Origin of the sequence: Lysinibacillus sp. S1 (genome assembly GCF_044986265.1) — a bacterium.
GTDB classification, from domain to species: domain Bacteria; phylum Bacillota; class Bacilli; order Bacillales_A; family Planococcaceae; genus Lysinibacillus; species Lysinibacillus capsici.
In genome coordinates this window covers 2,759,718-2,817,388 of the sequence record NZ_CP173154.1, presented here as the reverse complement: position 1 = coordinate 2,817,388, position 57,671 = coordinate 2,759,718, and the positions used below count along the sequence as shown (strand labels likewise).

56 protein-coding genes and 1 riboswitch (2 of these 57 cut by a window edge) are annotated in these 57,671 nt (G+C 36.0%); of the genes, 12 read left to right on the top strand and 44 right to left on the bottom strand.

Annotation, left to right across the window (positions count from 1 at the left end):
• The 5 genes from ACHZEU_RS13950 to ACHZEU_RS13930 form a co-directional block, all read right to left on the bottom strand.
• Positions 1-1,386 carry the 5' portion of a malate:quinone oxidoreductase gene (locus ACHZEU_RS13950; RefSeq protein WP_004233452.1) on the bottom strand. Its footprint begins 96 nt before the window's first position, so the window shows 1,386 of its 1,482 coding nt (coding positions 1-1,386); the start codon lies at positions 1,384-1,386; its stop codon lies off the left edge, out of view.
• A 389-nt stretch (positions 1,387-1,775) separates the two neighbouring features.
• A complete protein-coding gene (locus ACHZEU_RS13945; RefSeq protein WP_066038332.1) occupies positions 1,776-2,543 on the bottom strand; it encodes a nucleotidyltransferase domain-containing protein in 768 nt (255 codons plus the stop codon).
• 95 nt (positions 2,544-2,638) lie between these two features.
• Positions 2,639-3,574, bottom strand: a complete 936-nt coding sequence (locus ACHZEU_RS13940; protein WP_066038333.1) for a hypothetical protein — start codon at positions 3,572-3,574, stop codon at positions 2,639-2,641.
• Entirely contained in the window at positions 3,571-4,128 is a 558-nt protein-coding gene (locus tag ACHZEU_RS13935; RefSeq protein WP_054548847.1) for an RNA polymerase sigma factor, read from the bottom strand. The genes ACHZEU_RS13940 and ACHZEU_RS13935 overlap by 4 nt, the downstream gene beginning before the upstream one ends.
• Before the next feature lie 124 nt (positions 4,129-4,252).
• Positions 4,253-4,402, bottom strand: a complete 150-nt coding sequence (locus tag ACHZEU_RS13930) for a hypothetical protein (protein ID WP_231595739.1) — start codon at positions 4,400-4,402, stop codon at positions 4,253-4,255.
• Between the two features lie 155 nt (positions 4,403-4,557).
• Here ACHZEU_RS13930 and ACHZEU_RS13925 point away from each other — a divergent pair, with 155 nt between their 5' ends.
• Complete coding sequence (locus ACHZEU_RS13925) at positions 4,558-5,049, top strand: hypothetical protein (protein WP_048395293.1); 492 nt, start codon at positions 4,558-4,560, stop codon at positions 5,047-5,049.
• 68 nt (positions 5,050-5,117) lie between these two features.
• Here the strand turns inward: ACHZEU_RS13925 and ACHZEU_RS13920 are convergent, their stop codons facing one another.
• Together ACHZEU_RS13920 and ACHZEU_RS13915 are read right to left on the bottom strand one after the other, a co-directional pair.
• Complete coding sequence (locus tag ACHZEU_RS13920; protein WP_004233441.1) at positions 5,118-5,390, bottom strand: hypothetical protein; 273 nt, start codon at positions 5,388-5,390, stop codon at positions 5,118-5,120.
• 175 nt (positions 5,391-5,565) lie between these two features.
• Positions 5,566-5,772 carry a hypothetical protein gene (locus ACHZEU_RS13915; RefSeq protein ID WP_054548846.1) on the bottom strand — a complete coding sequence of 69 codons (207 nt, stop codon included), beginning with the start codon at positions 5,770-5,772 and terminating at the stop codon, positions 5,566-5,568.
• Positions 5,773-6,009: 237 nt separating this feature from the next.
• Between ACHZEU_RS13915 and ACHZEU_RS13910 the strand changes: the two genes are divergently transcribed.
• The 4 genes from ACHZEU_RS13910 to gnd are packed head-to-tail and all read left to right on the top strand — an operon-like array spanning position 6,010 to position 11,064.
• Positions 6,010-6,741: a GntR family transcriptional regulator gene (locus ACHZEU_RS13910; protein WP_048395289.1), complete on the top strand. Its 732-nt coding sequence runs from the start codon at positions 6,010-6,012 to the stop codon at positions 6,739-6,741.
• On the top strand, positions 6,734-8,275 hold the full coding sequence (gene gntK, locus ACHZEU_RS13905) for a gluconokinase (protein ID WP_066038334.1): 1,542 nt from the start codon (positions 6,734-6,736) through the stop codon (positions 8,273-8,275). Before ACHZEU_RS13910 ends, gntK begins: the two co-directional genes overlap by 8 nt.
• Positions 8,276-8,290: 15 nt before the next feature.
• Entirely contained in the window at positions 8,291-9,637 is a 1,347-nt protein-coding gene (locus ACHZEU_RS13900) for a GntP family permease (RefSeq protein ID WP_066038335.1), read from the top strand.
• Positions 9,638-9,663: 26 nt separating this feature from the next.
• On the top strand, positions 9,664-11,064 hold the full coding sequence (gene gnd / locus ACHZEU_RS13895; protein ID WP_066038336.1) for a decarboxylating NADP(+)-dependent phosphogluconate dehydrogenase: 1,401 nt from the start codon (positions 9,664-9,666) through the stop codon (positions 11,062-11,064).
• A gap of 53 nt (positions 11,065-11,117) precedes the next feature.
• Here the strand turns inward: gnd and ACHZEU_RS13890 are convergent, their stop codons facing one another.
• Positions 11,118-12,662 (bottom strand): histidine kinase N-terminal 7TM domain-containing protein, encoded by a 1,545-nt coding sequence (locus tag ACHZEU_RS13890; protein ID WP_066038337.1) that lies wholly within the window; start codon positions 12,660-12,662, stop codon positions 11,118-11,120.
• 95 nt (positions 12,663-12,757) lie between these two features.
• On the opposite strand from ACHZEU_RS13890, the gene ACHZEU_RS13885 reads away from it, so the two are divergent.
• A complete protein-coding gene (locus ACHZEU_RS13885; protein WP_066038338.1) occupies positions 12,758-13,090 on the top strand; it encodes a BRCT domain-containing protein in 333 nt (110 codons plus the stop codon).
• Positions 13,091-13,134: 44 nt separating this feature from the next.
• Here ACHZEU_RS13885 and ACHZEU_RS13880 read toward each other — a convergent pair whose 3' ends face one another.
• From ACHZEU_RS13880 to ACHZEU_RS13865, 4 genes are all read right to left on the bottom strand, one after another.
• The gene (locus ACHZEU_RS13880; RefSeq protein ID WP_066038339.1) at positions 13,135-14,223 is read right to left on the bottom strand and encodes a DUF4179 domain-containing protein; all 1,089 of its coding nucleotides are present in this window, start codon (positions 14,221-14,223) and stop codon (positions 13,135-13,137) included.
• Positions 14,220-14,501, bottom strand: a complete 282-nt coding sequence (locus tag ACHZEU_RS13875) for a sigma factor-like helix-turn-helix DNA-binding protein (RefSeq protein WP_231595738.1) — start codon at positions 14,499-14,501, stop codon at positions 14,220-14,222. Before ACHZEU_RS13875 ends, ACHZEU_RS13880 begins: the two co-directional genes overlap by 4 nt.
• 45 nt (positions 14,502-14,546) lie before the next feature.
• Positions 14,547-14,774, bottom strand: a complete 228-nt coding sequence (locus ACHZEU_RS13870) for a sigma factor (RefSeq protein ID WP_404803505.1) — start codon at positions 14,772-14,774, stop codon at positions 14,547-14,549.
• Between the two features lie 193 nt (positions 14,775-14,967).
• On the bottom strand, positions 14,968-15,642 hold the full coding sequence (locus tag ACHZEU_RS13865) for a peptidylprolyl isomerase (RefSeq protein WP_404803504.1): 675 nt from the start codon (positions 15,640-15,642) through the stop codon (positions 14,968-14,970).
• 387 nt (positions 15,643-16,029) lie between these two features.
• On the opposite strand from ACHZEU_RS13865, the gene ACHZEU_RS13860 reads away from it, so the two are divergent.
• Entirely contained in the window at positions 16,030-16,476 is a 447-nt protein-coding gene (locus ACHZEU_RS13860; protein WP_269898057.1) for a MarR family winged helix-turn-helix transcriptional regulator, read from the top strand.
• 230 nt (positions 16,477-16,706) lie between these two features.
• Here the strand turns inward: ACHZEU_RS13860 and ACHZEU_RS13855 are convergent, their stop codons facing one another.
• The 3 genes from ACHZEU_RS13855 to ACHZEU_RS13845 form a co-directional block, all read right to left on the bottom strand.
• Entirely contained in the window at positions 16,707-18,176 is a 1,470-nt protein-coding gene (locus tag ACHZEU_RS13855; RefSeq protein ID WP_269898058.1) for a hypothetical protein, read from the bottom strand.
• A 368-nt stretch (positions 18,177-18,544) separates the two neighbouring features.
• Positions 18,545-20,413, bottom strand: a complete 1,869-nt coding sequence (locus ACHZEU_RS13850; RefSeq protein ID WP_404803502.1) for a leucine-rich repeat domain-containing protein — start codon at positions 20,411-20,413, stop codon at positions 18,545-18,547.
• A gap of 160 nt (positions 20,414-20,573) precedes the next feature.
• On the bottom strand, positions 20,574-21,584 hold the full coding sequence (locus tag ACHZEU_RS13845) for a GNAT family N-acetyltransferase (RefSeq protein ID WP_048395273.1): 1,011 nt from the start codon (positions 21,582-21,584) through the stop codon (positions 20,574-20,576).
• Positions 21,585-21,808: 224 nt separating this feature from the next.
• On the opposite strand from ACHZEU_RS13845, the gene ACHZEU_RS13840 reads away from it, so the two are divergent.
• Positions 21,809-22,792, top strand: a complete 984-nt coding sequence (locus ACHZEU_RS13840) for a tRNA dihydrouridine synthase (protein ID WP_404803501.1) — start codon at positions 21,809-21,811, stop codon at positions 22,790-22,792.
• Positions 22,793-22,831: 39 nt separating this feature from the next.
• On the opposite strand, the gene ACHZEU_RS13835 is transcribed toward ACHZEU_RS13840, so the two are convergent.
• Positions 22,832-24,079, bottom strand: a complete 1,248-nt coding sequence (locus tag ACHZEU_RS13835) for a TerD family protein (protein ID WP_048395269.1) — start codon at positions 24,077-24,079, stop codon at positions 22,832-22,834.
• A gap of 244 nt (positions 24,080-24,323) precedes the next feature.
• On the opposite strand from ACHZEU_RS13835, the gene ACHZEU_RS13830 reads away from it, so the two are divergent.
• A complete protein-coding gene (locus tag ACHZEU_RS13830; protein WP_066038346.1) occupies positions 24,324-25,514 on the top strand; it encodes an MFS transporter in 1,191 nt (396 codons plus the stop codon).
• 116 nt (positions 25,515-25,630) lie between these two features.
• Here the strand turns inward: ACHZEU_RS13830 and ACHZEU_RS13825 are convergent, their stop codons facing one another.
• From ACHZEU_RS13825 to queF, 5 genes are all read right to left on the bottom strand, one after another.
• Positions 25,631-26,170 carry a VUT family protein gene (locus ACHZEU_RS13825; RefSeq protein ID WP_054548832.1) on the bottom strand — a complete coding sequence of 180 codons (540 nt, stop codon included), beginning with the start codon at positions 26,168-26,170 and terminating at the stop codon, positions 25,631-25,633.
• 41 nt (positions 26,171-26,211) lie between these two features.
• Positions 26,212-26,940, bottom strand: coding sequence for a 7-carboxy-7-deazaguanine synthase QueE (queE, locus tag ACHZEU_RS13820; RefSeq protein ID WP_054548831.1), 729 nt, complete (start codon positions 26,938-26,940; stop codon positions 26,212-26,214).
• Positions 26,933-27,403, bottom strand: coding sequence for a 6-carboxytetrahydropterin synthase QueD (queD, locus tag ACHZEU_RS13815; protein ID WP_281217177.1), 471 nt, complete (start codon positions 27,401-27,403; stop codon positions 26,933-26,935). Before queD ends, queE begins: the two co-directional genes overlap by 8 nt.
• A 3-nt stretch (positions 27,404-27,406) precedes the next feature.
• Positions 27,407-28,066, bottom strand: coding sequence for a 7-cyano-7-deazaguanine synthase QueC (gene queC / locus ACHZEU_RS13810; RefSeq protein WP_054548829.1), 660 nt, complete (start codon positions 28,064-28,066; stop codon positions 27,407-27,409).
• 104 nt (positions 28,067-28,170) lie between these two features.
• Positions 28,171-28,671 carry a preQ(1) synthase gene (queF, locus tag ACHZEU_RS13805; RefSeq protein ID WP_404803500.1) on the bottom strand — a complete coding sequence of 167 codons (501 nt, stop codon included), beginning with the start codon at positions 28,669-28,671 and terminating at the stop codon, positions 28,171-28,173.
• A gap of 125 nt (positions 28,672-28,796) precedes the next feature.
• Positions 28,797-28,843: riboswitch (PreQ1 riboswitch) on the bottom strand.
• Between the two features lie 309 nt (positions 28,844-29,152).
• Between queF and ACHZEU_RS13800 the strand changes: the two genes are divergently transcribed.
• On the top strand, positions 29,153-32,974 hold the full coding sequence (locus tag ACHZEU_RS13800) for a S8 family serine peptidase (protein ID WP_404803499.1): 3,822 nt from the start codon (positions 29,153-29,155) through the stop codon (positions 32,972-32,974).
• A 199-nt stretch (positions 32,975-33,173) separates the two neighbouring features.
• Here ACHZEU_RS13800 and ACHZEU_RS13795 read toward each other — a convergent pair whose 3' ends face one another.
• From ACHZEU_RS13795 to ACHZEU_RS13740, 12 genes are all read right to left on the bottom strand, one after another.
• On the bottom strand, positions 33,174-33,902 hold the full coding sequence (locus tag ACHZEU_RS13795) for an amino acid ABC transporter ATP-binding protein (RefSeq protein ID WP_175400796.1): 729 nt from the start codon (positions 33,900-33,902) through the stop codon (positions 33,174-33,176).
• A 27-nt stretch (positions 33,903-33,929) separates the two neighbouring features.
• Positions 33,930-34,595, bottom strand: coding sequence for an amino acid ABC transporter permease (locus tag ACHZEU_RS13790; protein WP_004233396.1), 666 nt, complete (start codon positions 34,593-34,595; stop codon positions 33,930-33,932).
• Between the two features lie 31 nt (positions 34,596-34,626).
• On the bottom strand, positions 34,627-35,409 hold the full coding sequence (locus ACHZEU_RS13785; protein WP_054548827.1) for a transporter substrate-binding domain-containing protein: 783 nt from the start codon (positions 35,407-35,409) through the stop codon (positions 34,627-34,629).
• A 232-nt stretch (positions 35,410-35,641) separates the two neighbouring features.
• A complete protein-coding gene (gene rlmH / locus ACHZEU_RS13780) occupies positions 35,642-36,121 on the bottom strand; it encodes a 23S rRNA (pseudouridine(1915)-N(3))-methyltransferase RlmH (protein ID WP_004233392.1) in 480 nt (159 codons plus the stop codon).
• A 90-nt stretch (positions 36,122-36,211) separates the two neighbouring features.
• Positions 36,212-36,376, bottom strand: a complete 165-nt coding sequence (locus ACHZEU_RS13775) for a CxxH/CxxC protein (protein WP_004233391.1) — start codon at positions 36,374-36,376, stop codon at positions 36,212-36,214.
• 245 nt (positions 36,377-36,621) lie between these two features.
• Positions 36,622-37,917, bottom strand: coding sequence for a S1C family serine protease (locus ACHZEU_RS13770; protein WP_288583357.1), 1,296 nt, complete (start codon positions 37,915-37,917; stop codon positions 36,622-36,624).
• 166 nt (positions 37,918-38,083) lie between these two features.
• On the bottom strand, positions 38,084-38,872 hold the full coding sequence (locus ACHZEU_RS13765) for an MBL fold metallo-hydrolase (RefSeq protein WP_048395252.1): 789 nt from the start codon (positions 38,870-38,872) through the stop codon (positions 38,084-38,086).
• Positions 38,872-39,696, bottom strand: coding sequence for a two-component system regulatory protein YycI (locus tag ACHZEU_RS13760; RefSeq protein ID WP_313870826.1), 825 nt, complete (start codon positions 39,694-39,696; stop codon positions 38,872-38,874). The genes ACHZEU_RS13765 and ACHZEU_RS13760 overlap by 1 nt, the downstream gene beginning before the upstream one ends.
• The gene (locus ACHZEU_RS13755; protein WP_313870827.1) at positions 39,683-41,008 is read right to left on the bottom strand and encodes a two-component system activity regulator YycH; all 1,326 of its coding nucleotides are present in this window, start codon (positions 41,006-41,008) and stop codon (positions 39,683-39,685) included. The genes ACHZEU_RS13760 and ACHZEU_RS13755 overlap by 14 nt, the downstream gene beginning before the upstream one ends.
• Positions 41,005-42,870, bottom strand: a complete 1,866-nt coding sequence (gene walK / locus ACHZEU_RS13750; RefSeq protein WP_313870828.1) for a cell wall metabolism sensor histidine kinase WalK — start codon at positions 42,868-42,870, stop codon at positions 41,005-41,007. The genes ACHZEU_RS13755 and walK overlap by 4 nt, the downstream gene beginning before the upstream one ends.
• A gap of 5 nt (positions 42,871-42,875) precedes the next feature.
• The gene (gene yycF / locus ACHZEU_RS13745; RefSeq protein ID WP_221682462.1) at positions 42,876-43,589 is read right to left on the bottom strand and encodes a response regulator YycF; all 714 of its coding nucleotides are present in this window, start codon (positions 43,587-43,589) and stop codon (positions 42,876-42,878) included.
• 214 nt (positions 43,590-43,803) lie between these two features.
• Entirely contained in the window at positions 43,804-45,264 is a 1,461-nt protein-coding gene (locus tag ACHZEU_RS13740; protein ID WP_066038354.1) for a peptidoglycan DD-metalloendopeptidase family protein, read from the bottom strand.
• Between the two features lie 377 nt (positions 45,265-45,641).
• On the opposite strand from ACHZEU_RS13740, the gene ACHZEU_RS13735 reads away from it, so the two are divergent.
• On the top strand, positions 45,642-46,505 hold the full coding sequence (locus ACHZEU_RS13735) for a YitT family protein (protein WP_181574674.1): 864 nt from the start codon (positions 45,642-45,644) through the stop codon (positions 46,503-46,505).
• A 44-nt stretch (positions 46,506-46,549) separates the two neighbouring features.
• Here the strand turns inward: ACHZEU_RS13735 and ACHZEU_RS13730 are convergent, their stop codons facing one another.
• The 10 genes from ACHZEU_RS13730 to rpsF form a co-directional block, all read right to left on the bottom strand.
• A complete protein-coding gene (locus tag ACHZEU_RS13730) occupies positions 46,550-47,839 on the bottom strand; it encodes an adenylosuccinate synthase (protein WP_004233375.1) in 1,290 nt (429 codons plus the stop codon).
• A gap of 244 nt (positions 47,840-48,083) precedes the next feature.
• A complete protein-coding gene (gene dnaB, locus ACHZEU_RS13725) occupies positions 48,084-49,445 on the bottom strand; it encodes a replicative DNA helicase (protein WP_004233370.1) in 1,362 nt (453 codons plus the stop codon).
• A gap of 13 nt (positions 49,446-49,458) precedes the next feature.
• A complete protein-coding gene (gene rplI / locus ACHZEU_RS13720; RefSeq protein WP_004233368.1) occupies positions 49,459-49,905 on the bottom strand; it encodes a 50S ribosomal protein L9 in 447 nt (148 codons plus the stop codon).
• Complete coding sequence (locus ACHZEU_RS13715; RefSeq protein WP_004233367.1) at positions 49,905-51,875, bottom strand: DHH family phosphoesterase; 1,971 nt, start codon at positions 51,873-51,875, stop codon at positions 49,905-49,907. Before ACHZEU_RS13715 ends, rplI begins: the two co-directional genes overlap by 1 nt.
• A gap of 13 nt (positions 51,876-51,888) precedes the next feature.
• Complete coding sequence (locus tag ACHZEU_RS13710) at positions 51,889-52,830, bottom strand: YybS family protein (RefSeq protein ID WP_066038355.1); 942 nt, start codon at positions 52,828-52,830, stop codon at positions 51,889-51,891.
• Between the two features lie 462 nt (positions 52,831-53,292).
• Positions 53,293-54,042 (bottom strand): hypothetical protein, encoded by a 750-nt coding sequence (locus tag ACHZEU_RS13705; protein ID WP_279493524.1) that lies wholly within the window; start codon positions 54,040-54,042, stop codon positions 53,293-53,295.
• Positions 54,042-54,533, bottom strand: a complete 492-nt coding sequence (locus tag ACHZEU_RS13700) for an RNA polymerase sigma factor (RefSeq protein WP_016992318.1) — start codon at positions 54,531-54,533, stop codon at positions 54,042-54,044. The genes ACHZEU_RS13705 and ACHZEU_RS13700 overlap by 1 nt, the downstream gene beginning before the upstream one ends.
• 590 nt (positions 54,534-55,123) lie before the next feature.
• Positions 55,124-55,360, bottom strand: a complete 237-nt coding sequence (rpsR, locus tag ACHZEU_RS13695) for a 30S ribosomal protein S18 (protein ID WP_004233359.1) — start codon at positions 55,358-55,360, stop codon at positions 55,124-55,126.
• Positions 55,361-55,400: 40 nt separating this feature from the next.
• Positions 55,401-55,967, bottom strand: coding sequence for a single-stranded DNA-binding protein (gene ssb, locus ACHZEU_RS13690; RefSeq protein WP_048395233.1), 567 nt, complete (start codon positions 55,965-55,967; stop codon positions 55,401-55,403).
• Between the two features lie 43 nt (positions 55,968-56,010).
• Entirely contained in the window at positions 56,011-56,298 is a 288-nt protein-coding gene (gene rpsF / locus ACHZEU_RS13685) for a 30S ribosomal protein S6 (protein WP_016992320.1), read from the bottom strand.
• A 176-nt stretch (positions 56,299-56,474) separates the two neighbouring features.
• Between rpsF and ACHZEU_RS13680 the strand changes: the two genes are divergently transcribed.
• A complete protein-coding gene (locus tag ACHZEU_RS13680; RefSeq protein ID WP_048395231.1) occupies positions 56,475-57,044 on the top strand; it encodes a DUF3267 domain-containing protein in 570 nt (189 codons plus the stop codon).
• 67 nt (positions 57,045-57,111) lie between these two features.
• Here the strand turns inward: ACHZEU_RS13680 and ACHZEU_RS13675 are convergent, their stop codons facing one another.
• Positions 57,112-57,671: the 3' portion of an acyl-CoA dehydrogenase gene (locus ACHZEU_RS13675; RefSeq protein ID WP_048395228.1), read on the bottom strand. 481 nt of this gene lie beyond the right edge of the window; 560 of the gene's 1,041 nt are visible here — the last part of the coding sequence; its start codon lies beyond the right edge, outside the window; it ends in the stop codon at positions 57,112-57,114.

Here is a 57,671-nt window from a genome sequence, read left to right as displayed (position 1 = left end):
TTTAATTTTTGGTTCCCACTCCTTGATATGTTGAGGGAAACATTTATTAAGAACTTCAAGCATAACATGTACAGCCGTAGATGCACCTGGTGAAGCCCCTAGTAAAGCTGCAATCGAGCCATCAGAAGCACTTACAACTTCTGTACCGAATTGAAGTGTTCCTTTACCGCCAGCTTCCGTATCTTTAATTACTTGTACACGTTGTCCAGCTACGATAATATCCCAATCATCACTTTTTGCATTTGGAATGAACTCACGTAACTCTTCCATACGTTGTTCTTTTGAAAGCATAAGCTGTTGGATTAAATACTTTGTTAAGCCCATCTCTTTCACGCCCGCAGCTAATAAAGTTGTGATATTATGCGGTTTTACAGAAGCAAATAAATCCATATTTGAACCTGTTTTTAAGAACTTAGGAGAGAAACCTGCGAATGGTCCAAATAGTAATGATTTCTTGTTATCAATATAACGTGTGTCAAGATGCGGAACCGACATTGGTGGAGCACCAACTTTTGCTTTTCCGTATACTTTTGCATGATGTTGTTCAGCTATTTCTGGATTATTACATGCTAAGAATAGACCGCTAATTGGGAATCCACCAATATGTTTCCCTTCAGGAATACCTGATTTTTGTAGTAATTCTAAGCTTCCTCCACCAGCTCCAAGGAAGACAAATTTTGCTGAATGATATTCCATTTTACAGCCATCTAAATCGTGCACACGTACTTCCCATGTACCATCACTAGCTTGTTTTAAACTTTCAACACTATGATTATAGTTAACATCTACATCTTTTGCTTTTAAGTGATCAATTAACATACGTGTTAAAGCACCAAAGTTAACATCTGTACCAGTGTCAATTTTCGTTGCAGCAATGTCTTCACCAGCAGGACGATTTTCCATAATAAGTGGAATCCATTTTTTTAGTGTTTCAGGGTCATTAGAAAATTCCATTCCTTCAAATAAAGGATTTTTTGTCATCGTTTCATGACGTTTCTTTAGAAACTCAACATTTTCTTTCCCTTGTACTAAACTCATATGTGGTAAAGGCATAATGAAGTCTTGTGGATTATTGATCAGCTTATTGTTTACAAGATACGACCAAAACTGTCTTGAAACATGGAACTGTTCATTAACATTAATCGCTTTTTTGATATCGATTGATCCGTCTTTTTTCTCTGATGTGTAGTTCAGCTCACATAATGCAGCATGTCCAGTTCCCGCATTGTTTAATTCGTGAGAACTTTCCTCGCCTGCTTTTTCAAGCTTTTCAAACACTGTAATTTTCCAATCTGGTGCTAATTCTTTGAGTAATGTTCCCAAAGTTGCACTCATGATTCCGGCACCAATTAAGATAACATCTGATTTAATTTGTCTGTTACTCATTTTTACCTTCCTTATATGTTAAGATTTGCAGAAAGGATGTAAGCACTCCCACTTTAGAAGTACTGTAGCCATGGAGCAACCTCGGAGCACACCATTTCTGTATCAATTATTACCTTATTGCAGTTTATCACAATTAGTTCAAGAATAAAATATCAACTATTTATATGAGAGTTATCAGCTTTTTTCGAGCCTTTCCAATCATAATTCAAGCAAAAAAATCACTTTTTGTTCTAGATAAAAATTGAATTATTTAAGCTTATTGGAATAATCGGCCTAAAAATGGTTGACATTTTCATAAAAAATAGGTTCTTTTTATTATTATATCTGTATAATAACATATAAATATGAAGCTCGTCTTGTATCTGAACTAACTTTCAATTTTCCACAGATTAACTTTCGATTGGGCTTTTTATATGCCAGCCATCTATATGAAAACCACCCATTTGTATGAGCACATACTCTACTACTGCTTCATATGACGCCATCATCTTTTCAGCATTGTCCTCATGCATTGCTCTCATAAAAATTTCTCTAAAGTCCTCATCTGGAAATGCTGACTTACTATATTTTTGCAGGTAAATTGGATCTTCAAGATAGGCATAGATTTGATAAAAGGGTATCGTTTCTAGATTTAAAAACTGACAGTACACCAAAAATAAATTGGCTAATGAGTTATGGTAGGTAAAGGAAAAGTCCATTCTATCCTGCTCATAACAATCCTTTAAATTATCTAGTGCATCCCATAGTTCATATTTTTTTATTTCTAAGACCGTTTCATTCATTGTGTTATATTTTTCTTCGAGCCATTCCTCTGCCTCAAATTTCAAGTCTTTTATTATTCCAGTATAATCAAATAAAATCCTACCTGTTTTAAATTGGACCATCGACATAGTTCTTCTTTTTTTAAAATCATCTTGGAAATACCCACGAATTTGACTTGATGGATTCGCAAAGTATTCAATTAAAAAACCATCAATAACACGATTCCCTCTTTCCCTCCACCCCACATTATCCGCCAAAATAATATGAACATCAATATCAGAGCGCTTAGAGGGATTTCCAGTAATATAGCTCCCACATACGAGCGCTCCTACAACTTCCTCTTTATCTTGCCATGCTTTCAGGAACGTTTCTAAGGCTATTTTCCATTTTGCCATTGATATCATTCACTCCCTTTTTAATTGATTTATTTCTACAATACTATTGAAAAAACAGAAAACCTTTAAATACGTTTTCTGTTTTTATCTGCTTCTTATTTAATTTCTTTAACAGTTAATTTCTTTTGGCTAACTTCATAAGTGACTACCACGTTTTTAATAAACGCCGTATCATCATAGGAGAGACTAGCTTCAAATTCTATGGTAGCATCTCCCTTCCATCTAAGATGATCCACATAGCTATAGTTTTCATGATCTGTTCGAATCCAAGTATCTAACCCTTGCTCAGCACCATATTTAACCCTTGAAGATTCTACTAACTCTGGGCTTACCATTCGCTCTTCCACATTGATGACTTCAACAAATTCACTTTTATTAGAGTTCGTGACAATAGCAATTAATTTCTGATCAGGTGAAGGAATTATCTCTTTAATATACATTGATGGACTGGAGAAGCTAGAATATGCCTCTAGCACATCATCTTTTATACGCCAAAGAACATTTTGGCTTCCGTAATCTGAATAATTATTGAATAAAGTAAAGAAGACGCTCCCATCTGCTAATTTATATACCTGCTGACTTTTAAAGCTTCCCGATAAAATATCGACAGCAAAAATAGCCGAATTTGCAATTTTTTTGTTATCACTTTGTATAAATGGCTGAATAGCCTTTAACGCCTTATTTCTCAACTTTTCATCATTATAGCTCTCTACTAGTCTATTTATTGCAATATAGATATACTCCTCTTTGTCACTATCTAGAGCTTTTAGAAATTTATCTGCATCATATTTTGTAGCTGGCATTAGTTCCATGTCCTCTGCTGATAAATAACGAATATAAAGCTCATTATTTTGATGTTTATAGTAAGCTGCTGCTATTGTGGCAGTAGAAACTGAGCTTACGATCATCATACTTATTACCACAGCGAGCCATTTTTTAGAAAAACTTTTCTTCTTTACTTCATAGTTGGCGGCTTCAATTAACTCTTCCTCTATAAATCCAATTTCACGATATAACTCCTCTTTTTTCATATATATAATCCCTCGCTTTCCAAATAAAATCTCAGTTTATTACGTGTCCTAAATAAGTTGGACTTAACTTTACTACTACTCATTTGAAAGTGTAAGGAAATATCTTTTATAGAATAGGAGTACCAATATCGTTGAATAAATATATTTCTAGATTGTTCATCTAAGGTATATAAAAATTGGCTAATGTATTGAGCAAGTTCACCCGCTTCATAGGATGTTTCTACCGTATGAGAAGAAGCTAGACATTCTTCCAGCTCTGTGAGAATGACCTCAAACTCATTGTTTCTCTTTTTGGCTGTATTATAGCTATGCTTATCAAGTGCAATATTACGTATGATTCTCCCTAAAAAAATAGATAGTTTTCTTGGTATCTGTGGAGGGATTGTGTTCCATGCAGCTAGGTAGGCATCATTCTCACATTCTTCAACATCCCTCAAATTTGCCAAGATTCTTCTTGCTATTACTCTACAATATGCTCCATATTTTTTCCTTGTTTCCAAAATAGCCTGCTGTGAGCGTTGTATGTATAAAGCAACTATTTTTTCATCGTCCATTTGCATTTTCTCCTTTTATGTACTCTTACTTATAAAGTAGATAATCCAAACAATTGGTTGCATGTTGTGGCAAAAATTCTGGTAATGAAAAAACCGCACTCTTTTAGGTACGGTTCTCCACATTTCAAAATAAATTAGATAAAAATGTTTGTATTGATGTAGGTAATAGCTGAAAGAATAATCCCTCATATTTAATATCCAGTATACCAGCGACAACAATAACAACGAAAATTAACAATAGAAAGATTTTCTTATTTTTAGAAATCCAATTCAATAGATGCCACTCCTCTGTCCTAATAGTAAGCATGTTTAGTATAAGTTGATTGCTATCAAATAGCATCCTATTCATTGTCTGTCACCTAATTTTACAATGCTACATAAATTAAAATGATACGCTAAAAATGAGAAATATGTAAGAAGGGAATGGGTATGGTCAATTTTAAATCTTTTCGGGGTGTTATCACTCAAATCAGTGATTTTTCTGTTGGGCAAAACGGAGATAAGAACGGTTGTTATAAAATAATGACCTTAGAAGATGGTGCTGGTGGGGTCGTCAATTTTATTATTTCTCCCTCCACCTATTTTGTTAATCGTGAAATTGTCACTACTGGTGAATGGGTAACAGGATATTATGATGGAGATGCACCTGTACCGATGATTTACCCGCCACAATACCGTGCTTTAATTATTGTAAAAGAAAGCAATTATCATAATGTAAAGGTAGATTTCTTTAATCAACAATTACTGAGTAGTGATGGACAATTACAATTAAACCTTTCTCCTACTACGATTATTTCACTTAAAAATGGGCAGCCTTTTACCAATAGTCCTGCCAATCGAAACCTCATTGTTGTTTATGGTCCTACCACTAGGAGTATTCCTGCTCAAACCACTCCCTATGAAATCATTGTTTGGTGTTAATTTAATCACATTTAAACAACGGCTTAAACCTCACTACGTGAATTTAAGCCGTTGTATATTGTTATTTTTTATTCAGTATCATTTTTCATTTCATGTAATTGTTGTTTAATCTGCTCTAGATATTCTTTATTTTGCTGAACCGTATCCAAATGCTCACCATATTGTTCTGCATTGAAACGTGCATTTTCAGCATGCTTAATCTGATTAAATGCATGTTCTATTGCTATTTCCTCTGGATGTGATTTTGCATGCTTTAATAGACGATCCGCCTTTTGCACAGAGTTACTAAACAATGTGCTAGGATGATCCTGCTTCCAACTTGTATCGGAGTGCTTAGCCAATGTATATATCTTCCCTTCTTAAAAATGTTTTCATTGTTCTAGATGTAGTATTATGAAATGCTCTGATAATATGTATGGAAGAAAATAAACACAATATTTCCCAGGCTATAATCAAAGGACTAAGGCATATGCCTTAGTCCTTCTCTCAATGTCATGAATAGTTGTCAAATATAAATTAGTGCCATGCAGTCCTCTCACTGACTGGTTGCTTGATATCTGTTTTTCCTTGTGTTTCAGCAAAGTTATTGATTTGTGCTGAAGCTGAATCAAGCTCAAATTCAGCACCAAACTCCTCACGATGAAGTGTCTGACGCTGTTGATTTGTTTTATTTGCACTTTTCGTACCATTTGATCTGTTACGATTTGTATCCATATTTGACATAACCATCCTTCATCGATTATTTGAAAAGCTTTAAAACCTTGTACAAGTTTTACGAACTTTTCATTCTAAAGTTTGTCCAAGGAGGAAAAAAGAATGTGCATTAATTATTTTTTTTAGCTAAGTATAGAGTTGAGGATTTTTCAATTTTTGATTGTTAGTAAGTCGCTTGCAATCTTATTTTCTTTCTGACTATAATACTTGTATACAAGTATACTCCAAATCAAAAAGGGTGATATTATGAGCGAATATAATGATTATTTATATCCACAAAAATGGCTTTCTAAGGCTTCTACAGGTGATCGCGTAGCATATGAACTTAGAATGCGTATTATTTCAGGTTTAATTGAAAGCGGTACCATTCTTTCAGAAAACAAACTGGCAGCTGATTTTGAAGTAAGCCGTTCACCCATTCGTGAAGCCTTAAGAATATTAGCTTCTGAAAATATCATTCGATTAGAGAAAATGGGTGCTGTTGTCATTGGTTTATCTGAAAAAGAGATTGAAGAAATTTATGATGTTCGATTGCTGATTGAAACATTTGTGTTTGAACGTCTCATAAAAATGGATACAACTAGCTTAGCACTAGAACTTAGCAAAACATTAGAAATGATGAAAGTTGCCATTAAGTATAACGATGCAGACGAATTTTCTTATCAGGATGTTATGTTCCATGAGACAATTATTCGTTCCATCGGACATTCCTATATCACCATGATTTGGAATAATTTAAAGCCAGTAATGGAAGGCTTGATTTTACTATCTATGCGCATGCGCTTTAAAGAGAAATATGAGGATTTTACTCGTATTGTGAAAAATCATGAGCTCTATATTGATGCTATTAGAGCCAAAGATCGAGAGCTTATGATTAAATCCTTACATGAAAATTTTGATGATGTTCAAGGCAAAGTAGAAGATTTATGGCGGTCACAGCAAATGCTATCTAAAGGGGTTGAGCCACAAAATGACTAACTATATGTTAGGTGTTGATATAGGGACTACTAGCACTAAGGCCGTATTATTTAGTCAACATGGGAAGGTTATTCAACAAGAAAATATTGGGTATCCATTATATACACCGGATATTTCGACAGCAGAACAAAATCCAGAAGAAATCTTTCAAGCTGTACTACAAGCCATTACCAACATTATGAAAGTCCATTCTGATAAACCATTACTATTTGTTTCCTTTAGTAGTGCTATGCATAGTGTGATCGCTATGGACGAAAATGATCAACCGTTAACACCTGTCATCACTTGGGCGGATAATCGTAGTGAAGCATGGGCACATAAAATTAAAACTGACTGGAATGGCCATGAAATTTATAAAAGAACAGGTACACCTATTCATCCAATGTCACCACTAAGCAAAATTACTTGGCTTGTGCATGAACATCCTGAAATCGCGCGCAAAACGAAGAAATATATCGGTATTAAAGAATACATTTTTAAAAAGTTTTTTGATCAATATGTCGTCGATTATTCATTAGCTTCGTGTATGGGTATGATGAATCTCCATACATTAGATTGGGACGAAGAAGCTTTAGCTGTTGCAGGTATTGCGAAAGCACAATTATCCACACTCGTACCAACAACTCAACTATTTTTAAATTGCAATGACCTTTTAGCTAAACAAATTGGTATTGACCCACAAACACCTTTTGTCATTGGTGCAAGTGATGGCGTGCTCTCTAATCTAGGTGTGAACGCCATTCGAGAAGGCGAAATTGCTGTCACTATTGGGACAAGCGGTGCTATCCGTACCATAATTGATAGGCCCAAAACAGATGTAAAGGGTAGAATTTTTTGCTATGCACTAACAGAAAACCATTGGGTCATTGGTGGACCCGTAAACAATGGTGGTATGGTATTACGCTGGATTCGCGATGAGTTTGCCTCTTCTGAGATTGAAACAGCTAAAAGACTAGGTATTGATCCATATGAAGTGTTAACGAAAATTGCTGAACGTGTTAGACCTGGTGCTGATGGGCTGCTATTCCATCCCTATCTATCAGGTGAACGTGCGCCTTTATGGAATCCAGATGTCCGTGGTTCATTTTTTGGTTTAACTATGTCTCATAAAAAGGAACATATGATACGAGCTGCCCTCGAAGGGGTTATCTACAATTTATATACTGTCTATTTAGCATTACTGGAATGTATGGAAAGCCCTGTCACTCGTATTCAAGCAACAGGCGGGTTTTCACGCTCTGAGATTTGGAGACAAATGATGGCGGATATTTTTGAATCCGAAGTGGTAGTACCTGAAAGCTATGAAAGCTCCTGTCTAGGCGCTTGTATTTTAGGCTTATATGCTACAGGAAAAATTGATTCCTTTGACGTTGTCTCTGATATGGTTGGTGACACTTATAAACATACGCCGATCGAAGAAGCAGCCAAAGAATATAGACAGCTACTCCCAATTTTCATTCGTTTATCTAGAGTTTTAGCAGACGACTATACGTCAATTGCTCAGTATCAAAGGAGCTTAATTAAGCCCGACTAAAGAGGAGGAGAATACATGCCATTAGTTATTGTAGGTATTGGTATTATTGCGCTGTTAATTTTAATAATGGGCTTTAAATTAAATACGTTTATTTCATTAATCATTGTTTCATTCGGTGTTGCTTTAGCTCTTGGGATGCCTTTGGATATTATCGTAAAAACGATTGAAGCAGGGTTAGGTGGAACATTAGGTCACTTGGCACTAATATTTGGTCTTGGAGCGATGCTAGGAAAATTAATTGCCGATTCTGGCGGTGCACAGCGTATTGCCATGACCCTTGTGAATAAATTTGGAGAAAAGAACATTCAATGGGCAGTTGTAGCAGCATCCTTTATTATCGGTATCGCTCTTTTCTTTGAAGTAGGTCTTGTGCTATTAATCCCAATTGTCTTTGCTATTTCAAGACAATTAAAGGTTTCTATTTTATATTTAGGAATTCCAATGACCGCAGCCTTATCTGTCACACATGGATTTTTGCCACCACATCCTGGACCAACTGTTATTGCTGGCGAATTTGGGGCAAATATTGGTGAGGTGTTGCTTTATGGCTTTATCATCGCCATTCCGACTGTTATTTTAGCTGGACCATTATTTACAAAATTAGCGAAAAGGTTAGTGCCTGAATCATTCAACAAAACTGGAAATATTGCCTCTCTAGGTGAACAAAAAACATTTGAACTAGAGGACACACCGAGTTTTGGAATAAGTGTTTTTACTGCACTATTACCCGTTATTTTAATGTCCATTGCTACTATTATTACACTGTTACAAAAAACAATTGGCTTTGAAGATAATAGCTTCTTAGCAGGGATCCGCTTCATCGGTGAAGCTGGTACATCCATGTTAATTTCCTTATTAGTTGCCGTCTATACAATGGGGATCGCAAGGAAAATTCCTATTAAGCAAGTAATGGAGTCATGTACAACAGCAATATCCCATATCGGTATGATGCTCTTAATTATTGGGGGCGGTGGTGCCTTCAAACAAGTTTTAATTGATGGTGGTGTCGGTGATTATGTAGCTGAACTCTTCCATGGAACTACCTTATCGCCAATTTTACTAGCATGGATTATTGCGGCTATTTTACGCATTTCATTAGGGTCAGCTACGGTTGCTGCTTTAACAACAGCTGGGTTAGTCATTCCAATGTTAGGTCAAAGTGATGTAAACCTTGCCTTGGTCGTGTTGGCAACAGGTGCAGGAAGCTTAATTGCTTCACATGTCAATGATGCAGGTTTCTGGATGTTTAAAGAATATTTTGGATTAAGCATGAAAGAAACATTCGCTACTTGGACCTTGCTAGAAACAATTGTATCTGTGGCTGGCTTAGGATTTATTTTATTACTTAGTTTATTTGTTTAAAAAATGTTTAAAAAGGAGCAAGTACAATGTTAAATACAATTGGCGTTATTGGATTAGGTGTTATGGGCAGTAATATCGCTTTAAACATGGCTAATAAGGGCGAGCAAGTAGCCGTTTATAATTACACACGAGATTTAACCGACAAACTTCTACAAAAAGTTGAAGGACAATCGCTTACTCCTTACTATGAAATAGAAGAGTTTGTACAAGCTTTAGAAAAACCAAGAAAGATTTTTTTGATGGTGACAGCTGGGAATGCTATTGATTCAGTTATTCAATCAGTAGTGCCTTTCCTTGAAAAGGGCGATGTCATTATGGATGGCGGCAACTCTCATTATAAAGATACAGAGCGTAGATACGATGAACTTAAAGCTTTAGGAATTGGGTATTTAGGGATTGGTATTTCTGGTGGTGAAGTAGGAGCATTGACAGGACCATCTATCATGCCTGGTGGTGATCAAGAGGTCTATAACAAAGTAGCACCTATACTGACAAAGATTGCAGCACAAGTGAATGATACACCATGCTGTACGTATATTGGTCCCAAGGGCGCAGGTCACTTCGTCAAAATGGTACACAATGGAATCGAGTATGCAGATATGCAACTCATTGCGGAGGCCTATACGTTTTTAAGAAAAAATATAGGATTATCCGTTGAGGAAATTGCTACTATCTTTGAAACATGGAATCAGGGTGAATTGAAAAGCTATTTAATCGAAATAACAGCTGAAATCTTAAGGAAAAAAGATGAGATAACAGGATTACCACTGATTGATATGATACTTGATAAAGCTGGTCAAAAAGGTACTGGGAAATGGACAAGCCTGCAATCTATAGACAATGGTATTCCTACATCAATTATTACGGAGGCCTTATTCGCTCGCTATATTTCATCATTAAAAGAGGAACGAATTCAAGCAGAGGCAATACTATCTGGACCAAATTATAAACAGCAAAATTTAGATAGAGATGTCTGGATTGAATACGTCCGCCAAGCGCTATATATGGGGAAAATATGTGCTTATGCACAAGGATTTACACAATATAAAATGACATCAGAGCTTTATGAATGGCGTTTACCATTAAAAGATATTGCATTAATTTTCCGTAGTGGTTGTATTATTCGAGCAGATTTTTTAAATGTTATTAGTGAAGCCTATCAAAAGCAACCTTCTCTAAATAATTTATTAATTGATCCATACTTTGCAGAAAAGTCGATGGACTATCAAAATGGATTAAGAAAAATAGTTTGTGAAGGCATCCAAGCAGGAAACGCGTTCCCTTGCTTGAGTGCTTCTCTCACATATTACGATAGTTATCGAACAGGTTCATCTAATGCTAATATGTTACAGGCACAACGTGATTATTTCGGTGCGCATACGTATGAACGAATTGATGCACAAGGTGTTTTCCATACAAATTGGTAAGTAAAAAGCTAAAATATACATCATTGCCTCAATGATTGTATATTTTAGCTTTTTTATTCTAGAAAAACATGTACTCGATTACGGCCTGCTTGTTTTGCCGCATACAGTGCTTTGTCCGCATTGTTTAAAAGCTGATACAGTGTCTCTTGTCCCTTTGTGCCTTCTGCTACACCACAGCTAATAGTAGCACGAATTGCTCCCTCAGTAGTCATAAGTGGCTGGGATTCTACGCTATTACAGAGCAAATTAGCTAATGCTTGCCCCTCTAATAATGTAGAGTCCTTGAGTGCAAGAACAAATTCCTCACCGCCATACCGTGCAAACAGTTCTCCTTTTTTCAACACACTCTGACAAACCTTTACGACATGAACTAGTAATTGATCACCGATAGCATGCCCATACGTATCATTGACGTTTTTAAAATGATCGATGTCCATTAAAATGACAGTAAAAGCTGAGGATGATTCTCTTGCCTCGCTGTAAGCCTGATTACATTGTTGAAAAAAAGCTCGACGATTATAAATTTGTGTAAGTTCATCGTAAAAAGCGAGTTGCTCTAACTGTCTTTGTAGCTCCTTCAACTCTGTTATATCAGTGAAAATAAGTAATAACCCCTTACCATGATTAACATGTTGCAGCTCTGTAACACGCACTTGATAAGTATGATCAGAAAGCACAATCTCGATGTCTTGCGTATTCACCACTGCCTCCAATGTAAATGGCATCGGTTGTCCAGTTACTTCAATCCATGTTTCCCCAATATCCCTACCAATCATTGATCTGGTTAGCTGAGGAAATACCTTGCTACAGGCTTGATTAAACTCTATTAATCGAGCAGATTCATCTAACACAATAACCCCATCATTGATACTATGAAATATTGCATCCTTGGCAACAGGCATCACCCTAAATAACCGTGAGGAATTAATAGACCATAAATATAAAAATGAAGAAGCCCATAATACCATAGGGACAGGATCAACTCCTTGAGGTGTTAAGCCCAATAAATAGATGAATGCTGTTATCATAGGAATAAGTTGACCACACATTAAGGCAATTAATTGTTGCCGGTAGGCCTTAGTAGTCTCTTTCCAATGGATTAATACTAATAAGAAGGATACGAACATACAGCCAAAAGTAAATATGCCATGAATGATATACCATATGCCAATTTCCTGATGAACATAAGGTTCCCCTAATATAGGATCTATTTCAAATACTCTATAATGAAAATGGTGTATATCATTTGTAACAACCATGATTAAGCTAATAAATGGAATGGCAAGAAGAGCCATTATCTTTTTCCTTGTCAGATGAAAACCGAGGTATTGCATGATAAACAATAATCCGAGAGGCGTTGAAAAAGCCATACCTACATATTGGATGGCCGTCCAAACCTTTATGGCACTTAATGTTGTAGCGATTAAACCAAAAGCAGAAGCAAAACAATATACCGCAATTAATGCGGTATAACTAATAAACAATTGAGCAATTTTTGTATAATTGTAGCGTTTTAGAAATACGTATAAACATAAATACAAATTTAGTACACCTGATGTGCAGCTAAGAGTAATGAAAGCAGTCAATTGCGAATTCATGTCTATGTACCTCTTTATATTTTTAATTTTAATGTAGCATACATATAAAATTTTGTGGATTTATTTATCGATTAATTTTTTAAGGAGTAACGAATATGATCAATAAGGATAACTCAGAAATCATTTTCTTTTCTGATCCAGTTGAAAATCTAACCCACCCCTTTTATAAGAAACAAATTGTATTCACAGGCGCCCTTTCTACCATGACACGATCCGAAGCCTCCAAACAAGTAAAAGCATATGGAGGGTATTTACAGGGAGCTGTTACACAACATACTGATTTCGTTGTGCTTGGTAATAAACGTAGGGGTATAAGCGCCAAGCAGCAGAAAGCTGAGCAGCTAATCCGTGAGGGGCAAGACATTCAAATATTAATAGAAGATGATTTTTTATGGCTTATTTCGATCCCAAAGAAAGATGATAAGTAAAAAGAGTATGTAAGGTTGTTCTTCTTACATACTCTTTTAATTTTTTACTTTATCGGAACAGCAATAGGCTTTAATGTATATGGCTCTTTTATCAGTTCTAATGCCCCTGTACTATCCTTAATTTTGTATACACCTACTACAGGGGTAATCATAATCGAGGTAGCTTGTTCATCAAATTTATTTGCAACAATACGAGGAAAATTTTCACGCCCTTTGAAATCTGTATTATGACTAGTTCCTCTAAAATGAATTACATTATAATCATTCCCTAAATCATCTGTCACAATATAGTCAATGAGAACTCCTTGCCAAGCTTCATTTTCTTTTTCTACCAAGACTTCTTCGGAAAGATAAAATGTTGTAGCGATAGGTGTTTTCGTTATTTTAAAAGCTTCAATTTTTATACCTTTTCCTTCTGTTTTCATACTATCCTTTTCCACCCTTATTGTTTCACTTTCAAGCTTCTCTAAAGCAAATTCAAATGCCCAGTCACCTGCTACTGAATTATTTACATTATTTAAATCAACAATTTGATTTCCTTGAAAATTAATGTGAACTTCCTCGGGCTTAGAGCCTCTAATGAGTTCAAAAATATACAATACTGCATACTCATTGCTGTTTATCTTTTGAACCATATAATTTGTTGAATAGCCGCCATATCGATACCTATTTCCAAATTCCTTAGCAGTTAGTTCACGATTGTCACCATATAAAACTGGCCTTTCTCCTAAATCCTTTTCACTTTTAATAGTGTAAGCAATAGTAATATTTTCGCCATCATATACAGCATCTGTGACAGTGACTTCAACTTCATTACTTTCTTGGCTCACTCCGACACTTGTAGAATACTGATCATAGTTGTTAAATACATACCTTTCATCATCAATAAACAATTCGAATATACTTCCGATAAACGGTAAATTTGCAGCAAATGTAGGAAACGTATAACCAAGTGTCATACTGGATGCAATAAAAAAAGTAGCTGCAACAATAAAATTTTTAATGAAATGCCTTTTCTTTTTGACTATCATGACATTTCTTTTCACTCTCTCTTTTTCAAGCGAGCTCACTTCCATCGGCTCTATATTTATATCAAGATTTAAATCATTAAATTGTTTATATAGCTTTTTCATGTCATACTTCCCCCCAAACGAATTTGCTGTAATCGTTTTTTCCCACGATATAATCGATTATCAATAGCGGCTTTTGTTAAACCACAATGAATAGCAATTTCTTCGTTTTTCATATTTAAAAAGTATTTCATCGTAAAAATATCACGGTCTAATTGCTCTAATTGCGTCATCATGATGAGCACTTCCTCCGTTGTTGTCTTGATTAAGTATTCCTCTTCAGCCGATATTGCGGCTTCACCTGTTTCATTTAGCTCATAAAAATATGGAGTTTTAGACAACCTTCTTTGTTTCGAAATGGCTTTAAACTTTGCTATCGTGCAAATCTATCTTCTAAAATCCTCTTTATCGCCTCTAAATTGTTTAGCATTTTCATAAGCCCCTAGAAATGTATCACTAATACATTCCTCTATTATTTGAGGATCATTATAGGATTTTAGAGCATTATAAATAATCGCTTTGATAATCCCCATATATTCATCAATGACATATTGAAGTGTTTCTTCTCGTTTTTTCTTAAGATGTTTTATAAAATTTTCATCTGTTACCCTCATGCAAACACCCTTTCTTCCACAAACATAAAGGATCCTTTATATAAAACATCGCTCAATCTTAAATTTCTTCTCATATTACTCAAAAATATTTATAATTTCAATTTTTTAACAAATATAAAAGGCTAAATCTCAATTGATTTAGCCTTTTTAATGTTTATAGTATAGATTTTAACAAATAGCATTGGGACGAAAACTATTTGTTTACCTTAGGTGCTGGATAATCAAAGCCCTTTGTATCCACCTCTACCTTTTTCATCTGCTGATCTTCTAGTGGTTTATTTGTAGCATCTCGCTCTGCTCCAACAATGGCATCAACTGTTTCCATACCTGCAATCACCTTGCCAAAAGCAGCATATTTTCCATCAAGATGTGATGCTTCCTTTACCATAATGAAAAATTGTGAGCCCGCTGAGTTTGGATCATCTGAACGAGCCATCGAAATAAMACCACGTTCATGCTTCATATTATTTTCAAATCCATTTGAGGTAAACTCACCATCAATCGAATAATCAGGTCCTCCAGTACCATTCCCTTTAGGATCTCCACCCTGAATCATAAAATCAGGAATAACTCGATGGAAAATAAGACCATCATAGAATCCATCTTTTACTAAAGCAATAAAGTTAGCTACTGTATTTGGTGCTACAGTAGGCTCCAATTCAATAACAATTTTTTCATCATTGCTCATCGTAATCGTCACAATTGGATTTTCCTTCACTTTTGACGCATAATCCATTGTTTCTTGTGTTTCTTTAGCTGTTTTTCCCTCAGTTTTCTCACTATCCTTAGCTGTACCACAGCCTGTCAAAACAACAATAATGGCTAGCGTAGATAGCATAAAAAACAAACCTTTATTACGTACGAACATATCCTTTTCAACTCCTCTTGTTAAGCATCAATTTATTATAAAACTATCCAAACTGTAGGACAAATCTTAATAACTTATAAAAAATGGGCATAGGTTCTTTAATCCTACGCCCATTTTATCTGAAGTCATGAGGAAACATAAATACATTAATGTATCATACTTCCTGATTATTCATTCAATTTCGGTTCATTGTTCTTTTTCATAAATTTAAAATCACTACTAGGATATTCACACATGGATCACTTATAAATTTCTGACACTTTAAAAATGTCCACACCCTATTGTCTATAATTCATCTATACCTTTAAAATTGACAAATATATATTAGTTAAGCAAAATTAACTTAACTAAAAAGATTTAAATAGATATATGAAGGATGATAAATCTGTGCATGATTATTTAATAATAATAGACAAAATCAATCAACAATTTGAGCAGTTTAAATTGTTAGTTTTACAAGAAACAAAAGAGATCGAAGAATTACAGAATTTCCACTTAACCCCCCAACAGGAAATTATTATGAGTTATATAATTCGAAATGAACCAGTTATTGCAAAAGATTTAGCAACTCATTTCGATATTTCAAAAAGTGCAGTTAGCCAAGTTATTTCAAAGCTTGAAGAAATGAATATGATTTATCGTCAAGAAAATTTAACAAACCGTAGAGAGACCTTTATTTATCTTGGAAATAGAGGAAAAGAGTTTCATCAGCTTATTAAAAAAATCGATGAAATTCTTGTGGAAAAATATTATTCCAAAGCAAGCTTAATAGAGTTAAAAAATATTCTTGATACATTAAATAAAATTGTCGGAAATAAAAATCAAATTGATTAAGGACTAATAAAATTATCTACCTATCTAAGCTTACCCATTTTTCAAAACAGTGTAGCAAAGACTGCCTTTGGTAGATTAGATTAGATTAAATTAACTTTAATTGTAGATTTAGAAAAAATGATTCAGAAATAAAGAATACCTTTGAAAATTTCATCCTAATTTATAATGTTCGAATAATGTATAAAGAAATATATTACAGTTTTCCTACACAACTATATTATTTTAAACTATTAATCATTTTTAATATTAGCTTCGAAATAGTAAAACTGGTCTTCTATTATCTCTTTTCTAAGCAATGGATCAGGCGCTTCGCCCTTCACATATTGATCAAAAAAGGCCAAAATATACTTATTCATAACTTCATGAAAATGATCTATATCAATATTCCATGACAATAAAGGAGAGAGATAAGGGAAATCAGTAAAAGAATAATGATCTCCTGCTATAAAAGTGAGCATAAAAGTATCTCCCCTGATCCCCTCCTTATAGTGATAATCAGCAAGCTCTGTAATTTTATCATGGTACTTTTGAAATTCTTCTGTAGTTATATTCGTATATTGTATTTCTTCATCAGGTATGTAAAGATAATTTTCATCTAAAATAAACATAAAAGGCTGATTAAATCCTGAGCTGGCTACTGGCTCATGCAATGGGCCATCTATATTGATTCCTGCTGAAATTCTTCTATCATCCAACAATGCTTGAGCAGCTGTTGAACCTCCATATGAATGACCAAATATACCTATTTTGTTCATATCTAACTTTCCAGTAAATAAATCTACAGGATCCTTATCATTTATGATAGTTAATTGATCAATCACATAGCTCATGTCTGTCGATCGAGTTTTAACATCTTTCTCATCTGCAATATTAAAGGAATAAGAATATGCGTTTTTCTGATTCATTATTTCTCTTCCATCTGGAAACTTCGTATAAGCTGCATCATCTGTATGGTCAATGCTTACAACAATATATCCATGGCTCGCCATTTCCTCCATTTGAGAAAAATTTTGCATTCTTGTACTGCCATATCCATGAGAAAATAAAAGTACAGGGAATTTTTCGTGTTTATTGGTTACAGCTACATCTTTTATACTATTAGTTTGTCCATACTTTAAATATTCAAATAAAACGCGCGGTGTAGAAAAAATGAATTCCATTGTTCCTGACCATTCTTCGTATGGGAAGGGTTCATAATGTGTTTCCTTCACATCCTTTTCCACATCTGTCGGATACCATATCTGTATCATCAATTCCCGAACTTTTTGTGCTGAGCTCTGCCTGGATTCGTCTTTCAGATGTCTTGAATTCATGCCCACTTCAAAAGGTCCTGTAGGCTTAGGAAGTTGAAAAACAGGCATGACTGTTACTAACACAAAGCTACTAATCGAGTAAATGATAATAAATAAGATATATAAAAACTTTCTTACCTTTCTTTTATTTTTCACGTTCCCAACCATGGATTTTACTTTTTTTCTGTTCGTTTGTATGAGTACCTTCATTGTTAATACAGATAAAAGAATAAACAAAATATAACTTAATCCCATTTGCCATCGATAACCCTCAAACCCCAAATGAATAATTAAAACGATAAATGCACTGATGTTAGTTATTAATTTTATTTTTACATCAAATTTAATAAGAAAAGAAAATAACCATATAATATGCACTACAATTAATATCTCTTCAAACAGCCTCAATAATATCATCCCCTATCAATAAATCATTTAGTTTAGTTAACTTTACTTAACTTTAAATTACAATAATCTAATTGTCAATTTTTTCTGAAGTTTTTTATAAATATTGTTTAAATCCCATAAGGTCATATGATCAGAATATTCCAAATGCTATATAACAAAAAAATACTTACAGTACAAACCAAGATAATGGCTTGTATTGTAAGTATGTTTCTAAAAGAATTTTTTTACTTTTTACTAATTTTAATTTTGCATCTTTAAAATGTACTGAGATATCGGTTTTAATTACTGTACTATACAATTCATTAAAGTTTGAAAAATTAGGAGCAGCCTAAATTTAATTAGTTCACGTTTTATAATTAAGTATAGCGTCAATAAATCATAATTCCCTTGTCTAATACAGATTGATTTTGTACCTGATTCCCTAAAATATATAGTTTTTTTAAGTTGGGCAAATTCACTAAGGGTTCTACATTCGAAATAGCATTATTTTCTAAATGAAGCACCTCTATTTGTTGCCAATTTCCCAAGAAATTTAACGATTGTAGTGAACTATCTTGTAAAGTGAATGAACGTAAATTTGTAAAGCCAGCAAAGTAAGGCATGATCTTATCTACTTCTTGCACCCATTCCCCATTACCAATTTGAATGGAAACATCATTTAAAGTTAAATGCTCCAGCACGTTGTTCGTAAATGGCTTGCTATTCACCTGAAAATTACATTCATTACAGTTTAACATTTTTACATGCTGCAAATTGAATAAGTCATTGGTTTCATAAAAGAGGGTCTCATTTAAATTGATTGTTTGCAAATGAGGTAGGTCATTTAATGAACGAATACCTGTAAGAATTCCATACTCCATGACTGTAAGCTGTTCTAGCTGTGGGTATTTCAGTAGTTCTGCACCATTCAATTGCGAATCCGATCCACTTATAGAAACCGTCAAATCTCTTAAAGCGGGTGCTTCTAGCTGTGGTAAAAATGAACTCTTCAGCTCTGCTTTTTTCAAATGGGGCGCTACAATCGATGAAATATCACCATGATAGCCAGTTAACGATAACTCCGTCAATGACGTTAGACTGTTAACCATATCCAACAATTCCACTTGACCAGGAGAAGCTAAACGTAGCTTTGTTAAAGATGACATATTTCTAAGTCTATCTAAATTGATGATATTCATGTTTTCAAGATCTAAAGATTGTAGTTTAGGCATATTTTGTATAAAATCAAGCGTTTTTAAATTTCTTACTGAGGTAAGTTTTAATTCTTGTAATTGAGTCAATGAGTATAGTGGGCTAAAATCTGTAGCTTCACTAATGTCTATTGCTAACGATTCTAGATTAGTTAGTGTAGACAGCCACTTTAAATCATTAATTGATTTTAAGGAAAGTGATTTCAGCGATAATTTATTTAGAATCTGAAAATCTGTCACCTCTTCAGCCACATAAGATAGTTCTAGAGATTGAAGATTGGGGAACTCTAATAATAAAGCAAGTTCATCATTACTTCTAATTTGGATAGAGAGCTCTTTAACATTAGACTTATCACTAAAATATCCTGCGATTTTACTAAATGATTCATTAAAACTACCTGTATAACTTTTTAAGTTTTCAAGATGTTGGAAGCTTACTTTTTCACTTTGTGATATTTCATAATCATTCATGAGCTTTAAAACCGTTAATCCAGTAAAGGCCTCAAAGTCCTTTTGTTCAATTTTTTGCGTATTTAATAATTTATCCATAATGATATAAGTAGAAATTTTAGCTTCCTTATTTGTAAAAGGATCTTCTAGACTATAATCAAAATGCCATTGATCGTCAGAATAGTAGGCAGCCAAATATCGAATACTTGCAATCTCTTCTTTTGCTGGCATCGTCCCACCTTTATCAAAAATATCTTTTAAAAAGAACAGAAGAACTTCACTTTCAGGCATTGTTCGAACGGATAGTTCTTCACGGTTTCCATCCTCTATTTGATTACTACTTAAAAGAAAATACCCAAGGAATACACACATCATGACAATTGGTATCATAAAGAGCAGCTTTAAATTTGTTTTTGGACGGGATGTTGTATGAGGAGAAGCTGTTCCATAATAATTATTAATCGTTTGACCAACATAATAAATTTTATTCTCTTTCAACATGATTTCCGTATCACAAAAAGGACATTTGAATGTTTGCTCTTCTTTATATTCAATTTTCCCATTACAATTTGGACAATTTAATTTAATAAATTCCACTGGCAGCCCCCCAGCACTATTTTTCCATTAAGCTTAGTTGTCTAAAAAATAAATGTCAATATTTACGAAGTATAGGCAAGCAATCTAAAACTAAATTTTAAGTGTCTAGCCAGCTGTTTGAATTCTTTATAACAGCAGAATTTAATAAATCTAACTAAATTTACAATAATCCTATACTTGGGTTATTAAAGTTTGCCCAGGCTATATCACTGTTAATGTACCTAACCATTCTATAGGCTACTGGCTTAAAACCGCACTTAGGCCAAAATGCCGATGCAGCAAGATTAGTTATTCTCCAATCTGTAATGATATTCTCATAGCCCGCCTCTTTCATCCTTCTACAGCCTTCATTCATCAACTTTTTTCCCACACCTCTTCCCATTTGAGAAGCGTAAGTACCTGCAATCGTTAGCTCTATTGCATGCTCAGGTGTCATCAAATCTGAATGTATAGGATAATATTTTTGAAATCCTAATTCCTGCCCATCCTTTACTGCAACGAAACATGTATCATCATTCTCCTCTACTATACTTTTATATGAGTCTTTTATGCTCATGACAACCTCAGGGAATACAGGCTCAAATGTAGGTGCGGAATTTTGATACGATTGAATGATCCTAGACATTTTCCCCATCATTTCACTATCCATTTTATTTGCAACCCTAATCTCTGCATTACATGTATTTTCAAATGGTTTATAATCTCCAATGTTCATGACCCCATGTACTTGTTGTATAGAAAAGCTTAATCGTTGGTAGGCATCATAGTAAGCCTGATTTCCAAGAGGAATTATCGTGTAATGCATAAAGCAACCTTGCTCTAGCCATACCACTGAAATCTCTGCATATAATTTTCTAATAAGCTCAGCGGATTGATCCTTTCTGATTGCCAACCCTTCATATGGTACCCATACATGTCTGCCTCTTAGAGAGTCATTCTTGATGACTCCGATTAAATATCCTACTAGGTCATCTTTAATAAATGCTCCAATCCCCTTAATAGTATTATGAGCAAATAAGTTTTCAAGCATATTTGTTATATGTTCAGCATTAAGACAGCTGTTGTTTAGAAATGGATATACTTCACCCTCAAGGCTCTGTCTATTTTCGAGTAATTCAGCCATTGTGGGTACATCATTCACACCGATTGTTTTATATTTATATTTTCCCACTTCAACTCTCCCCCTAAATTTCTACATTATATTACATATTATATCATTATAGATAATACAGGATTTTGTTGGATATTTTTAATTACTTTCTAATCTAAGAGAGCCAAAGTCTAATTACAATGATGAATTTCTATCCTTAAGCTAAGCCAATTAACTATGTAGAAATAAAATAAATATGATATCTTTTTGCAAGGTAGTATTTTGGAAAGAGAGGATTTTTAGCAATGAATCAAAAAAATTTCTGGCTTGATTTACCACGGCCATTCTTCATTTTAGCTCCCATGGAGGATGTGACAGATGTTGTATTTCGTCATGTCATTCAGGAAGCAGGGAGACCCGATGTATATTTTACGGAATTCACCAATACGACGAGCTATTGTCATCCAGATGGGTTAGATAATGTACGTAACCGCTTAGCTTTCACAGAAGATGAACAGCCTATTGTTGCACATATTTGGGGAGACAACCCTGAACATTTTCGTCAAATGAGTATTGGTATGAAGGAATTAGGCTTTAAGGGAATTGATATTAATATGGGTTGCCCAGTTGATAATGTAGCAGAAAGAGGTAAAGGAGCTGGATTAATTCTTCATCCTGACCTAGCCGCAGATATTATTCAAGCAGCCAAAGCAGGAGGCTTACCCGTTAGTGTCAAAACAAGACTTGGCTTTACGGATGTAGCAGAATGGCGTGAGTGGCTTACACATATTTTAAAACAGGATATCACCAATCTTTCTATTCATCTCCGTACAAGGGAAGAGATGAGCAAGGTCGCTGCACATTGGGAATTAATTGGAGATATCAAAAAACTACGTGATGAAGTTGCTCCCCACACATTACTGACGATCAACGGTGATATTCCTGATCGTTTAACAGGTCTAAAACTAGTTGAGCAATACGGTATCGATGGTGTAATGATTGGGCGCGGGGTGTTTTCAAACCCATTTGCCTTTGAAAAGGAACCTAAAGAGCATAGCGCCAAAGAATACCTTAATTTACTATACTTACACCTTAACCTTCATGACCACTATTCCAAGGAATTCGAAACACGTTCATTTAAAGCATTACAACGTTTCTTTAAAATATATGTACGTGGCTTCAAAGGGGCTAGTCAATTGAGAGTTCAATTACTGGGTGCACATTCTACGGATGAAGTCCGTGAATTACTAGCTACGTATATTGCCCACGAACTAAAGGAGAAAAAATAAGAGGAGATTGGCTATCGCCACTCTCCTTTTTATTTGCTTTTACTTGTAATCATTTATTGGGCCTTTATCCATTAGAACTTCTACCATATTAGAAGAGCCCATCTTCAGCTTAGGTCTACGTTCAGAATTTGGTTCACTATAAAGCTCTAATGGGCTGATAATCACACCATCTGGAGTATTATGAAGTATTCCAGGTACACAGGAATAAATTCTATCATTATTATTAGCATTTTTAGCAAAAATAGTAACGGAGGTTCCATTATGATTATCTATACTCATAGACACCTTATATCTGTAGAATGAGCCTGTGCCATTTGATTGGGCGGAATAAACCACAGGAACAACAGCTAAAACATTATTATTTAATCTCAATTTGATTACTTCAGTTTTTGTTGAACCAGCATCTCTCCCAACATCCCCCATGTGTTCGACTACCCCGTTGTGAAAACTCCTAAGTGGAGGTGTATTTTTCGCCCCAAACATAGCTACATCGATCTGCTGACCATCCTTTGTATAGACTAAAGCATATATATCGTAGTCAGTACCAGTTTGCCATGATACCGTAGCAGTAATTTCAGGCGTTTTATCAATGATAACTGGCTTTTGACCTTTGGTGAGACTGACATTCCCTTTTACCTTTTCAAGATTTATCTGTGATAACATGCTTTGTCTATTTGTACTTTCTGGAACATTTAATGATTGATCAGGTTCTATCAGCATTTGTTTTTTTATAGTTGTTGATTTAGAAAACTTGTTTTGTTCTTCAGGTTCAACCTCAACACCGTAATTTTTACATAACCCCTCTAACCCAGAATCAAATCCCTGCCAAATAGATCTCACCTTTGTCTGACTACTTCTTAGATATAATTCTAATACTACGATTCCATTTTCATTTGCAAAATTAGCTGGTGCTAAATTGATAATATTGTTATCAGTACATATTTCTGCCTTTAAATTTTTCACATTTGAAAAACCTTGGCTATTATCTTCTGTAAGTGTTATAGCTATTTTAGTAATACCTTCAGGGATTTTACTCATGTCAAAATTCATTTTATGTATTTTTATATTCCCTACAATCTCAGATGGTATCAGGGTAGCTGCACCAGATAAGCTAGTTGGTTGATTATAAAATATAATGCCGCTATCTCCTTGTACCTTGTTTACATCCGTTAAAAGGAATGCAGTTAACGAAATATCGATCGAATTAGACATTTCGTAGCTAATAGTAACACTACCTTTTTGGGAACTTATAACTGTATTTGCTCCCATCTGAAGGAATTGAATCATGTGAATCCCCCTTATCCCCTTATTATGTATAGATATCAAATTGATAAAATTGTAAAGTTAATCTTCCAATTAAAAAATTCGAGTAATATTTACAAAATCCTTCTTTAGAGGAAAATAACCGGAAACAAACACTGTTATTTACAGAAAACCAATCTAATTTCTCATAAATGCATTTTATGATATGATGTTTAAATTGTGTGTCTACTAAGTAGCACAGTTACATTCTTCAAAGAAAGAGGTATTTATGCATCATACACAGTTATCCAAGCGACATTGGTTACTTATCTTAACACTTGCATTATTAACATTTGTTCTTGGGACAAGCGAATTTGTTATTGTCGGGATCTTAACTGATATTTCTTCAAGCCTTCATATGACAAATGCAAAAGCAGGCACACTCGTTTCTGCGTTCGCTATCACATTTGCCATCGCTACACCACTCGTGATGTCAGCAACAAGCCATTTTCCAAAGCGTAAATGGATGTTGTTTTTGATAGGTTCCTTCATTGCCTTAAATGCTCTGTGTGTAATTTCAACGAGCTATATTATGCTCCTTATACTTCGGGTTATGACCGCGATTGTAACAGGTGTATTGATCTCTCTAGCCATGATTGTTGCAAGCGAAACCATGCCGATTAATAAACGCGGCCTTGCTATATCATTTGTTTTCGGTGGTTTTACACTGGCCAATGTAGTTGGAGTACCCATTGGAATTGTAATCGCTGAATGGTACGGCTGGAATGCCACTTTTATGTTAACCACTCTTCTCGGAGGGTTGGCGTTTGCGGCATCTTTTTTTGTCTTACCTACTCGACTCAGCCAAGTACGAAGCTCAATACGGGATCAATTTTCTTTAATGATTCAGCCTCGAATTTTAATTGCCTTTTTCATTCCTGCTCTCGGTTTTGGTGCAACCTATGCAGTCTTTACGTACCTTGTTCCTATTTTAAAGGGAATGGGTGCACCAAATAATTCTATAAGTTTAATCTTATTCGGCTACGGCTTTCTTTCAATTTTCAGCAACATTCTTGCCGGTAAAATTGCCACTCACAATGCCATCGGCCGACTTCGGTTTGTCTTTCTCGCACAAGCTATTGTATTGACAAGCTTATTTTGGACAACAAACCATTTTATTTTAGGATTAGCGAACATCGGACTAATGTCACTTATGGCCATCCTCTTAACAACATCTACTCAACTTTATTTAATAGATTTGGCCGAAATTTATAAACCAGATGCTAAAGGACTCGCTGCTTCTCTTATGCCCGTGGCAAGTAACGTAGGCATCGCTTTTGGGTCTGCATTAGGCGGCATTGTATATCATCAAGGAAATTTGATGAATGTCACATGGGTCGGTGGTATAGTTGCCGTCAGTGCAAGTCTACTAACTTTCTTTAGTTATCATTTAGACCTTAAACAAAAGAAAACAGCATAAAAAATGCAAGAGGTACCTTAGAAAGAATATAAATCAAACAGACCCATTCGAATAAAGCGAATGGGCCTGTTTTTAAAAAGCTTACTTGTGATCCGTATCTTCATAATAAGGAATAATTATTCTGGAATAATATATTTTTCTTTCATTGGCCCAACTTTATTTAAAATAATTGCGCCAATCATTTGTATAATCGTCTTCACAATAATTTGCCCCAAAATGGCGGCAGGTACCGCTTCCCATGGCAATATATTGGCACCAAGTGGACTTAAGCCGATTACTACGAAAATTGCAGAATCTAGAAATCCTCCAACAATACCACTGTAGAACACACGCCAAGCCATTGGTAATTTTAATCGAGTATAAATTTCAGTATCGGCCGTTTCTGCGACAACAAATGATAGTGCTGAGGCTACCACAATTAAAAGTGTATCACCTAGTAGGAATGACACCACAGCTGATAAAATTAAAGCTGTAATAATAAATAAATACGTCTTTTTTCTACCATATTTATTTTGTACTAGATCCCGAAAAATAAAGGTGGCCCCAATTAAAAGCGTTCCCATTGGAACAATAAACATACCAAAATGGAATGGTGCAAATGCTGCCGTTACCACATTAGCAATAACAATAGATAATAAATAAAATAATATTCTCAAACTATTACTCCTCAAGTAAATTTAATTTTTGTAATGGCACACTATACACCTCTTTTATTTCCCCACACAAGGGCATGTAACTGTGGCAGTACTTTAACATCTCTTAAATCCTCATCCTTCATTACTCTATCAATCAGTGCACGATATTTATCCAATAAATCCATCATTAATTGTGAATTATCAGTTGCCGTGAGATCATCATTACCGACTTGAAGATAAAAAGGAATCATTGGATATCGATGGTGAATTTGTTTAGCATAATCGTAATCCTCTTGATTAAAAACGACTATTTTGAGGGATACATGGTGATTGCTGTTCCGATCTTTAAGTTTTTCGAAGATATAAGAGAGCACCGAGTAGTCTGTGGTCATTCCAGAACTAGGTGGCTTTGGTGAAATTGTCAGTTCATCAATCTCATACATCCACTTTTGCCACCTACTCCCCTGTGTTTCTACCCCGATTTTTATGTCATTTTCTTTTAAAATGGCAATAAGCTCTGCTAAATTCGGATTGAGTGCAGGATTGCCGCCTGAAATTGTGACAAATGAAAAACCATTGCCCCCTAAACGTTTCAACTCAGACCAAATCTCTTCCGCTGTCATTTGGACAATAAGGTGCTTTCCACTGCCGTCCCACGTAAACGATGAATCACACCAAGAACAGGAATAATCGCAGCCCGCAGTTCTTACAAACATCGTCTTCTGGCCAACGACCATACCCTCTCCTTGAATCGTTGGCCCAAAAATCTCGATAACAGGTACTTTACTCAACTTCCATCCACTCCCTTCTAGCTTCTGCATAGCTTGTTGGAGTCTCGTAAAGCCTGATAAACTCTACACGCACACCGTTATATCCTTCATCACGCAAGGCCTCAGTCAACTTTTCGTAAATCCAAACAACAATGTTCTCTGCCGTCGTATTCATGGGTGGAAGCGTTTCATTTAAATAACGGTGATCCAAATGAATCTCTATTTTATGTTTCCATATTTCTTTTATATCGCCGAAATCAATCATCAAACCACGTTCATCTGTGTAGCCACTCAGTCCTAATATAGCTCGATAGGTATGCCCATGTAGATTTTTACATTTCCCTTCATAATGATGTAGATGATGGGCAGCATCGAAGGTAAATTCTTTGCTTATGAGAACACGCTTTGCATGATATTTCAATTGATTTCTTTGAATATCCACATCAATTCTCTGGAGTCTCTCAACGATTTTAAAATCTGACATGCCTTAAGACTCCTTCCTATAACTTAAATACTCATCAAGCCCTTTATTTCGCAATTTACATGCTGGGCATTCACCACATCCATCTGCTATGACACCGTTATAGCAAGTCAACGTTCTTTGCCGTACAAACTCAAGTGCCCCAAGCTGATCAGCTAATTCCCATGTTTGTGCCTTATTCAGCCACATCAAGGGTGTATCAATCACAAAGGAATCATCCATCGATAAATTTAACGTTACATTTAAGGATTTAATAAAGACATCTCGGCAATCCGGATATCCACTAAAATCAGTTTCACAAACACCTGTTACAATATGCTTTGCCCCTACTTGGCTCGCTAAAACGCCCGCAAATGAAAGAAAAAGGAGATTGCGGCCAGGCACAAAAGTCGATGGGAGCTCACCATTTTCTCCGTCCTTCACCTTTATGTCTTGTCGTGTCAATGCATTCGGAGCAAGTTGATTCAGGAGAGACATATCAAGTATGTGATGCTTGATACCAAGCTCCTCTGTTATCACCTTCGCACAGTCAATTTCAAGACGATGCCTTTGACCATAATCGAAAGTTACTGCCTCAATCTCTTCAAAGCGTTCTTTTGCCCAGAACAAACAAGTTGTGCTGTCCTGACCTCCACTAAATACTACAATTGCTTTTTCCTTTTTCATCTATAAAGACTCCCTTATATCGAAAAAACAGCACTCTAAGAAAAAGTGCTGCTTTCTTCTTAGTTTTTTTAAGAGGGTAGCTAAAAACCTCTGTCTTGCTTCATTTATCGATTATCAATTTTTTCTGGGTTAAGATCGTGGTTCATTAAACGATAATTGGCGATTTCTTCGTATTTAGTTCCTGGCTTCCCATAGTTACACCATGGATCAATCGAGATACCCCCACGTGGAGTAAATTTCCCCCAAACCTCTATATATCTTGGATCAAGTAATGCAATTAAATCATTCATAATGATATTCACGCAATCTTCATGGAAATCGCCGTGATTTCTAAAACTGAATAAATACAACTTTAGAGATTTACTTTCAACAATTTTTTTATCTGGGATATATGAAATGTACATCGTTGCAAAATCCGGCTGATTTGTAAGCGGACATAAACTGGTAAACTCTGGGCAATTAAACTTAACAAAATAATCTCGATTAGCATGAAGATTATCCACTGCCTCTAATACCTCAGGTGCATAATCATAGGAATACTTTGTACCTTGATTACCTAATAGGGTCAAATCCTTTAATCCTTCTTGATGACTTCTGCCAGACATAAAAAAACCTCCTTGTAAAATGTTTCCCAACACTTTTCAAGAGAGGCATCACCAATCATTCTATTTAAAACATAAGTAAACAGATAAAAAAAGCCACGTCCGATATGGACATGGCAAATTGTCATGTTTCCATAGTTTTTTATAGAGGGTATCAGCTATGAACCTCTCCCGTTCTAGTCCGGGCATTCTTTTCTTCAATATCGTACAAAAAATAATACAGGACGTCAAATGGATTTTTTATAAAACTCTTAAATGATAAAAAGTATGAATCACTGTAAGTCAATACTCATTTGAAAGTTCTACTTTTTTATTAAATTACTAGGAAAATAGAATTAATCCATTTTTGACAAAGTAATACTAATTATCAATATTTTGAGATTTTTCAATATTCCGATATTCGAATTATCTCACCTGTGATAAATTGGAAATATCACACTAAACCGAAAAGTGTGATAATTAAGAGCGGAGGGAGAAATGAGATTTGAAAAAGTTTAAGTTTACGAAGTTTTTAAGTAGTATGATAGCTTTCGTTATGGTGCTTTTTCTATTGGTTCCATTATCGAGTGCTAATGCTGAAGATTCGAAACCATTCAAGCAGGATAGCCAAAGTGAAAGTATACTTCAATTAAAGGCGGCTATCGCTGAACAGCTAAGCTTGTCTAAAGATGGTCCAACTCTTCACGAAAGCTTACAAAATGTATCAGGCAATCAAGAAGTTGCAGTCATCGTACATTTATCTGAAAAGCCTGTGGCACTAGAGCAAGGAATGAGCCAATTGAAAGGCCAAAAGTTCTCTAATGCGCGAGCAAATGAAGTTCGATCAAATGTAAAATCTCAACAAGCACAAGTTAAGAAAGAATTAGCTACTAAAAATGTTCAAATGACTCAAGGCTACACATTTGATACTGTTTTAAACGGTTTTGCAGCAACTGTGAAAGCAAATGATCTCCCAAAGCTGCTTTCAATAGAAGGAATAACATTAATTGAACCTGATGCAATTGTTTACGCATCTGAAGATAATACAATGAAATCATCAGAACTGATTAAGGAAGATCAACTAGAGGCTCAAATGAATACAAGTATTTCTTTCCTCGGCATCGAACAGCTTTGGAATGAAGGAATTGAAGGACAAGGTATAAAGGTAGCAGTATTAGATACTGGTATTGACGCAGATCACCCTGAGTTCGCTGGAATTTACAAGGGTGGGAAAAACTTCATTCCAAATTCATCAACTTACACAAAGCCTCGGGCAGATGACGATGCATCGGAAACCTTGCCTTCTGAGCGTCCTGCTGGAACACCTGAATTTAATGAAAAGGGAAGCTCGTTCTATACTTCTCACGGTACCCATGTTGCTGGAACTATTGCAGCAATTGGAGCTAACAATTTCGGCATTAAAGGAATTGCTCCAAAAGTAGACCTTTATGCTTACCGTGTTCTTGGTGCATATGGAAGTGGGGCTACATCTGGTATTGTTAAAGCAATTGAAACGGCTGTAACAGAAAAAATGGACATAATCAACCTTTCTCTTGGTGGGGGGGCTAACTCTGAAACGGACGCTGGTTCATTTGCTATTAATAATGCAATGATGGCTGGAACAATCGGAGTAATTGCAACAGGGAACTCCGGCCCAAATCGAGGAACAATGGGCACGCCTGCAACCGCTCGTTTAGGAATTGCTGTGGGTAACACAACAAATCCAGAAACAATGTATAACGGTGAAGTGAATGTTACAGTTGGTGACTACAACTTAACAAAACAGCTCCCATTAATGGGAACAACTTTTGGAAGGGATTTAGCAACACAGCTTCAAGGAGAATTTGACCTAGTTGCTATTCCTGGAAACGGAGAAGTAAAAGACTATGAGGGAATCGATGTAGAAGGTAAAGTGGCATTAATCTCTCGTGGCAGTATCGCATTTGTTGATAAAATTGCGAATGCAAAGGCAAATGGAGCAGTCGCCACAATTATTCATAACTTTGCTGGTGGAACAAATGCACCTAATATTTCAGGTACATTCCTGGGTGATTCTTTTGCTTTTCTACCAACATTCGATATGTCCCAAACGGATGGCAATGCAATTCGTGCTGCATTAGCCGGTGGAACTGGAAAAGTTAGCTTTAGTCAATTTACTTCCACAAAGACACTGGGAGATGAAGTAAACGATTCAAGTTCCCGTGGCCCATCTATGCCAAACTTTGATATTAAACCAGATGTAAGTGCACCTGGAACAAACATTATGTCAACGATTCCAATGTATAAAAAGGACTTCCCTAATGCAGATTATGCAGAGGCATATGATCGTAAAACAGGAACTTCTATGGCAACACCGCATATTACAGGTATTGTTGCATTACTTAAACAAGCAAATCCTGATTGGAATGCGTTCGACATAAAAGTGGCGCTTTCTAATACAGCAAAGGTTTTAGATAAAACAAAATACGATGTGTTCTCTCAAGGTGCAGGTCGTGTAAATGCTTATGCTGCAGCACATCCAGAAATTCTTGCCTATGCATTGGATAGTGCAATTTTAGATGGAACAGGAGCTGTTTCAGAAAACTTAAAAGGGACAGTTACTTTTGGTCCACAATCTCTTAAAGACCAGGATATTTCCGTAACGAAACAAGTTTTAGTAAAAGATATAAAGGGTCACGGCGGTAATTATAATGTATCAATTGATGTGACAAAATCATTTGGTGATGCAACTGTTACAGTCGACCAGCCAACATTTAATCTAGTTGGTGAGCAAGTGTTAAATCTTACATTAACGGCTTCACAAGCTACAGCTCCAAACGGCTCGGAAATACTGGGGTATATTCACATCAGCGGTGGTGCTACAGAAATTTCATTGCCATTCGCAGCTGACTTTGGAAGTGAGGCAGTAACTGAAATTAAAGATTTAAAAATTACAGAAACAGACCTCTCCTTTAATGGAGATGGCGTGAAAGATTCAGCTGTACTTTCATTTACATTAACTGGCGATGTAACAACTAACTATATCGAGCTATGGGATATTATGAATCCTCAAGGTGGAGAATATGGTGATGGCTACATCGGTTATCTACATGCAGGTACTGCGCTAGGAAAAGGCTCTTATACGCTGAATATCGCTGGGCAATACAAACCATGGGGAACAGAACCTGCCACAACAATTCCAGATGGTCTCTATACTATTGACTTTACTGGTCTTTCGGCATCAGGGGTAGTTTCCGATTATGTTGGACCAATTATCGTGAAAACGACTAAACCAGAAATTACTGGTTCAGTAGCTGAAGGTGTCGCTACAGGAAAGGTAACAGATAAGTATATCGACTACAATGAAGAGTTATATTTATATGGTTTAAACTATAATTTAAATGATAAATTAAAAGCTTCCTATATTGCGACTGTGAATGGCGAAATACAAGCGCCTGTTCCTTTTGAATTAAATCAAGACGGTAGCTTCACATTCCCAGTAACAACAGAAACTAATGCTGTATCATTAAAAATTGAAGACGCTGCTGGGAATGTTGGTGAAGCACTAATATTTGAAAAAGATGTAGTTGAACCAAAAGTAACACTTTCTGTCAATCCAACTGAGCTAGACCTAACAGCTGGGGAATCTGCACAACTTACGGTAACAGAGACATCTACTCCTCCAGAAGGTGAAGCAACAGAGGAAGATGTAACTTCAAAAGCAACTTATGTTGTGGGAGATGAAAATGTTGCAACAATAGCAAATGGATTAGTAACTGCTGTAGGTGAGGGCACGACTACGATTGCTATTTCATATGGTGATCATGAAGTTACGGTAAATGTTACAGTAAAAGCACCTGTTGTAGAAACACCAATCGTAACACTAGAAATTGACCAAGCTCAGGTTGAAACTAGAATAGGTAAAGAGGTTATGGTTAAGATTACTGAAGTAACTACTTTTGAGGGTAGAACAACAGAAAAAGATGTTACTACGCTTGCAACCTACGAAGTAGCAAATGATAAAATAGCTACTGTAAAAGCAGGGGCTGTAAAAGGTAAAGGTCAAGGTACTACGACAATTACAGCAACGTATGGTGACCACACATTAACATTTGATGTATTAGTTGAAAAGCCGGGCAATGGCAATGGTAACGGCAGTGGCAATGGTAACGGCAACGGCAATGGTAACGGCAACGGCAATGGTAACGGCAACGGCAATGGTAACGGCAACGGCAATGGTAACGGCAACGGCAATGGTAACGGCAATGGTAACGGCAACGGCAATGGCAACGGCAACGGCAACGGCAACGGTAATGGTAATAATGAAGTTACCGAAGTTGAGTTATAATTAAATAAGTACAGTTCCAGCAAAAAGAGAAATTGCGCTTTGCAATTTCTCCTTTTGCTATTTAAATTTCACTTACTCATGATAAGGTTGGCTGTAACGAGTCTATGTGCAGTTTTTCTGTACATGCTTTATCTAGTAATCGAATATTTAATGTAAAACCATAAGAGATCCTAACATTACCGTTCAGAACCTTTTAGTTTTATTTAAGCATTGTTGCAGTTAAAAATTCTCGTGTTCTCTCCTCTTTTGGATAATTGAAAAATTGTTCAGGTGTGCCGCGTTCAATAATTCTCCCATCATGCATATAGACAATCCAATCAGCTACCTCTTTTGCGAATCCCATTTCATGGGTTACAACAACCATAGTCATTCCTTCTTCAGCCAAATCTTTCATGGTTGTTAAAACCTCTCCCACAAGCTCAGGATCGAGTGCCGATGTTGGCTCATCAAAAAGCATAATGTCTGGTTCCATCGCAAGTGCTCTAGCAATCGCCACCCGTTGCTTTTGCCCCCCTGATAGTTTACTAGGATAGACATCCGACTTATCCTCCAAACCTACTTTTTTCAGTAATTGTTTTGCTTTGATGATAGCTTTTTCTTTGTCTACACCCTTTACCATAACAGGTGCTTCAATAATATTTTCTAAAACCGTTTTATGTGGGAATAAGTTGAAATTTTGAAACACCATCCCAACCTTTTCTCTAATCTTGTTAAGATCATCTGTCCGTGGATTGACTTCGTTTCCCTCAATTATAATATTGCCATTATCTTTTCTTTCTAAAAAGTTCAAGCAGCGAAGGAGGGTGCTTTTCCCTGACCCACTCGATCCTATTAGACAGACAACATCGCTCTCGTAGACTGTCATGTCGATATTTTTCAATACATGTAAGTCTCCAAACGATTTATTCAATTGACTTATTTTAATCATTTCCTTAGTGTCCAATTTTTTCAGCTCCTATCTGTCGCTTACTGCTAATTTTAATTCAGTTCGGTTCACTACAAATGTCATCAACGCTACCAGCAATAAATAGTAGACTGCTACAATGAGTAAGTAGGTCATTTCATCGAAATTATTCGACCCAAGTGTTGTCGCCACATTAAATAGCTCATTCATGGAGATAAATGCGGCTAACGATGAATCTTTTAAACTTATGATAAATTGATTGCCTAAAGGCGGCAATGCTCTACGGAATGCCTGTGGGAGAATAATCCTTCTTAATGTCAGTGTCTTTGTCATTCCCAAAGAGCGTCCTGCTTCAAATTGGCCATTATCGACTGACTGAATTGCTCCCCGAAGGATTTCAGAAATATAAGCTCCATTATGTAGCGCTAGAGCAAGGGAAGCAGCCCAAAAATCAGGAAGAAGGAAAATCCCGCTAATTCCGAAGTAGAGGATAAATATTTGAACAATCAGTGGTGTTCCTCGAACCAAATAGACATATATATCTGAAATAAGTTCTAAAATTTTTATATTAGAAATTTTTAATAAAGCAAAGACTAGTCCGATGATGATTCCCAGTAAGATAGAAACCACCGTCAGCTCTAATGTTAAAAGCATAGCTTTAAAGAATACACCTTTTGTTTCCATTAGTATTTGAAAAAAATGCGAAAAACTTGGCAAAGTACTACTTCCTTTCTTTTATAGCATTGGTTTATTCTGATTTTTTGGTAATGTCCTCACCAAAATATTTGATACTAATTTGAGTCAATGTTCCATTTTCCCGAAGTTGTTCCAAAGATTCATTAACTCGCTTCACTAGCTTTGGATTATCCTGAGGCAAAACAATCGCTTGTTCACTGCGATTAATTAATTGTTGTCCTTTAATCTTAAAACCTTCCTTTTCAGCAGTTTTTCCTGTAACAAAATCTGTAATTACTGCATCATGACGCCCACTGCTTAATGCCTTTAATGCTGTAATGTCGCTGTCATATGTTTTGATGTTGTCTGTATACTTGGAAGCTGTATCGGCATATGTTGATCCTTTTGCAACAGCTACTTCCTTTCCCTCTAAATCTTCGACAGTCCTAATTTTACTATCTGGTCTGGTGAAAATTTTCGGTCCTGAATAATAATAGGGGGTAGAGAAAGAAACATGTTTACTCCGCTGCGGGTTAATCGTGTGACTTGCAACGGCTGCATCCGCTCTTCCCGTTTTCACCCCTTCAACAATCCCTTTGAACTTGATTCGTTTCTGAACCGGCTCAAGGCCCATTTCCTTTGCAATCGCTTCACCAACCTCAATATCAAAGCCCGACATTGTAAGATCGTCATTTATATAACTAAATGGCTTAAATTCCCCAGAAGTAGCAAAAACAAATTGATTTTTATTGATCAGTTCAGATCCATCTTCAAGCTTCTGCTTCTCTCCACAACCAGACAACATGCAGGCTACGATTGTACTTAAGACCAATAAAAACTTTTTACTCAACAACATGTTGGCTATAACTCCTTTCTCTTTCGATTATTCCTACAATCCTTTCTTGCTATATAACTTGCTTATGATAGTTAATACCCAATCCACTCCCAATAAAACAAAAAAGTATCAGGCACTTTTAATAGTGCCTGATACTTTTTCTACAAATTTTGCATTATATAATTATCTTTCAAGTCTTCTCTTTCCTCTAAAAATGTAGCTTTTTAGATGTATAGAACTAAGAAAACCGCACTTACTTATGATACGGTTCACCCTTCATAATCCTAAAACTACGATAAATCTGCTCGACTAGCACAAGCTTCATGAGCTGGTGAGGAAGTGTCATCTTACCAAAAGATTGCTGCTCATCTGCACGCTTTAACACATCTTCATGTAGACCGAGGGAGCCACCGATGACGAAGGCGATTTTGCTTTTGCCGTAGGTCATGAGGGATTCGATGTCGGCAGCCATTTGTTCGGAGGTTTTCATTTTGCCGTTGATGGCTAGGGCAATTACATAGGCATCTGGACTGATTTTCGTTAGGATGCGTTCGCCCTCTTTTTTCTTGACGATATCCATTTCGGCTTCACTTAGTTGTTCAGGTGCCTTTTCGTCTGGCACTTCAACCAAATCCATTTTTGCATAGCCGCCAAGACGTTTTACGTACTCATCGATCCCCATTTTTAAGTACTTTTCTTTTAGCTTGCCGACTGATACAATCGTTATATTCACACGTTATCCACCTTTACAATTCATTTACAAACAAATTATCCACAAAAGTTATCAACATATCCACAAGCACTCTCTATATATTGTGTAAAGTTATTTACTTGATACAATATATTCTGCTGCCTGTTCACAGTAGCTACACTTTGTGGATAACTTTTTATCCTCTTCGATTTTATCCATAATTGGGAACACTTTTTGCTCTGCTACAAACATGTCTAAAGCGTGATCTATATGGCTTTCACAGCTGTACTTTTCCATTTTTTGATGTCTCCTTATTTTCCGAAATTTCCACAAACTTATTCACAAATCAGTCTATGTTATCCACAATCTATTGTAACAAAGTAATAGCATGTATGGAAGAAGTGCCTTTTACTCCCGATTTACTGTGCGGAATTAGTATTCACAATTTTCTAGTTATCCACAATATTTCATAAAAGTATTTTCTCCATCCTCATAAAAAAAGCGATGGAGATTGATTAGATCTCCATCGCTTTTCATCTTCTTTACAATGTATTACCGTTTGTTAATGTTAGTGATAGCTCGACTAATTTACCTTGACGGTACACTTTTAATGTTAGCTTATCACCAATTTTTTTGTCATTATATAAATGTTTGCGTAAATCAATAGTTGTTTCAATTTTTTGACCATCCATCTCTACAATAACATCGTATTGTTGAACCCCTGCTTTTGAGGCTGGTGAGTTATTCATGACATCTGTTACAACAACGCCTGTTGTCACCTCTGCAGGTAATTTTAATGTTTGTTGTTGATAGAATGATGGCACATCTGTTAAATCTGCAAGTGAAACTCCCATTGTTGGACGTTTCATTTCTCCATTTTTCTCTAGTTCCTCGATAATTGGAATAGCTGAATTAATTGGAATAGAGAACCCTAAACCTTCAACTGAGGATTCAGCAATTTTCATGGAGTTAATTCCTACTAATTCTCCAGCTAAGTTCACAAGTGCTCCACCACTATTCCCTGGGTTAATCGCAGCATCTGTTTGCAATACTTCTTGTTGCCAATCTTCTGTGCCATCACCATTTAAGTCTACTGGTACAGAACGGTCTTTACCTGAAACAACACCAGTTGTCACAGAACCATAGAAGTCTAAACCAAGTGGGTTACCAATGGCAATCACTGTTTCACCTTGTTTTAATACATCCGAATTCCCGAATGTCGCAACTGTTTTAACATTTTTAGAGTTAATAGAAATAACTGCAAGGTCCGTCCAAACATCGTGACCCACTAATTGTGCAGGTTCTTTTGTTCCGTCTGGCATTGTGACCTCTAACTGCTTTGCCCCTTCAATAACATGGTTATTTGTGATGATAAAGGCTTTGTCACCTTCAATTTTATAAACGACACCTGAACCGCTTCCTGCTTCTTTTGTTGTCGTTGATGGTGGGCTCCAAAAACCTCCGCTTGTGACTTCTTGAATATTTGTGATACCAACAACTGCTTGTGAGGCTTTATCAACTGCAGTTGTCACATCTGTCGTTACTTCTGTAGCTACCTGATTAATTGTTGTGTTATTTTTTCCTGTATTACTTGTTGTTGTTCCAGGCATTTGATTGACAAGTCCCGGTAGCATAAGCCACACAAGTAAGGCACCTATAATGACACCGACCAGACCACTAAAGAAATAGCCGCCTTTACCTCCTCCACCTTTCTTTTTCATGCGCTTAGTCTGTATTTCTTGCTCCTCGCGCTCTAGTCTTTCTTGAAGAGGTGATTTCGGTACTTCATCATTTTTAAGGAAATCACTGTTTTTATCATCATCTTGGAAATAGCTCATGTTCGTCATCCTTTCCTTTGAGTGCTATCTAATTAGTTGTTACCCTAATCTTACGATTCAAACATTAAAATCAGATGAAAAACAAATAAAATAGGCATAAAAAAAGCTGTTCAATGCATTTTTTTATGCGTTGAACAGCTTCAAATTTTATCTAAATAGCCTATGATTAAACCGTCACCAATTTTGTTGGTTCTTCTGCATCCGTATCAAATAGATGAACATGCTCACCAACAAGGATGCCACAAGATTGTAAGGTTTGTGCGACACTCATACGTGCTAGCTCTTTCATATTATTATCTTTACTTAAATGTGAAAGATAAATATTGGTCGTCTTATCAAATACAACCTCACTCATTGCAATTGCTGCATCCTCATTAGACACATGTCCTACATCACTTAAAATACGACGTTTAATAGACCAAGGATAGCGTCCCATTTGTAGCATATTGACATCATGATTACTTTCAAAGACAAAAGAATCAGCGCCTCGAATAATTCCTTTCATACGATCACTGACATAGCCTGTATCTGTAATAATAACAAGCTTGCGATCATTTTCATGAAAAGTATAGAACATTGGATCTGCTGCATCGTGTGAAACAGCAAAGGATTCAACAGCTAAAGAACCAAAATGCTTCACTGTATCCATTTCAAATTCAAAACGTTGCTCTACAGGAATGTCCCCAATAAGCCCATCCATTGCCTGCCACGTTTTGGCGTTTGCGTAAATTGGTACATTATATTTCCGTGCCAGTACACCAATTCCTTTAATATGATCACTATGCTCATGTGTAACAAAGATACCACTGAGCTGCTTCATATTACGGTCGATTTTTGTAAATAACTGCTCCATCTTTTTCCCACTAAGACCCGCATCAACGATAAAAGCATGATCGTCATTCTCTACATAAATCGAATTCCCTGTACTGCCACTTGCTAAAACACTAAATCGCATTATTCAACTCCCCAGTCTTCTTCTTCGCTCTCTTGCTTGTCCTCCTGGATTTCGATGACTTTACCTTCTACTGCATTCACAAAGTACTCCTCTTTTGTCCCATCAGATAATTTCACTTGAACTTCCCATGTTGGCACCAATACCTGAGTACGTGTCAATTTTACAAGCGTTGAGTAGCCTAGTTTCATTTGTGTAATGCGAGAATCTGGCTTGAGCGGTCCTTTCGCATACAAAGTTTGAATAATTTGAAGTGGTGGAATAACGGTTTCCTGCTGTTCCATTTCTTCAATATTATCAATCATTGTTTGTTCATACATTGTTACTTCGTTATTAGCATTCCATTTTATTTTTAATGAACCACTATAATAGAACATTCGATTGTTTGTCTTTTGGAAAAAAATTGCGACTCGTTCTTCGCGGTCTACTTTCCATAAAGCATAAGATGCACCTTCAATGATGTTTGCCAGGGCAAAATCTGTAAAGCTTGCATCATCACTTACATTACGTAATTTAACAGGCCTCATAAAAATAACACGAGCCTTTGTATTATTATCATCCTTAAATTTAACTTGCTGGTTACTATTACTAAATTCGTCTGGTGTGAATTTATGCACTTGAGCTGTCATATACGAAGCAGTTTCAATATTATTTGGTAATGTGCCATACGTAATATTATCATCCTTTAAACGGGCTTCTATTGTTCTTTCACCCGGTACCTCAATATCTTTTGCTTCATTATAGCGATTGACATAAAGTGAATACAAGAAGATGTTCAGTATTAAAAAAACGAATATAAAAATAGATTTTGTTCTATTCCAATCCATTTTTAACACCTCCTAATACTTCAGGAGTCAGTTTAGTCCATGTACCATTACGAATAACAAACCAACAAGGTTCAAATATAAATATATTCTGTTCTTGATTTTGTGTTAAATAATAGCCTAAGACGATTTCATCGATATCAGACAGAGGAATACTGTTAGCGCTTTTTAATCTCTCTGCAATTTCCGCACCTGATGCCAATTCTTTGATTTCTTTCTCCAATGATATATCCATATCCAATGAGAAGTATGGACGCTTATAATGGAAAATTCGACTATCTCCCCAAATCGTTGTCATTCGTGTAATAACATGATTGCTATAGACAGGGAAACCTTGCAAATACATTTGATAGTCTATTTGATTTTTATTGGTATTGGATGCAGCATAGCGGAAATCTGCCGTAAATCCTCCATGCTCATTAATAAATTCAAAGCTATCCTTTAAAAGCTTGGATGGCTCGACTCTAATACTACTTTCAGCAGCAGGATAAACATAGTTTAATGATTTAAGATTTGTTTCTAAGGTCATTAACGACATACCATCTGTATATTTTTCAGAGGATGCACTTTCCACATTCCGCTGCACAATATTTGGATCTGTGAATAGCACATTTTTAAATAATTCTGGCGTAATATCCTCAATAAAATACGTATATTTTACAGATTCAATATTACTGTTCGCTAAATAAAGAGATGTATAGCCTTCTCTCTCTACTTCTTTAAAAACTTCATATTTTTTGGCAGGCTCTATGACTTCCTGTATAAATTGATTCATGTTTGGCACACTGACACGTGAGCGGAATAATGATTGGTTATTACCACTAATGTAATACAACATTAATTCTTTGCTATTGTAATTACTCCAATCTATAATCATACGATTGAACGTTGTTTCTGGTAATTCCTTATCAGTGAACTGAAAGGTTGTGTTAAAAGCTGAAAATGGAATCTCTCCTGTAAAAAATATTGTCATTCGATGATCTGCGCCAATAATTTGATTCACATAGTTTGCAGAAAGATTATTGTTTACAGGCACCAAATCTAAAACATTCCAGCCTTTAAAGACTTTCATCATATCTTTCATAGCTGCATTAGAAACTGTGCCTGTAAACTCTTCTTCAGAACGGAAAATAGCCTTGTATGGTCGAATAATATCCTCCATATCCTTTTGCGGCTTAATTAAAATTTCCTCTCCCTCTGTTTTTTCAATATATTTATAATCAGGTGTATAGGTCCAAATTAAAAAAGTTAAAATCACACTCAGCATAACAAGTAGAAATAATACAACAGATTTAACTGGCTCTATATATTTCATTCCCACTCACCTGCCTCACCAAATTCATCTGCATCATATGGTAATGTGAAGAAAATTGTTGTACCATGTCCTTCTTCACTTTCAGCCCAAATCTTACCGCCGTGTGCTTCAATCATTTCCCGCGCAATAGCTAGTCCCAAGCCTGTTCCTCCCATAGAACGAGCGCGTGCACGATCCACACGATAGAAGCGATCAAAAATACGGCCAACATTTTCTTTAGGAATACCCATGCCATCATCTGAAATCATGACTTTCAACATGTCATCCTGTCCCGTAAAGCCAAAGCGAATATTGCCACCATCTGGAGAATATTTAATAGCATTGGAAATGATATTATCAATAACTTGAGTGATTTTATCCGTATCAATTTCTACATAAAAGGAGGTTTCAGGGAATAATCGTTCAAAATGTACCTTGTCAGACTTGGACATTTCAAATCGGTCTATAATGCGGTTAAAGAATGAATTAAATAAGACAATATCTTTATTCAACTCGTAATCTGAACTATCCATTCTTGATAACTGCAGTAAATCATTTACTAGACGAATCATACGCTCTGTTTCGGTTTGTGTCACATTTAAAAACGTAGGAGCAATATTTTCATCTTTCCATGCACCATCTGCAAGTGCCTCTAAATAACTACGCATTGTTGTTAATGGCGTTCTTAACTCATGTGATACATTGGATACGAATTCCCGACGATCCATTTCAATCTTTTCTTGCTCTGTGATATCGTGCAAAACAGTAATCAGACCATTAATAAAGCCTGTTTCTTTTTGAATAACAGAGAAATTAGCACGTAGTATATAGGGAGCATCCGCTGTACTGAAGTTTAAATTCACAGCATCATTCATATGAATTAAGTCTTCAAAACTATATTCCTGATCAATCCCCAATACAGAGGCGATAGGACGCCCTAATGTAATATCTCTTGAAATATGCAGTAATTCCAATGCAGGGTCATTGATGAGAATAATACGTCCCTTACGATCTGTTGCAATTACACCATCTGTCATATTACTCAAAACTGAATCTAGCTTTCGACGTTCAGCTTCTGTGGTCGATTGTGCTTCCTGCAAACGGTTGGTTAGATGATTAAAGGTGATGGCTAGCTGGCCGATTTCATCTGTACCATATACACGTACCTTTCGAGAATAGTTCCCCTTCGCCATTGCCTGAGCCTGCTTTCGCATATCAGCAATAGGCTGTGTAATTGTTCTTGCCACAAGAATACCTAGGAAGATGGTAATGACCAAGGACATTGCCGTACCACCAAGGAAAATCTGATTAATATCATTCATTTGTTCAAAAACGGATTCAATATTGGCTTCAATATAGAGTACACCAATGATTTCATCATCTGGTCCTGCACCAGCACGAATGGGATTCGCTAAAACCCACACACGATTTCTCGTCTTATTGTCCAGCTTAATAATATCAAACAATGTTTCGGCAGATATCGCTCGACGTACAAGGTCAGTATTAGAGCGCTGACCTATTAAATTCTGGTTTTCAAGCTCAGATGTTGCAAGTATTCTTTGTCTATTGTCAATGACACGAATTTCTAAAATATCACCATTTGAAACATCCCTTAAACCAGTAGAAAACTCCATAACAATTGACTTTAGGCTCTCCTCTAGTTTAGGCATGCTTTCATCGCGTTCCTTTAAAATTTCCTCACGAAGACTATATTGCATCAAGTCAACTCGCTGAAAAATGGAATCTTGGAAGTTGCTCTTCAAATTTCTTTCTAACTCACGAGCGAAATAGATACCGATAATTTGTAAAGCAAGCAATATTAATAAAATATAAATCAGCACTAGTTTGACATGAATGGATTTAAAGAAGCTCACTTTCTGCATTCCTATTACTCCTGTTCAGGATTTCGTAAATAATAACCTACACCACGTCGCGTGACAATCCAAGCCGGATGACTAGGATTATCCTCAATTTTTTCACGTAAACGGCGAATTGTTACATCAACAGTTCGTACATCACCAAAGTAATCATAGCCCCATACTGTTTGTAGGAGGTGCTCCCGTGTCATTACTTGTCCAATATGTTTCCCTAAATAATGAAGTAACTCAAATTCTCGATGTGTCAATTCAATTGCTTCATCACGCTTCATTACTAAATAGGCATCTGGTTGAATAACAAGCGAACCTACGACAATCTCATTCGACTCTTCCTCAGCCTCTTCTGTAGCTGGAGCGACTACTTGTAAACGGCGCATATTGGCCTTTACACGTGCAATCAGCTCTCTTGTACTAAATGGCTTTGTGACATAATCATCTGCACCCATCTCTAATCCTAATACTTTATCAATTTCAGAGCCTTTAGCTGTTAGCATAATAATCGGAAAATCGTATTTTTTACGTACTTCTCTACAAACTTCCATGCCATCACGCTTTGGCAGCATAATATCTAAAAGCATTAAATCTGGTTGCTCTTCCTCTACTTTCTTTAATGCCTCATCACCATCATAAGCACAAATAACTTTATAGCCTTCTTTTATTAAATTAAATTGCAAAATATCTGCGATTGGTTTCTCATCATCAACAACTAAAATTGTTTTATTCATACATACTCTCCCTTTCGCTTCTTATCTATTCTTAAACAATGTGTATTTGTAAATTCACTACTCTTAACTCTATCATGCTTTCGGATTCTATGCATTAATCGATATTCAATCCCTCTAATACTGTGACAAAAAGCGATGTAATTCAACAATTATTTCTCGGGAAATAATAGAAAAAGACAGTCCATTATTCGGACTGCCTTCTATTCAACATGTTTTATCGGCCTACATAAGATAACGGATTTTCTAATGAACCGTTCTTTTCAACTTCAAAGTGCAAATGTGTACCTGTCGAATTTCCAGTGGAACCCATAATACCAATCACAGAACCTTTTTCCACTACTTGTCCGACTTCAACATTAATTGAAGATAAATGTCCATAAAGTGTTGTAAAACCATTATTGTGATTAATAACAATACGATTACCATAGGTGCCAGAAGTGCCAGCAGCAACAACTACACCATTATCAGCAGCTAAAATATTATAGTTACTTGGTCGAGCGATATCAATACCACGATGGAAGGCTCCCCAACGTTCACCCATACCACTTGAAATATAGCCCCCGACTGCTGGCCATGCAAATTCTCCAGTTCCACGTGAAGAAATAACCTTTGTACCAACTACTTCAATTTCATCTACTGGTTGTTGAAGTATTTTTTCCTCTAAGGCAACTTTTGATGTCTGTGTACCATTTTCAGATGTTAATGCATAAGTTGTTTCTTTTTTCCCATTAACACCTTCTTGCTTGATGACCTTTTCACCTTTATACATAGTAGGATCTTCTTCAATTACTTTTTTAAACGGAATGACTTCCGCAACTTTCTTTTCCTTTTTTACTTCAAGTGTCACAAATGGCTTTGCCACAGTAACATTTAATTCTTGTCCAATTTGTAAAACTGTATCTACTGTGATATCCGGATTTAGAGCTAGTAGTTCACTTGTTGTTAAATTATGTTTTTTAGCAACTGACCCTAACACGTCTCCTGATTCAATTTTATATGTTTCTTGCTCAAGATAACCTGTCATTAAAAACTTCACGGCTTGCTCAGGTGATAATATATCAGTGGGTGTCACTTTTTGTGATAACCCTGAAACTCCTTGTTTAAAGGAAACATTTAGAAGTCTAGACTCACCATCTTTTAATTCTGGTAGATTATTGCTAGCTTGGCGTTTTGATAAGTTATCTAATTCTTGCTGAGAAACATATTGTAGCTTTAACATTTGAACAGTTTTCTCATAAGCTTCCGTATTCTTTAGTGATACTACTGGTTTGTGATTTACTAATAATGTAAAGGCATCTGATTTGGCCACTAAAGATTGCTTAAGTTTTGATAATGTTTCTGCATCTTTTGTTTCATTTGTAAATACTTGTTCTGGGATTATTTTAACAGCTGAGCTAGCATCAATGGATAAACCTTTGAATTGCTGACTTGCCACTTTTTCTTTTGATGCAATTATTTCTTGAATTGCTTTCTCATCAGATACTGCACCAATATATTCATTCCCCACATATACGTGGTAAATTTTATTTAAGTTTTCTTTGTTATATTCCTTAGCAAATCCCATGTTAATCGTTAGGCTTGTCATTAAAACTACAATGATTGAAGCCTTTTTAAAAGAAGAAAAATTGTAGGTGAATCTATTGTTTTCTTCTTTTCTTTTCCAAAACGAATTCATCAATAAAGCCCCTTCCAACTTTACCCTACTGTAGGATGATTTACCCACAAGGATTTTTTGCACCCCTATAATGTACCATAAAGAAAATGACGTTTGAACGATTTCACTCTTTTGTAATGTAAATGTATTATTTATCTACTTATTGTTACATAGAATATATTTTATATAGTTTATAAATACTGTAATTTTATTCATATATTGGTTCTTAAAATTCAATTTAACTATCATCGGTATACTATTCTCAAATTTTTTCAAGTGAATTTTGACTTAATACTTTTTACTTTTTTAATATTCCGATAAAATATATATAGAAGGTACACTATTTGATTGGAGCGATTAAATTGAGTGATTCACAAACCTCTGAGATCACAACAAAGATGTTGAGACCTCAGAAAAATAGCATACGTAAAGTTTTTGCAAGAATTATTATGGTTTCGCTAGGCGCGATTATAATGGCATTGGGCTTGGAACTGTTTTTAGTACCCAACCACATTATGGATGGTGGCATCGTAGGTGTTTCCATTATCACATCTCATTTATTAAAATTACCCCTTGGTATTTTCATCTTCATTTTAAACTTACCTTTTATTTTTTTAGGCTATAAACAAATTGGTAAAACCTTTGCATTGTCCACAGGTCTAGGTATTACCGTACTCTCATTTTCAACACTCGCCTTACATAATATCCATCCATTTACGGAAGACACATTATTGGCAACAGTCTTTGGAGGAATGATTTTAGGAGTTGGTGTCGGAATTGTGATTCGTTATGGAGGTTCATTGGATGGAACTGAAATATTAGCTATTTTAGCTAATAGCAAAACACCTTTTTCAGTTGGAGAAATCATCATGTTCTTCAATATCATTATTTTTACGGTGGCAGGATTTATTTTTAATTGGGAGCAAGCCATGTACTCCATCATTGCATACTATATTGCCTATAAAATGATTGATATTGTTATTCAAGGATTGGAAGAATCTAAATCGGTTTATATCATAAGTGATGACATTGATGAAATTGGACAAACTATTATGGATCGACTTGGTCGTGGCGTTACTTTCCTTCACGGAGAGGGAGCTTATACGGGGAATGACAAGAAAGTCATATTTACCGTTATTACTCGTTTAGAAGAATCTAAATTGAAAACAATCGTCGCTGAAATAGATGACAATGCTTTTCTAGCCATCGGTAATATCGCCGAGGTAAAAGGTGGTCGCTTTAAGAAGAAAGATATTCACTAAAAAAGGGCATGCCGCATTTGGCACGCCCTTTTCATTTTATTTCATTATGCTTCCCAAACGTCCACTAACACGTTTGTTTGCTCACGTGCAGGTCCAACAGAGAAAGTAGCAATTTGAATGCCCGTTAGTTCGCTGATACGCTCCACATAGCGGCGTGCATTTTCAGGTAGCTCTTCTAAAGTTCTGCAGCTTGTTACATCCTCTGACCAGCCTGGAAGCTCCTCATAAATCGGCTCACATTGTTCAATAATATGAAGGTTTGCTGGATACTCTGTGATTGTTTCACCTTTATAGTTATAGGCTGTACAAATTTTTACTGTTTCTAAGCCCGATAAAACATCGATAGAGTTAAGAGCAAGATGAGTAATGCCACTTACACGGCGTGAGTGACGAACAACGACTGTGTCGAACCAGCCTACACGACGTGGACGACCTGTTGTTGTACCATATTCGCGACCAACCTCACGAATTTGTTGACCTACTTCATCGAACAACTCCGTTGGGAATGGCCCATCTCCTACTCGAGATGTATAGGCCTTAGATACACCAATAACGCTTGTTACGCGTGATGGCCCAACACCTGCACCGATTGCTACTCCCCCAGCAACAGGATTTGAAGATGTTACATATGGATACGTACCTTGATCGACATCAAGTAAAATTCCTTGTGCACCTTCGAATAGCACTTTACCGCCCTCATCAAGGACATCGTTCAAAATTTTAGACGTGTCCGTAACATACTTAGCAATTTCTTGTCCGTAACCATAGTATTCCTCGAAAATTTCTTCGAATGTTACGCCTTCAACTTCATAGAATTTCTCAAATAACTTATTTTTAATGGCTAAATTATGACGTAGTTTTTCCTCAAAGATTTCCTTATCAAGTAAGTCAGCCATACGGATCCCAATACGTGCTACTTTATCTTGATAACAAGGTCCAATACCTTTACAAGTTGTGCCGATTTTATTGTCTCCACGACTTTCTTCATCCGCAATATCTTGTTTAATATGATAAGGCAAAATCACATGTGCACGATTAGAAATACGTAGATTATCTGTATTAATACCACGCTCTTGTAAACCTTTAAGCTCTGTTACTAATGATTTTGGATTCACAACTAATCCATTACCAATTACTGAAGTTTTATCTTTATAGAAGATCCCTGATGGAATTAAATGTAATTTATAAGTTTCACCATCAATTTTAATGGTATGTCCTGCATTATCTCCACCGGCAAAACGAGCGATGGCATCGGCTTTGTGCGAAAGGAAATCTGTAATTTTACCTTTTCCTTCGTCTCCCCACTGTGTTCCTACAACTACTACTGATGTCATAATCAGCACCTCCGTTAGATACCTTTGTATCTCAATTTTCAAGCCTCAATTATTGTAACAATGATAGAAACAACTCGTCAATAAAAAATAGCGAAAAAACACGAACATAAAATCAAAAAATCTGATTCAACGTTCGTGTTTAATAACAGAATGGTATGAATATTATCGAACATTCAGATTAATTTAATCTAAGGGTAATATTTCATTACTAATAGGCAACTTATCTGAATGACGAGTAACTTGACTAATCACGTGGCGGTGGAGGTGGCATTTGTGACCAATCCACATTAATGAATTTATTGAATTCTTTTTTAAAGGCCAATGTAACAGTTCCTGTTGGACCATTACGTTGTTTCGCAATGATAATTTCGATCATATTTTTATTCTCAGATTCTTTATCGTAATAATCATCACGGTATAAAAACGCAACAATATCAGCATCTTGCTCAATACTTCCCGATTCACGTAAGTCACTCATCATTGGCCGTTTATCTTGTCGTTGCTCAACACCACGAGATAACTGTGATAACGCAATAACAGGTACCTTTAATTCACGGGCTAATCCCTTTAAGGAACGAGAAATCTCTGATACCTCTTGCTGACGGTTTTCTCCTGGCTTGCCGCTCCCCTGAATCAACTGTAAATAATCAATTAAGATCATTCCTAGTCCATTCTCCTGAGCTAAACGACGACATTTTGCACGGATTTCATTGATACGTACACCTGGAGTATCATCAATAAAAATCCCTGAATTCGATAAACTACCCATTGCCATAGTTAGTTTACCCCAATCTTCTGTAGTTAAAGCACCTGTACGTAAAACTTGTGCATCTATATTTCCTTCTGCACAAAGCATACGCATGACCAGTTGCTCTGCACCCATCTCTAAAGAAAAGATTGCAACATTTTCACGAGCTTGTACAGCAACACTTTGCGCAACATTCAATGCAAAGGCTGTTTTCCCTACAGATGGACGAGCAGCAACAATGATTAAATCGTTACGTTGAAAGCCTGCAGTAATGTTATCTAAATCACGGAAGCCAGTCGGGATACCCGTTACTTCTCCCTTTTGTGATTGCAGTTGCTCAATATTATCGAAAGTTTCCACTAGCACATCTTTAACATGCTTAAAGTCACCTGCATTCTTTCGATTGGCAACCTCCATCATTTTCTTCTCTGCCTCGCCTAATAATGCCTCTACTTCGTCTTCACGGGTATAGCCGTCCTCGACAATTTTCGTAGCCACTCGAATCAATCGACGTAAGAGGGCCTTTTCCTCAACGATTTTGGCATAATGAGCGACATTGGCAGCTGTAGGGACAGCATTGGCGAGCTCTAGTAAATAAGAAAGCCCGCCAACGTCCTCAATCTCTTTTTTAGCTGATAATTCTTCTGTAACTGTTACAACATCTATCGCTTTTCCTTGATCACTCAAGCGCAACATCGTTTCGAAAATTTTCTTATGGGCATTTAAATAAAAATCATCTGCCAATAAAATTTCTGATGCTGTTATTAATGCCTGTGGCTCAAGGAAGATAGCACCGATAACCGATTGCTCCGCCTCCCGGTTATGCGGTGGAACGCGGTCCATCATCGGTTCACTCATGGATTGTCGCTCCTTATTCTTCCGTTACATGTACTTTTAACGTTGCTGATACTTCATGATGTAGTTTTACAGGAACATTTGTAAAGCCAAGTGAACGAATCCCATCAGGTAAAGTCATTTTACGTTTGTCAATTTTAATGCCGTGCACTTTTTGTAATGCATCAGCAATTTGCTTTGTAGATACTGAGCCAAATAAGCGGCCACCATCACCTGATTTTGCTTTTAGCTCAACTGTTAGTGCTTCTACTTTTTCCTTTAATGCTTGTGCTTCAGCTAATTCGGCAGCAGCATTTTTGGCCTCTAATTTCTTTTGCCCCTCTATTTGGCTTAAAGCTTGCGCATTTGCTTCCGCTGCATAGCCATTCTTGATTAAGAAATTTTGTGCATAGCCATCAGCTACGTTTTTAATTTCACCTTTTTTTCCTTTTCCTTTAACGTCTTTTAAAAATACTACTTTCATTAGTCAGAACTCCCTTCAAAGACCTCATTTATGGCCTCTTCTAAATGTTTTTTCACACCATCGATGGATTTAGCATCTATTTGGCAGGCAGCATTCGTTAAATGTCCACCGCCGCCAAGCCTCTCCATAATTAGCTGTACATTGACCTCGCCAAGTGATCGTGCACTTATACCAATTTTGCCATCTGCCCGATGTGCAATGACAAAGGATGCACTAACATCCTTCATCGTTAGTAATATATCGGCTGTTTGCGCAATTAAGACAGAGTCATACACTTTTGATTCCTCACCTACAGCAACAGCTACTCCTGGTTTTACGAACTTAACTGTTTGCACAATTTTGGAGCGCTCTATATATGTGTCCACGTCCTCCTTCAAGAGACGTTGGACCAATACTGTATCGGCACCATTTGTTCGTAAGTAAGAAGCTGCTTCAAATGTACGTGCTCCTGTTCGAAGTGTAAAGCTTTTGGTATCAACGATAATACCCGCTAGTAATGCAGTAGCTTCTAGCATATTAATTTTTGCACGCTTCGGCTGATATTCTAGTAACTCTGTCACTAGCTCTGCTGTGGACGACGCATATGGCTCCATATAAACGAGTGTAGGATTTTCAATAAAGTCCTCACTTCGACGATGATGGTCGATTACAACCACCTTTTCAGCTAATTTCAATAGGTGTGCATCAATTACTAAATTCGGCTTATGTGTATCAACAATAACGAGCAACGATTTCTCAGTCATTTTACCAGCGGCTTCCTCTGGTGTAAGGAAATTTTCATAGAAATCTGATTTACTCTCTATTTCATTCATTAATCGTGTAACGCTACCATTTAATTCATCAAAATTGATAATGACATAACCCTTTACATCATTCATTTGTGCCATTTTCCGTACACCTACAGAAGCACCAATGGAGTCCATGTCAGGATTTTTATGTCCCATAACAAACACTTGGTCACTGTCTTGAATTAAATCGCGTAACGCATGTGAAATAACGCGCGCTCTAACACGTGTACGTTTTTCGACTGGATTTGTTTTTCCACCATAGAATTTAAGTTTTCCAGTAGGTTGCTTTATCGCCACTTGGTCTCCACCCCGTCCTAATACAAGATCAAGACTGGATTGTGCCAACTCACCAAGCTCCACTAATGAGGATGATCCAGCTCCTACACCAATACTTAATGTTAATGATAAATTCTTTTGAGCTGTTTTTTCTCGAATTGTATCTAATATAGCAAATTTTTTCTTTTCTAGCTCCGTTAAAATGGATTCATTTAATACTGCTAAGAAACGATCTGATGATATTCGTTTGACAAATACACCATGCTCTGCAGCCCATTCATTGACAATTGAAGTAACCATTGTGTTGGTTAAACTACGTGGTTGATCGTCCATGGCTTGCGTGATTTCATCGTAATTATCGACAAACAATATAGCTATTACTGTACGGTCTGCATAGTATTGCTTTTCAATGGCAATCTGTTCAGTTATATCAAAGAAATACAGTAGTCGTTCCTCTTTTTTATAATAAACACGATATTTCCTATCACGTAGTGTAATCGTCGCCTCATTAGTCTCCTCGGTCTTCATTAATACATAGATGTCATCAGATATATTTACAATACCTTCTCCAACTAATGATTCCATATTTAAAATGCCTTGCATATATGGATTAGACCATTCGATTTCATACTGCTCATTAACCAGCAGTATCCCAATTGGCATTTCAAGCAGTGCCTCTTCCCCTACTTTTTTCATACGGAAGGAGATAGATTCAATGTGCTTTTCTGTTTCCTCAAAAGCTATCTTCTCTACTTTCCATGTGTAGGCCATCAGTAAAACAAAACCTACACCATAACCGATACCTATCCCGATATTCCAAATACATAGAAGCACGAACGTCACAGTTCCAAATATGGAAAGAACAAAAAGCGGATAGCGAATTGGTCGTTTTCTAAATGTCCCCATTACAATCAGCCCCTTATTCTTTAGTCTTCCCCTTTACAAGTGAACGTACGTCAAAACCTAAATCAACAATACCGAGTAAGATCATAAAGGATGATAATGGAATTGCTAATAAAGTTGCTACCCATTTAACTCCATTTGGCATCCCCTTTTTAGAGATAAAATAATGGATAAAAGATATTCCTTGTAAAATCAGTAACAACCATAAAATATAAGAAACATTTAATACAATAATATCTAGCGTAGAGCCAGCCTCAGGACGCATGAATAAATTAATACATAAAACAATCATGTAATACCATAAAATAGAGCGTGGTAATCTCATATTTTGGAATGGAGCAAATTTTGGAACATCTACCCCTAGTCGTTTTAGAGCTGGTAAATTGACTGTAATGATAATAAATGCAGCAAAAAATGCTGAGATTGTTATCGTTGCAGGCATAGTCAGTTCAATTGTTTTAAACATTGCCTCAAGTTGCTCTGGATTAATGGCTACTTGGCCTGTTACATTCTTCGCAAATTCATTAGATTGCTCATAATTTTTACGTGCCATCTCTAAACTCATGCTTATGAAGTCAATCCCTGAAAGCTTTACATAAGCAACATAAACAATTGCCATCGAAAGGAGATTAGCAATCCCCGTTGACATAAATAAATAAAGCTTACTCTTCTTCAAATAAATGGCGTTACCCATAACGACACCTACTAGCCCTAAAATAAAGGCAAATGGCAGCATGGATATTCCACTCGTTATAGTGGTTAGGATACAGCCTACTATTGCTACGAGTATTGATGTGGAACGCTTGTAATTTGCGCTATACCAAGCAATCGGTAGTGGAGCGAATAATAAAGCTACTATAAAGATGAATGGTACATATGCAGAAATTAGCATCAAAATTGTAAAAAGTGCAACCATCATTGAGCCTTGTACAAGCGCTTTTGTTTGATTATTCGGCATTGAAAACCTTCCTTTTTTTCAGTCAAACTTACTACCCTTTATTGTACCATTTTTTCATAGTATTGAACAAAAATCACTTAGATCACTATGTACATTGTCATTATTTTTTCAATTTTAATTCGAACTTTTACCTAAGTAGCTGATAATTTTCTTTTTAACCATAACAAAAAACCAGCATACCCGATACGAATATCGTAATATGCTGGTAGTTAAAATTGATGTAAGGTCAGTTACCTTAACGTCATCAATCTTATTTATCTTCTGCTACGAATGGAAGTAATCCCATGATACTAACTAATTTAACTAAATTCAACATAAATTCCGTACCCAACAATACTACCAAGAGTAATAAGTATCCTCGTCAATGTTTGGTTTCTAATCTATCCTGTAGATTTTTCTACTAGTTCTTCTTTTCTCCAGTTAACTTAGTTCTTTGTACAGTAGTATTACATCTCGATTATTTTAATTAAGCTTTAATGAAATAGAATTTGATTTTAAAGAATTTGATTCTTGAGTTACAGCAATATCTTGTTGTTCAGAGCTTCCATCTGTATATTTTACAATGACTTTGATTATTATGTCGTCATCTATTACCAAATTGCCATCATGAGGAATTGCAATTGAATATTGATATTTATCCTGTTCATTATACTCAACTGTATAGGTATTTCCAATTTCCTTTGTACCGTTGTATATATCTGAACCAGGCGAACTTCCAATCATAAATATCTTTTCTGATAATAACCAGTCTTTGTCTGCATATTCTTTAGCTGTAAGTGTAACATCCTCTATAAACTTGCCTTTGCTAATGGTATAAGTGACTGAGTCGATATGTTCTCCACTTATATTTAGCATAAGCTTTGTAAAGATTAAATTACCTACATCTCCAGTTATATCAGTTGTACTACCTCTAGCTTCAGTTGATAATTCAAAAGTAGCTTTATCTGATGAAAGTTTGGTATTTGGCTGATTCCCATCATCACTCAATGCATAAGCTGTGATTGTAAAATTTGCGACTTGAAAGTTTCCATTATTATTGAAAAACGGAATACCTATCATAATTAACAATAGGAATCCAAATGCACAAGCTACAGAAATCCGCCTTTTAAAATTTTTCTTTTCTATAATATTGCAATTCTTTTTCACACGATTTTTCATAGTTTTTGGCATTTCAATAGTATTAACAGCTTCTTTAATCTTATCAAAGTTCATCATTCATTCTCCTTTCGATATTTTTCTCGAATAAGCTCTCTTCCACGTTGTAATCGCTTTTTAACTGCTGAAGTAGTAATGCCAAGTATTTTTGCTATTTCATCTACTTTATAGCCCTCTACATAATAAAGTAACAAGACAATCTTATGTTTATTTGGCAATCTCATAAGATGTTCAATTAAACCATAGTTTTCATCATCCTTACAATATAGTTGTAAATCATTGATATCCATATGTTTACGAATAATATTGTACCTTCTCATATTCTTGCAGCGATTTGTAGCAATAGTAATCAACCATGCTTTCTCATGTTCTGAATCGTTAAATGGTGGAGATTTAGTTAGATAGGTAATAAAAGTGTCTTGTACGACATCCTCTGCATCATTCTCATTGCATAGAATAACAAGACACATTCTAAAAAGCATATTTCCATATTTATCAACAATTCGTTCTATATCTAGTTCGTTCGACCAAACTAATTGTTGCAACATCCATCAACTCCTTTCACTTATAACACACATTAAGTTACCATTTGGTGACATTTTAAATAAAATAATTTTAGAAAATAATCTTACCTAAAAACTAATCGATGCAAAAAAATTGGAAAAATATTTTCCAATAGTCTTCTATCCGAATCTAATCTTATTATATTGTGTAATTAGAATGTCATTTTAGGTACCTATCGTTGATACTTTGCTATATCTATCGTTCTCTTAAATAAAACAAGCCCACCGAATAGGTGAGCTTGAAATAATTTTACATTTGATAATTTATTCAACCCAAGCAGATATGATCCACTGAATGCTTCATAATAATAGGTTGCTGGTACATTGCTGTGAGTTGAATAAGTTTGAGGAGAAGGGGTATCCACGTCCTTATAAAGATAGAAACCGAAAGGAGAGATTGAGTCATCTGGACAATCATCTCCTGCTAAAGATAGATTTACTTCCCCAACAATATTAGTTTCAAATTTCTCGCTTTTTTTCCTTTATAGTAACAATATTTGAGAAAACAGTATAAATAAAAAAAAGCACCACAAAGGTTATGAAAACCTTGTTGTGCTTTTATTAATAAATAAATCTTATTTATCTTCTGCTACGAATGGAAGTAATCCCATGATACGAGATACTTTGATAGCTGAAGTTAATTTACGTTGGTACTTTGCACTTGTGCCAGTTACGCGACGTGGTAAAATTTTACCGCGCTCAGAGATGAATTTTTTTAATAAATCTACATCTTTGTAGTCGATGTGCGTAATATTGTTTGAAGTGAAGTAGCAAACTTTACGGCGTTTGCGGCCTCCGCGACGTGGTGCCATAGTGTGTCTCCTCCTTATCTTTTTTTATCATTTAGAAGCATTAGAATGGAAGATCATCCTCAGATACTTCTATTGGCCCTTTGCTATTCGCAAATGGATCCTCATCTACACGTGTATAATTCGGCTGATTCATAGGTGGTTGATTTTGCTGATACGAATCGCCGCCATAGGAACCCTGCCCTGGCATAGCGCCACCAAACTGTTGTTGTGGTTGACCACCGCCATATGACGGTTGGTTATTACCGTAAGTTTGTCCACCATATTGAGGAGCAGGAGCACCGCTACCATTACGGGGTTCTAAAAACTGTACGCTATCCGCCACGACATCTGTTGTGTATACTCGCTTACCATCTTGTCCTTCATAACTGCCTGTCTGGATACGACCTTCTACCCCAATTAAACTTCCTTTTCGCATGAAGTTCGCTAGGTTTTCAGCCTGTTTACGCCAAGCAACACAGCTAATGAAATCAGCTTCGCGTTCACCTTGTTGATTTGAGAATGCACGGTTTACAGCTACTGTAAATCTTGTAGACGCAACTCCATTCGGTGTATAACGTAGCTCAGGATCTTTTGTTAGTCTTCCAACTAATACGACACGGTTAATCATCAGAATACAACCTCCTTTTCAGCGTTTTGTAAAAAATTAATTATTAAGCTTCTTCGCGAACTGCAATGTGGCGAATGATGTCTTCGCTGATGTTAGCAAGACGTGTATACTCGTTGATTGCATCTGAAGTAGCGTTTACTTTTACGATTTGGTAGTAACCTTCGCGGAAGTCTTGAATTTCATAAGCTAAGCGGCGTTTGCCCCACTCTTTTGATTCGATGACTTCTGCACCGTTAGAAGTTAACATTTCGTTGAAACGTTCAACTAAAGCTTTCTTCGCTTCGTCTTCAATGTTCGGACGTACGATGTACATTAATTCGTATTTTCTCATCTGTTTACACCTCCTTATGGACTTAGGCTCTCCTAATTAAGGGAGCAAGGAGCAAGTAATTAATTATTACTCACATCAATGAATTGTAACATATAGGTACATGTCTTTCAAGTCACAAACTAATAATTCGTTATATAATGGCAGTATATTTCATTATCTATGAAAGGAGTGCCTTCATGTTAACCAACGATAAGGAGCCTATCGTTATCGAATTAGATTTAAAGAAGTTAATGATCGACAATTTTGTGATTACAAGTGGTCTTGTCATATTATTTATTGCCATTCAATATATTTGCTTTAAAGATTTCCATTTTTCTTTTTGGAAGATGATTGGTGGCACAGCACTATTTGTTGTGCTGTATATAATTTTTATTATCCTACACGAGGCTTTTCATTTAATTGGCTTTATGATTTTTGGCAGAGTTCCCTTTAAAGCTTTAAAATATGGCATAAATTTAGAGCAAGGTATTGCCTATGCAACTACTGAGCAACCTCTCCCCAACCATGCTATGAAAAAAGCTTTATTACTGCCATTCTGGACGACTGGAGTACTTCCAACCATTGTTGGGTTTTATCTTAACAGTACTGTTTTAATATTGATAGGGGCGGTGTTAATAGCTGGAGCTGTAGGCGATTTTGCCATGTATAAAGAGCTACGTAAATATCCACGTAATGCTATCGTACAGGATGATTCTAAATTACCAAAGCTGTATGTTTATCTATTGCAGGAAAAGGATCATCATTAAAATAAGACTACATAATTAAATAGAATCTGTAGATTAGAAATGAACAACTACAGATTCTATTTATACTTTAAGGAGTTAAAAATCCATGCTGGGCTGCTGTATATAAATTTCTCCAAATACGGTTAATCGTAGATGTTTCTGTAATAGCATCCATACCAAGACAGCGTATTAAATTATTCGCTATCTCTAAGCAAGCAGCAGCTATATCCTTAGCCAATTGAGTAAATTGTGATAATTCCTCTTCCGTTAATTGTTCACCTTTTTGATGCTGTTGCCAAAAGACAGATAATGTTGCATAAAACTGTTCCTCGCATTGCTTGAAACGTTTATGCTGCTGCATCCATAAAAATTGGAAGGCTCCAATTCGCTCAGTTCTGCTTCCATCATGATTTCGTTGCTTCATTAAAGCAAAAGCTTCTTCTAAAAAATTCTCTGTCATCCCAAGACAAACGCCTAAAAAAGAAGCCTCTGCAAAAGTGGTAAATGGAAAGCTATGTACTGAATTGCCATAATCATTTCTGATGACCCCTAATTGAAAAGTAGCTTCCTGTGGTACCCAAACATTGTTTACACGGATTGTATGACTAGCTGTTGCCTTTAAACCCATTGCAGACCAATCATTCAAAA

Excerpts from the sequence above, each read along its gene's own strand:
- ACHZEU_RS13945 (WP_066038332.1), bottom strand. The coding sequence starts at position 2,543 with ATGGCAAAATGGAAAATAGCCTTAGAAACGTTCCTGAAAGCATGGCAA.
- ACHZEU_RS13940 (WP_066038333.1), bottom strand. The coding sequence starts at position 3,574 with ATGAAAAAAGAGGAGTTATATCGTGAAATTGGATTTATAGAGGAAGAG.
- ACHZEU_RS13935 (WP_054548847.1), bottom strand. The coding sequence starts at position 4,128 with ATGGACGATGAAAAAATAGTTGCTTTATACATACAACGCTCACAGCAG.
- ACHZEU_RS13925 (WP_048395293.1), top strand. The coding sequence starts at position 4,558 with ATGGTCAATTTTAAATCTTTTCGGGGTGTTATCACTCAAATCAGTGAT.
- ACHZEU_RS13915 (WP_054548846.1), bottom strand. The coding sequence starts at position 5,772 with ATGTCAAATATGGATACAAATCGTAACAGATCAAATGGTACGAAAAGT.
- ACHZEU_RS13910 (WP_048395289.1), top strand. The coding sequence starts at position 6,010 with ATGAGCGAATATAATGATTATTTATATCCACAAAAATGGCTTTCTAAG.
- gntK (WP_066038334.1), top strand. The coding sequence starts at position 6,734 with ATGACTAACTATATGTTAGGTGTTGATATAGGGACTACTAGCACTAAG.
- ACHZEU_RS13900 (WP_066038335.1), top strand. The coding sequence starts at position 8,291 with ATGCCATTAGTTATTGTAGGTATTGGTATTATTGCGCTGTTAATTTTA.
- gnd (WP_066038336.1), top strand. The coding sequence starts at position 9,664 with ATGTTAAATACAATTGGCGTTATTGGATTAGGTGTTATGGGCAGTAAT.
- ACHZEU_RS13890 (WP_066038337.1), bottom strand. The coding sequence starts at position 12,662 with ATGAATTCGCAATTGACTGCTTTCATTACTCTTAGCTGCACATCAGGT.
- ACHZEU_RS13885 (WP_066038338.1), top strand. The coding sequence starts at position 12,758 with ATGATCAATAAGGATAACTCAGAAATCATTTTCTTTTCTGATCCAGTT.
- ACHZEU_RS13880 (WP_066038339.1), bottom strand. The coding sequence starts at position 14,223 with ATGAAAAAGCTATATAAACAATTTAATGATTTAAATCTTGATATAAAT.
- ACHZEU_RS13870 (WP_404803505.1), bottom strand. The coding sequence starts at position 14,774 with ATGAGGGTAACAGATGAAAATTTTATAAAACATCTTAAGAAAAAACGA.
- ACHZEU_RS13840 (WP_404803501.1), top strand. The coding sequence starts at position 21,809 with ATGAATCAAAAAAATTTCTGGCTTGATTTACCACGGCCATTCTTCATT.
- ACHZEU_RS13835 (WP_048395269.1), bottom strand. The coding sequence starts at position 24,079 with ATGATTCAATTCCTTCAGATGGGAGCAAATACAGTTATAAGTTCCCAA.
- ACHZEU_RS13830 (WP_066038346.1), top strand. The coding sequence starts at position 24,324 with ATGCATCATACACAGTTATCCAAGCGACATTGGTTACTTATCTTAACA.
- queD (WP_281217177.1), bottom strand. The coding sequence starts at position 27,403 with ATGTCAGATTTTAAAATCGTTGAGAGACTCCAGAGAATTGATGTGGAT.
- queC (WP_054548829.1), bottom strand. The coding sequence starts at position 28,066 with ATGAAAAAGGAAAAAGCAATTGTAGTATTTAGTGGAGGTCAGGACAGC.
- queF (WP_404803500.1), bottom strand. The coding sequence starts at position 28,671 with ATGTCTGGCAGAAGTCATCAAGAAGGATTAAAGGATTTGACCCTATTA.
- ACHZEU_RS13795 (WP_175400796.1), bottom strand. The coding sequence starts at position 33,902 with ATGATTAAAATAAGTCAATTGAATAAATCGTTTGGAGACTTACATGTA.
- ACHZEU_RS13785 (WP_054548827.1), bottom strand. The coding sequence starts at position 35,409 with ATGTTGTTGAGTAAAAAGTTTTTATTGGTCTTAAGTACAATCGTAGCC.
- ACHZEU_RS13775 (WP_004233391.1), bottom strand. The coding sequence starts at position 36,376 with ATGGAAAAGTACAGCTGTGAAAGCCATATAGATCACGCTTTAGACATG.
- ACHZEU_RS13770 (WP_288583357.1), bottom strand. The coding sequence starts at position 37,917 with ATGAGCTATTTCCAAGATGATGATAAAAACAGTGATTTCCTTAAAAAT.
- ACHZEU_RS13765 (WP_048395252.1), bottom strand. The coding sequence starts at position 38,872 with ATGCGATTTAGTGTTTTAGCAAGTGGCAGTACAGGGAATTCGATTTAT.
- ACHZEU_RS13760 (WP_313870826.1), bottom strand. The coding sequence starts at position 39,696 with ATGGATTGGAATAGAACAAAATCTATTTTTATATTCGTTTTTTTAATA.
- ACHZEU_RS13755 (WP_313870827.1), bottom strand. The coding sequence starts at position 41,008 with ATGAAATATATAGAGCCAGTTAAATCTGTTGTATTATTTCTACTTGTT.
- walK (WP_313870828.1), bottom strand. The coding sequence starts at position 42,870 with ATGCAGAAAGTGAGCTTCTTTAAATCCATTCATGTCAAACTAGTGCTG.
- yycF (WP_221682462.1), bottom strand. The coding sequence starts at position 43,589 with ATGAATAAAACAATTTTAGTTGTTGATGATGAGAAACCAATCGCAGAT.
- ACHZEU_RS13740 (WP_066038354.1), bottom strand. The coding sequence starts at position 45,264 with ATGAATTCGTTTTGGAAAAGAAAAGAAGAAAACAATAGATTCACCTAC.
- ACHZEU_RS13735 (WP_181574674.1), top strand. The coding sequence starts at position 45,642 with ATGTTGAGACCTCAGAAAAATAGCATACGTAAAGTTTTTGCAAGAATT.
- ACHZEU_RS13730 (WP_004233375.1), bottom strand. The coding sequence starts at position 47,839 with ATGACATCAGTAGTAGTTGTAGGAACACAGTGGGGAGACGAAGGAAAA.
- dnaB (WP_004233370.1), bottom strand. The coding sequence starts at position 49,445 with ATGAGTGAACCGATGATGGACCGCGTTCCACCGCATAACCGGGAGGCG.
- rplI (WP_004233368.1), bottom strand. The coding sequence starts at position 49,905 with ATGAAAGTAGTATTTTTAAAAGACGTTAAAGGAAAAGGAAAAAAAGGT.
- ACHZEU_RS13715 (WP_004233367.1), bottom strand. The coding sequence starts at position 51,875 with ATGGGGACATTTAGAAAACGACCAATTCGCTATCCGCTTTTTGTTCTT.
- ACHZEU_RS13710 (WP_066038355.1), bottom strand. The coding sequence starts at position 52,830 with ATGCCGAATAATCAAACAAAAGCGCTTGTACAAGGCTCAATGATGGTT.
- ACHZEU_RS13705 (WP_279493524.1), bottom strand. The coding sequence starts at position 54,042 with ATGAACTTTGATAAGATTAAAGAAGCTGTTAATACTATTGAAATGCCA.
- ACHZEU_RS13700 (WP_016992318.1), bottom strand. The coding sequence starts at position 54,533 with ATGTTGCAACAATTAGTTTGGTCGAACGAACTAGATATAGAACGAATT.
- rpsR (WP_004233359.1), bottom strand. The coding sequence starts at position 55,360 with ATGGCACCACGTCGCGGAGGCCGCAAACGCCGTAAAGTTTGCTACTTC.
- ssb (WP_048395233.1), bottom strand. The coding sequence starts at position 55,967 with ATGATTAACCGTGTCGTATTAGTTGGAAGACTAACAAAAGATCCTGAG.
- rpsF (WP_016992320.1), bottom strand. The coding sequence starts at position 56,298 with ATGAGAAAATACGAATTAATGTACATCGTACGTCCGAACATTGAAGAC.
- ACHZEU_RS13680 (WP_048395231.1), top strand. The coding sequence starts at position 56,475 with ATGTTAACCAACGATAAGGAGCCTATCGTTATCGAATTAGATTTAAAG.